Source organism: Shimazuella kribbensis DSM 45090 (assembly GCF_000428065.1).
GTDB classification, from domain to species: domain Bacteria; phylum Bacillota; class Bacilli; order Thermoactinomycetales; family Thermoactinomycetaceae; genus Shimazuella; species Shimazuella kribbensis.
In genome coordinates, this window is record NZ_ATZF01000006.1 from 173,014 (window position 1) to 230,684 (window position 57,671).

General features: G+C 39.6%; 58 protein-coding genes and 1 other annotated feature (1 of these 59 running past the window's edge). Of the genes, 14 read left to right on the forward strand and 44 right to left on the reverse strand.

Features of this window, described 5'->3' with window-relative positions; all coding sequences use genetic code 11:
* Positions 1–73: 73 nt before the first annotated feature.
* Positions 74–859, reverse strand: coding sequence for an alpha/beta fold hydrolase (locus A3GQ_RS0111185; protein WP_028777120.1), 786 nt, complete (start codon positions 857–859; stop codon positions 74–76).
* 601 nt (positions 860–1,460) lie between these two features.
* Here A3GQ_RS0111185 and A3GQ_RS0111190 point away from each other — a divergent pair.
* Positions 1,461–1,673, forward strand: coding sequence for a DUF3951 domain-containing protein (locus A3GQ_RS0111190; protein WP_245596775.1), 213 nt, complete (start codon positions 1,461–1,463; stop codon positions 1,671–1,673).
* 311 nt (positions 1,674–1,984) lie between these two features.
* Here A3GQ_RS0111190 and A3GQ_RS0111195 read toward each other — a convergent pair whose 3' ends face one another.
* From A3GQ_RS0111195 to A3GQ_RS0111205, 3 genes are all read right to left on the reverse strand, one after another.
* The gene (locus A3GQ_RS0111195; RefSeq protein ID WP_028777122.1) at positions 1,985–2,878 is read right to left on the reverse strand and encodes a hypothetical protein; all 894 of its coding nucleotides are present in this window, start codon (positions 2,876–2,878) and stop codon (positions 1,985–1,987) included.
* Positions 2,879–2,881: 3 nt separating this feature from the next.
* The gene (locus tag A3GQ_RS24170; RefSeq protein WP_051271623.1) at positions 2,882–4,009 is read right to left on the reverse strand and encodes a protein kinase domain-containing protein; all 1,128 of its coding nucleotides are present in this window, start codon (positions 4,007–4,009) and stop codon (positions 2,882–2,884) included.
* A gap of 402 nt (positions 4,010–4,411) precedes the next feature.
* Positions 4,412–4,633 carry a response regulator gene (locus A3GQ_RS0111205; protein WP_028777123.1) on the reverse strand — a complete coding sequence of 74 codons (222 nt, stop codon included), beginning with the start codon at positions 4,631–4,633 and terminating at the stop codon, positions 4,412–4,414.
* A gap of 10 nt (positions 4,634–4,643) precedes the next feature.
* Between A3GQ_RS0111205 and A3GQ_RS26975 the strand changes: the two genes are divergently transcribed.
* The 4 genes from A3GQ_RS26975 to A3GQ_RS0111230 all read left to right on the forward strand — a co-directional run bounded on the left by A3GQ_RS26975 (position 4,644) and on the right by A3GQ_RS0111230 (position 7,853).
* Entirely contained in the window at positions 4,644–4,826 is a 183-nt protein-coding gene (locus A3GQ_RS26975; RefSeq protein WP_156877670.1) for a hypothetical protein, read from the forward strand.
* A gap of 443 nt (positions 4,827–5,269) precedes the next feature.
* Positions 5,270–6,571, forward strand: coding sequence for an ammonium transporter (locus A3GQ_RS24175; protein WP_037464754.1), 1,302 nt, complete (start codon positions 5,270–5,272; stop codon positions 6,569–6,571).
* Between the two features lie 115 nt (positions 6,572–6,686).
* Positions 6,687–7,478 (forward strand): cyclase family protein, encoded by a 792-nt coding sequence (locus tag A3GQ_RS0111225; RefSeq protein ID WP_028777124.1) that lies wholly within the window; start codon positions 6,687–6,689, stop codon positions 7,476–7,478.
* Positions 7,479–7,505: 27 nt separating this feature from the next.
* The gene (locus tag A3GQ_RS0111230; RefSeq protein WP_028777125.1) at positions 7,506–7,853 is read left to right on the forward strand and encodes an EthD domain-containing protein; all 348 of its coding nucleotides are present in this window, start codon (positions 7,506–7,508) and stop codon (positions 7,851–7,853) included.
* Positions 7,854–7,857: 4 nt separating this feature from the next.
* On the opposite strand, the gene A3GQ_RS0111235 is transcribed toward A3GQ_RS0111230, so the two are convergent.
* From A3GQ_RS0111235 to A3GQ_RS0111320, 19 genes are all read right to left on the reverse strand, one after another.
* Positions 7,858–8,781: an RluA family pseudouridine synthase gene (locus A3GQ_RS0111235; protein ID WP_028777126.1), complete on the reverse strand. Its 924-nt coding sequence runs from the start codon at positions 8,779–8,781 to the stop codon at positions 7,858–7,860.
* The gene (lspA, locus tag A3GQ_RS0111240) at positions 8,782–9,264 is read right to left on the reverse strand and encodes a signal peptidase II (protein WP_028777127.1); all 483 of its coding nucleotides are present in this window, start codon (positions 9,262–9,264) and stop codon (positions 8,782–8,784) included. It abuts the gene before it with no gap.
* A 107-nt stretch (positions 9,265–9,371) separates the two neighbouring features.
* Positions 9,372–10,064, reverse strand: a complete 693-nt coding sequence (locus A3GQ_RS0111245) for a TraR/DksA C4-type zinc finger protein (protein WP_028777128.1) — start codon at positions 10,062–10,064, stop codon at positions 9,372–9,374.
* A 198-nt stretch (positions 10,065–10,262) separates the two neighbouring features.
* A complete protein-coding gene (locus A3GQ_RS0111250; protein WP_028777129.1) occupies positions 10,263–10,580 on the reverse strand; it encodes a hypothetical protein in 318 nt (105 codons plus the stop codon).
* A 15-nt stretch (positions 10,581–10,595) separates the two neighbouring features.
* Positions 10,596–11,828 (reverse strand): MFS transporter, encoded by a 1,233-nt coding sequence (locus A3GQ_RS0111255; protein ID WP_083964202.1) that lies wholly within the window; start codon positions 11,826–11,828, stop codon positions 10,596–10,598.
* A 156-nt stretch (positions 11,829–11,984) separates the two neighbouring features.
* On the reverse strand, positions 11,985–12,338 hold the full coding sequence (locus A3GQ_RS0111260; RefSeq protein ID WP_028777131.1) for a hypothetical protein: 354 nt from the start codon (positions 12,336–12,338) through the stop codon (positions 11,985–11,987).
* Positions 12,339–12,418: 80 nt separating this feature from the next.
* Positions 12,419–12,691 carry a hypothetical protein gene (locus A3GQ_RS0111265; RefSeq protein WP_028777132.1) on the reverse strand — a complete coding sequence of 91 codons (273 nt, stop codon included), beginning with the start codon at positions 12,689–12,691 and terminating at the stop codon, positions 12,419–12,421.
* A 123-nt stretch (positions 12,692–12,814) separates the two neighbouring features.
* On the reverse strand, positions 12,815–13,321 hold the full coding sequence (locus tag A3GQ_RS0111270) for a GNAT family N-acetyltransferase (protein ID WP_028777133.1): 507 nt from the start codon (positions 13,319–13,321) through the stop codon (positions 12,815–12,817).
* Between the two features lie 157 nt (positions 13,322–13,478).
* The gene (locus A3GQ_RS25695) at positions 13,479–14,090 is read right to left on the reverse strand and encodes an RNA-guided endonuclease InsQ/TnpB family protein (RefSeq protein WP_051271627.1); all 612 of its coding nucleotides are present in this window, start codon (positions 14,088–14,090) and stop codon (positions 13,479–13,481) included.
* A gap of 22 nt (positions 14,091–14,112) precedes the next feature.
* Entirely contained in the window at positions 14,113–14,403 is a 291-nt protein-coding gene (locus A3GQ_RS28025; protein WP_051271630.1) for a hypothetical protein, read from the reverse strand.
* 343 nt (positions 14,404–14,746) lie between these two features.
* Positions 14,747–15,130, reverse strand: coding sequence for an EthD domain-containing protein (locus tag A3GQ_RS0111280; RefSeq protein ID WP_028777134.1), 384 nt, complete (start codon positions 15,128–15,130; stop codon positions 14,747–14,749).
* 210 nt (positions 15,131–15,340) lie between these two features.
* Positions 15,341–18,103 carry an isoleucine--tRNA ligase gene (gene ileS, locus A3GQ_RS0111285; protein WP_037464673.1) on the reverse strand — a complete coding sequence of 921 codons (2,763 nt, stop codon included), beginning with the start codon at positions 18,101–18,103 and terminating at the stop codon, positions 15,341–15,343.
* 41 nt (positions 18,104–18,144) lie between these two features.
* Positions 18,145–18,379, reverse strand: a binding site (T-box leader).
* Positions 18,380–18,382: 3 nt separating this feature from the next.
* Complete coding sequence (locus tag A3GQ_RS24185; protein WP_051271633.1) at positions 18,383–19,201, reverse strand: DivIVA domain-containing protein; 819 nt, start codon at positions 19,199–19,201, stop codon at positions 18,383–18,385.
* Between the two features lie 217 nt (positions 19,202–19,418).
* On the reverse strand, positions 19,419–20,195 hold the full coding sequence (locus A3GQ_RS0111295; RefSeq protein WP_037464675.1) for a YlmH family RNA-binding protein: 777 nt from the start codon (positions 20,193–20,195) through the stop codon (positions 19,419–19,421).
* A gap of 9 nt (positions 20,196–20,204) precedes the next feature.
* Positions 20,205–20,489 carry a YggT family protein gene (locus A3GQ_RS0111300; protein ID WP_037464679.1) on the reverse strand — a complete coding sequence of 95 codons (285 nt, stop codon included), beginning with the start codon at positions 20,487–20,489 and terminating at the stop codon, positions 20,205–20,207.
* Positions 20,490–20,514: 25 nt separating this feature from the next.
* A complete protein-coding gene (locus A3GQ_RS0111305) occupies positions 20,515–20,919 on the reverse strand; it encodes a cell division protein SepF (RefSeq protein ID WP_028777138.1) in 405 nt (134 codons plus the stop codon).
* Between the two features lie 22 nt (positions 20,920–20,941).
* The gene (locus A3GQ_RS0111310) at positions 20,942–21,622 is read right to left on the reverse strand and encodes a YggS family pyridoxal phosphate-dependent enzyme (RefSeq protein WP_028777139.1); all 681 of its coding nucleotides are present in this window, start codon (positions 21,620–21,622) and stop codon (positions 20,942–20,944) included.
* Between the two features lie 5 nt (positions 21,623–21,627).
* Entirely contained in the window at positions 21,628–22,434 is an 807-nt protein-coding gene (gene pgeF, locus A3GQ_RS0111315; RefSeq protein ID WP_028777140.1) for a peptidoglycan editing factor PgeF, read from the reverse strand.
* A gap of 82 nt (positions 22,435–22,516) precedes the next feature.
* A complete protein-coding gene (locus tag A3GQ_RS0111320; protein ID WP_028777141.1) occupies positions 22,517–22,783 on the reverse strand; it encodes a YlmC/YmxH family sporulation protein in 267 nt (88 codons plus the stop codon).
* 258 nt (positions 22,784–23,041) lie between these two features.
* On the opposite strand from A3GQ_RS0111320, the gene A3GQ_RS28230 reads away from it, so the two are divergent.
* Together A3GQ_RS28230 and A3GQ_RS0111330 are read left to right on the forward strand one after the other, a co-directional pair.
* Positions 23,042–23,170 (forward strand): hypothetical protein, encoded by a 129-nt coding sequence (locus tag A3GQ_RS28230; protein ID WP_281170822.1) that lies wholly within the window; start codon positions 23,042–23,044, stop codon positions 23,168–23,170.
* Between the two features lie 52 nt (positions 23,171–23,222).
* A complete protein-coding gene (locus A3GQ_RS0111330) occupies positions 23,223–23,450 on the forward strand; it encodes a hypothetical protein (protein ID WP_028777142.1) in 228 nt (75 codons plus the stop codon).
* A 202-nt stretch (positions 23,451–23,652) separates the two neighbouring features.
* Here A3GQ_RS0111330 and A3GQ_RS0111335 read toward each other — a convergent pair whose 3' ends face one another.
* The 5 genes from A3GQ_RS0111335 to spoIIGA form a co-directional block, all read right to left on the reverse strand.
* Positions 23,653–26,727: an MMPL family transporter gene (locus tag A3GQ_RS0111335; protein WP_028777143.1), complete on the reverse strand. Its 3,075-nt coding sequence runs from the start codon at positions 26,725–26,727 to the stop codon at positions 23,653–23,655.
* Between the two features lie 7 nt (positions 26,728–26,734).
* Positions 26,735–27,364: a TetR/AcrR family transcriptional regulator gene (locus tag A3GQ_RS0111340; RefSeq protein ID WP_028777144.1), complete on the reverse strand. Its 630-nt coding sequence runs from the start codon at positions 27,362–27,364 to the stop codon at positions 26,735–26,737.
* A gap of 431 nt (positions 27,365–27,795) precedes the next feature.
* Positions 27,796–28,572: an RNA polymerase sporulation sigma factor SigG gene (sigG, locus tag A3GQ_RS0111345; RefSeq protein WP_028777145.1), complete on the reverse strand. Its 777-nt coding sequence runs from the start codon at positions 28,570–28,572 to the stop codon at positions 27,796–27,798.
* A gap of 475 nt (positions 28,573–29,047) precedes the next feature.
* Positions 29,048–29,770: an RNA polymerase sporulation sigma factor SigE gene (gene sigE, locus A3GQ_RS0111350; RefSeq protein WP_028777146.1), complete on the reverse strand. Its 723-nt coding sequence runs from the start codon at positions 29,768–29,770 to the stop codon at positions 29,048–29,050.
* A gap of 22 nt (positions 29,771–29,792) precedes the next feature.
* The gene (gene spoIIGA / locus A3GQ_RS0111355; RefSeq protein ID WP_083964203.1) at positions 29,793–30,701 is read right to left on the reverse strand and encodes a sigma-E processing peptidase SpoIIGA; all 909 of its coding nucleotides are present in this window, start codon (positions 30,699–30,701) and stop codon (positions 29,793–29,795) included.
* A 312-nt stretch (positions 30,702–31,013) separates the two neighbouring features.
* Between spoIIGA and A3GQ_RS26980 the strand changes: the two genes are divergently transcribed.
* Positions 31,014–32,321 carry a hypothetical protein gene (locus A3GQ_RS26980; RefSeq protein ID WP_156877671.1) on the forward strand — a complete coding sequence of 436 codons (1,308 nt, stop codon included), beginning with the start codon at positions 31,014–31,016 and terminating at the stop codon, positions 32,319–32,321.
* 696 nt (positions 32,322–33,017) lie between these two features.
* On the opposite strand, the gene A3GQ_RS0111370 is transcribed toward A3GQ_RS26980, so the two are convergent.
* Complete coding sequence (locus A3GQ_RS0111370) at positions 33,018–33,389, reverse strand: winged helix-turn-helix transcriptional regulator (protein ID WP_028777150.1); 372 nt, start codon at positions 33,387–33,389, stop codon at positions 33,018–33,020.
* Positions 33,390–33,450: 61 nt separating this feature from the next.
* Here A3GQ_RS0111370 and A3GQ_RS0111375 point away from each other — a divergent pair, with 61 nt between their 5' ends.
* The 3 genes from A3GQ_RS0111375 (at position 33,451) to A3GQ_RS0111385 (ending at position 36,839) form a co-directional block, all read left to right on the forward strand.
* Positions 33,451–34,464, forward strand: a complete 1,014-nt coding sequence (locus A3GQ_RS0111375) for a zinc-dependent alcohol dehydrogenase family protein (RefSeq protein WP_028777151.1) — start codon at positions 33,451–33,453, stop codon at positions 34,462–34,464.
* Between the two features lie 144 nt (positions 34,465–34,608).
* Positions 34,609–35,883, forward strand: coding sequence for an SGNH/GDSL hydrolase family protein (locus A3GQ_RS0111380; protein WP_245596773.1), 1,275 nt, complete (start codon positions 34,609–34,611; stop codon positions 35,881–35,883).
* A gap of 398 nt (positions 35,884–36,281) precedes the next feature.
* Positions 36,282–36,839 (forward strand): HD domain-containing protein, encoded by a 558-nt coding sequence (locus A3GQ_RS0111385; RefSeq protein WP_051271636.1) that lies wholly within the window; start codon positions 36,282–36,284, stop codon positions 36,837–36,839.
* Between the two features lie 276 nt (positions 36,840–37,115).
* On the opposite strand, the gene A3GQ_RS27835 is transcribed toward A3GQ_RS0111385, so the two are convergent.
* From A3GQ_RS27835 to A3GQ_RS0111460, 13 genes are all read right to left on the reverse strand, one after another.
* Positions 37,116–37,844, reverse strand: coding sequence for a hypothetical protein (locus A3GQ_RS27835; protein ID WP_051271639.1), 729 nt, complete (start codon positions 37,842–37,844; stop codon positions 37,116–37,118).
* Between the two features lie 294 nt (positions 37,845–38,138).
* Positions 38,139–39,293, reverse strand: coding sequence for a cell division protein FtsZ (gene ftsZ / locus A3GQ_RS0111405; protein ID WP_028777155.1), 1,155 nt, complete (start codon positions 39,291–39,293; stop codon positions 38,139–38,141).
* Positions 39,294–39,309: 16 nt separating this feature from the next.
* Positions 39,310–40,545: a cell division protein FtsA gene (ftsA, locus tag A3GQ_RS0111410; RefSeq protein ID WP_037464688.1), complete on the reverse strand. Its 1,236-nt coding sequence runs from the start codon at positions 40,543–40,545 to the stop codon at positions 39,310–39,312.
* A 148-nt stretch (positions 40,546–40,693) separates the two neighbouring features.
* Positions 40,694–41,401, reverse strand: a complete 708-nt coding sequence (locus A3GQ_RS0111415) for a cell division protein FtsQ/DivIB (RefSeq protein WP_156877672.1) — start codon at positions 41,399–41,401, stop codon at positions 40,694–40,696.
* Positions 41,402–42,017: 616 nt separating this feature from the next.
* Entirely contained in the window at positions 42,018–42,929 is a 912-nt protein-coding gene (murB, locus tag A3GQ_RS0111420; RefSeq protein ID WP_028777158.1) for a UDP-N-acetylmuramate dehydrogenase, read from the reverse strand.
* 458 nt (positions 42,930–43,387) lie between these two features.
* Complete coding sequence (gene murG / locus A3GQ_RS0111425; RefSeq protein ID WP_037464692.1) at positions 43,388–44,503, reverse strand: undecaprenyldiphospho-muramoylpentapeptide beta-N-acetylglucosaminyltransferase; 1,116 nt, start codon at positions 44,501–44,503, stop codon at positions 43,388–43,390.
* A 13-nt stretch (positions 44,504–44,516) separates the two neighbouring features.
* Positions 44,517–45,617, reverse strand: coding sequence for a stage V sporulation protein E (spoVE, locus tag A3GQ_RS0111430; RefSeq protein WP_028777160.1), 1,101 nt, complete (start codon positions 45,615–45,617; stop codon positions 44,517–44,519).
* Between the two features lie 33 nt (positions 45,618–45,650).
* Entirely contained in the window at positions 45,651–47,006 is a 1,356-nt protein-coding gene (gene murD, locus A3GQ_RS0111435; RefSeq protein WP_028777161.1) for a UDP-N-acetylmuramoyl-L-alanine--D-glutamate ligase, read from the reverse strand.
* Positions 47,003–47,968, reverse strand: a complete 966-nt coding sequence (gene mraY / locus A3GQ_RS0111440; protein WP_425423374.1) for a phospho-N-acetylmuramoyl-pentapeptide-transferase — start codon at positions 47,966–47,968, stop codon at positions 47,003–47,005. The genes murD and mraY overlap by 4 nt, the downstream gene beginning before the upstream one ends.
* A gap of 79 nt (positions 47,969–48,047) precedes the next feature.
* Complete coding sequence (locus tag A3GQ_RS0111445; protein WP_028777163.1) at positions 48,048–49,424, reverse strand: UDP-N-acetylmuramoyl-tripeptide--D-alanyl-D-alanine ligase; 1,377 nt, start codon at positions 49,422–49,424, stop codon at positions 48,048–48,050.
* On the reverse strand, positions 49,414–50,898 hold the full coding sequence (locus tag A3GQ_RS0111450; RefSeq protein ID WP_028777164.1) for a UDP-N-acetylmuramoyl-L-alanyl-D-glutamate--2,6-diaminopimelate ligase: 1,485 nt from the start codon (positions 50,896–50,898) through the stop codon (positions 49,414–49,416). Before A3GQ_RS0111450 ends, A3GQ_RS0111445 begins: the two co-directional genes overlap by 11 nt.
* 365 nt (positions 50,899–51,263) lie before the next feature.
* Positions 51,264–53,180 carry a stage V sporulation protein D gene (locus A3GQ_RS0111455; RefSeq protein WP_028777165.1) on the reverse strand — a complete coding sequence of 639 codons (1,917 nt, stop codon included), beginning with the start codon at positions 53,178–53,180 and terminating at the stop codon, positions 51,264–51,266.
* Positions 53,181–53,348: 168 nt separating this feature from the next.
* Positions 53,349–53,606: a helix-turn-helix domain-containing protein gene (locus A3GQ_RS0111460; protein ID WP_028777166.1), complete on the reverse strand. Its 258-nt coding sequence runs from the start codon at positions 53,604–53,606 to the stop codon at positions 53,349–53,351.
* Positions 53,607–53,744: 138 nt separating this feature from the next.
* Between A3GQ_RS0111460 and A3GQ_RS0111465 the strand changes: the two genes are divergently transcribed.
* On the forward strand, positions 53,745–54,161 hold the full coding sequence (locus A3GQ_RS0111465) for a hypothetical protein (protein ID WP_028777167.1): 417 nt from the start codon (positions 53,745–53,747) through the stop codon (positions 54,159–54,161).
* A gap of 332 nt (positions 54,162–54,493) precedes the next feature.
* On the forward strand, positions 54,494–54,970 hold the full coding sequence (locus A3GQ_RS0111470; RefSeq protein ID WP_028777168.1) for a helix-turn-helix domain-containing protein: 477 nt from the start codon (positions 54,494–54,496) through the stop codon (positions 54,968–54,970).
* A 297-nt stretch (positions 54,971–55,267) separates the two neighbouring features.
* Here the strand turns inward: A3GQ_RS0111470 and A3GQ_RS0111475 are convergent, their stop codons facing one another.
* Both A3GQ_RS0111475 and A3GQ_RS0111480 read right to left on the reverse strand, forming a co-directional pair.
* Positions 55,268–56,200 (reverse strand): phosphotransferase, encoded by a 933-nt coding sequence (locus A3GQ_RS0111475; RefSeq protein WP_028777169.1) that lies wholly within the window; start codon positions 56,198–56,200, stop codon positions 55,268–55,270.
* Positions 56,201–56,214: 14 nt separating this feature from the next.
* Positions 56,215–57,159 (reverse strand): LysM peptidoglycan-binding domain-containing protein, encoded by a 945-nt coding sequence (locus tag A3GQ_RS0111480; RefSeq protein ID WP_028777170.1) that lies wholly within the window; start codon positions 57,157–57,159, stop codon positions 56,215–56,217.
* Positions 57,160–57,397: 238 nt separating this feature from the next.
* Between A3GQ_RS0111480 and A3GQ_RS24195 the strand changes: the two genes are divergently transcribed.
* On the forward strand, positions 57,398–57,671 hold the 5' portion of the coding sequence (locus A3GQ_RS24195) for a cysteine dioxygenase (RefSeq protein WP_051271642.1). Its footprint extends 212 nt past the window's final position; only the first 274 of its 486 coding nucleotides appear in the window; the start codon lies at positions 57,398–57,400; its stop codon lies off the right edge, out of view.

Genomic DNA, 57,671 nt, shown 5'->3' on the forward strand with positions numbered 1-57,671 from the left:
AACAACGATTTATATCAAATAGTTTTTAGCCTATCTTTGTTCCATAACCTTTTTGCATCAAGTACTAAGTGGTTTAACCAATAAAATCAATCAACAACTGGTTAAACTTATCCCGTTCTTCCCAAAAGGTAGCATGACCGCTGTATCGAAACGGGACAAGCTTTGAATTTCTTATTTTTTGATGGGTTTCCTTCGCTTGGGTAAATGGAACTACTTTGTCGTGAATCCCATGAACAATTAAAGTAGGGACCGATATGACAGACAAGTCAGCATATACATTCTCATCCCTCAACAGAACGATGATGGCTGCAGTGGACCAACCAGCTGCCTGTAATCCCGTTTGAAAAAACCAGTCAGAGAATGGACTTGTTATATATTGAAAGAAAAATGTGTCCGTTACTCCCTGCAACATCTTTGGTCGGTCATTTAGTGTCTCATGAAGCAACTGATTCGCATTTTCTTTGTTTGCAAAACCCACAGGAGCTGCGGCGTTGATGAGGACAAGTTTCGATACGCCGTAACCGTTGTACCGAGCCATATATCGAATAGCAATTGCTCCGCCAGTAGAATGACCTGCAAGTATAAAATTATCTAATTGAAGGGAGCAGATTACATGGTGGATATCTTCCGCGAGTTGATCCAATGTGTAGCCATGAAATGGTTTGTCCGAATTGCCAAACCCTCTCCAGTCTATGCCTATACAGCGGTATCCCCTTGCCGGAAGCACGTCAAACTGATATTCAAACTGTTTGTGACTTAAGGGCCAACCATGTAAAAAAACGATGGTCTTGTTACCCTCTGGATTTAAATCTTCGACATATAAATTTACGCCTTGTTCTACTTGAACATAATACCCCACATCGTTTCCTCCTGTATTGGTAAAGTGGCTTCCACAAATAAGGTATTCACTTATGCAAGCATAGATGAACACCTATCTATATTTGGATTTCTGTCGATGGAAATGAGCGATTTTTATACTGCGGGATATGGGGTTATTCGGAAATAACAAATGGAGGTAGTAAAGTAGCAATCTTATTTGAGGACTTATGGGAGAAAATGAAATAATCCTATGTAGAACAGCAACCCTGTCACTAAATCTATATACTGTATTATCTGAATCTAATATAATATGAAAGACAGGTAACCCTTCTATGAAATGAGAACACATGTTGCGGAATACAGTGCTCATTCAAATCTTGATCGCCTACCTTCATAACTGCGGGCATTCAGGTGGGGCTTGGTGTCAAACTTGTGGAAGCTGCATTTCCTGCTGTCCACCTGGCAGTCACTAAAATCAGTTACTTGAGCTACTAACCTCGAGTAACCATGACCGGCTTCGTTTATCTTTGGATAAATGTAAGTCGGTCACTCCTTTATATTGATTCATTATTCTGTGATGGTATAAATGACCAGCTACCAAGTCATTGCTCCAAATAGAGAGGATAGAAGTATCTATGTTGATGATGTTGATAATGATACTACCTTTAGCTACGATTATCTTGTTAATAACTATCGTATTGTATAAATTTTATATTCAACAAAAAACCATTGAAACAGTTTACACTCCATTTGATTATATTACAGGGCAAGCCTCCAGTGAATTTCACGAAGAGAAAGAAGACAAAGAAGAAAACCAAGATAACGGAGATGACAAAGATAAAAGTTTACGATAAGAATATAGACTGAGCAAACAAAACAAACCCCACCTATTTCCCAAGCTCAAAATGTACTCAAACTGCTTATATGTAAACACCGTGCCTCCCAAGCGCATGTCAACAACAGCTACAACACGTCAAATGATACTTGTACATAGTGTGTGGTGATTGCAATATAAAAACGACTTCTGAAATCCAAAAGTCGTTTTTCTCCATCTAATTCACTCTCTCTTTCCTATCCCAGTGAACTGCGTACAACAGGATGTGAAGAAACGATTAAGCTGATGGTTGTGTTTCAGGGGAAGCAGGTGTGGGTACAGCAGAGACTGCTATCGCGTAAAAATGCTTTTCAGCATCTGCCTTTGCTCTGTAGTCAACTCCGCGTTGTACCATGCTTCTCCGGTAAATGTGGCTGCATATCTTTTTTTATACTCTGAGTTTATCTTGGCCTCTTGATATACTGTTTCATATATAGATGTACCACCACTGTACGCAGATATTACTTTAATCGTTTTGTCCTCCTGTTCTATTCTGACTAATCCTTCGGATTGAAGAGGTCCTTCTGATGCTGTCACGTCGTTGTGTGCAATATCTTTTTCGTTCACTACTTTAATGCCCAGTTTGCGCACATGACGATCTAATTCCACCATGTGAGGCAATTGGAGCCAATCGAAAACGTTGATGGTTGCACCGTTGCGCATAATGATTTTATATTTAAAATACCCATTGGGAATTTTATCCTCAGTCCAGTCGATCTTCTTCCTATCGATTGTCATTTCTTCCCAATTTTCATAATAATTAGTAGTAGGCGGTAGGTGCAGTTCCACATAAGCCACATCTTTCCAGCGAAAATACTGATGATCGATAACAATCCCCTCTGGCCCAGCGCGGTCGGCAAAGATCCAACCGATTGCGGTGCATGCTGCAAACAAGCAAAGGGCAATAAGCCATTTTAGCATCGTTTGAAATTGTTGCTTGATACACGCATACACTACTGCTGCCAAACAGGTTGCGATCAGGATGGTCATACTATCTCGTAAAAACGTATTTCCATTCCCTTCATATCCCTCGACTTTCGATGCAGTATCCTTATAATCATCTAGGTAAAATACAGCTTCTCGAATGTACCAGTCATCCGTTGTAAGGAGAATAAGGTGAGGACCAAACATACAACCCAGCAGAACAGTGCAGAGAAAGGTGGTGAAACCAGCAAATTTAGCCATATTTTAAAAAATCTCCCCTAAAAAGGCAATTTCCTGCGAAAATGTATACTGTACAGACCATAAAAATAACAAGAGTTCCCTTTTTGCGAGGAAAAAAAGAACTCCTCCGAGGACGGTTACGATAATGAGTACAGTATAAAAATGATCCCCACCAGCTGCATCTGCCGAATTTTTTTGTTCAGTCAGCCGAGGCTTCTCAGCAGTATCCTCTATAATCTCTGATATAGAATTTTTATCCGTATCATCAGGCTCCAGCTCATATTTAGGTTCTCCTCGCTCGAAAAGATGACGCAAATCGGCAACGTGATCGATATCATCGCTTTTTAAAATACGATCTAGGGCAGCGTATAGCTCCATCACATGCTGATATCGCTCCGTTGGCTCTTTTGTGGTTGCTTTTTGTAGCACATGATAGAGCGAAGCGGGTATATCGGTATTGATTTGTCTAGGATCGGGGAGCGGTTCCTGTATATGCTTCAGCAAAATGGTGACAGGTTCAGTGGAATCAAACGGTGGCTCGCCTGTTAACAGTTCATATAACACAATGCCGAGTGAGTAAATATCAGATTGCTTTGTTGCTTTCTCACCTTTCGATTGTTCTGGGGAGAGATAAAGCGTGGACCCTAACAATTCTCCTGATTTCGTTAAATTTGTCTCCGATGCGAGCTGACGAGCAAGACCAAAGTCGGATATTTTCACTTTTCCTAATTTCGATAATAAAATATTCGCTGGTTTGAGATCGCGATGAATCACATCTTCATGATGCATGTAGGATAAGCCACGGCATACTTGCAGTATGATCTGCAATACATCGCGTACGAGTAGAGGATGCTTGTTTTTTAGAAATTGATCCATGGAAACACCATCGACATAATCCATCACGAGAAAATGAATGTTTTGATCAATACTTGCATCATATATATTGACAATATGTTCATGTGTCATTTTCGCTAACGTTATCGCTTCTTTCACAAAGCGTTGTGCGAATGGTTGTGCTGTATGCGGCAAGGGGATTTTCACGGCAACTTTTCTAGCTAACTGCGTGTCCTCAGCCAAATAAACCGCAGCCATCCCGCCTTGGCCGAGCAGCTTGATGATGTGATATCGCTGATCTAGCGTTTTTCCAATCATACATCTTCCTCCATTGCCCGATCATTATTATAATATTATTATAAATATTACCATAAATCTTAATTATCGTGTTGAAAGTGTGCATGAGTATCAGTGTGATCTATGTTTTTCGTAGGGGAGGAGGGCGATTATTTTTCATTGCAAGCGTGATGAGTTCGATCAGGCGTATTAATTGTGCAGTTGTATTACTCAAAAGTTCAGTACAACTAAAGATATTCGACGTTATAGACTGGTGTCATTTGAGATACTCAAAATAGAAACCACTAGAGTAAATATCTAGTGGTTAAACACAGTTACCTATCCACTTCTAGATCACCTTGTCCGCCTTACTCTAAGATAGATAATCATTAAAGGAAGCATGGTAACTGCCAAAAACATTGCACTTATAATCATATAAACCGACTAGGACACTTCATCGTGCTTGTTTTTTAATTGCCTTTTTATCTCCTCTATTCTTTCTTCTATCTGCATTTTCACTTCGTATTTCTCCGGTTTTTGCAGGGAAAATGCTCCGTTTTGAAACATTCCGGTCTGAGCATAGGCAAATTCAAATTCATCATAGTCTTGTTGACTTGATAGAAAACCTGCATAGTAAATCTTTACTTTATAGGACTGCTTTTTCATCAAAATCGGGTTGGATGATCTAGTTGTGGATGATGAATTACTTGTATTAGTCGAAGATTTACTCACAGAAGAGCGATTGTTACTGGAAGAACTCGATGATTTTGATGAACTGGAAGAACTTGACGAACTCGCACGAGAGCTTGCACTCGAACCTGAACTAGATCCCGCTGCCCATGTCAGCCCTGTAGAGTGAAGTAAGAAAATAAAAAGAAAGCTTAAATAGACAAAAATTTTGTATAAAGTATGTATGTTAACCTCCTTTAAAAAGGCTATAACTTTATTATCCCAAATGAAGTTAAAAATTGAAATATTTCAAATATTCTTCCTACAAAAGAATCTCATCTCAATAAAGAACATGATTAAAAACCACTTCATTTTTCAGATCACCTCACTTAAAGATTCATGCCTTTCCGCTTTCCCCTATCTCGATCAATTGGAACTAAAAAATCAAAAATGTTCAGATTCCAATGGAATTATCTGCCCATTGTCAGCTATCTTTACAAAAAATTGCTTCATTTCCGCAATCATGCTATTATCATCCCAACATTTTAATCCCAAACGCATTTATGCGTTAATTTAATTTACAAATATAAAATTTTAGGAGTGTTGAATTTGAAATTAACAGATTTATCATTAATGGCAGATTCTCTTTGGATTTTCTTTTGTGCTGTTTTAGTCATCTTCATGCAAGCTGGATTTGCTCTGTTAGAAGCAGGTTCAACACGTATGAAAAATGCCGGACATATTGCTGCAAAACAATTACTTAGCTTTTCTATCGTTGCCATCGTTTTTTGGGCTGTGGGCTATGGTCTAACCTTCGGAGATGGAAAATGGATTGGAACCACTAACTTTTTCCTCTCTACACCAATACAAGCAGGAAGCATATCAACTGAAATTTCATTTTTGTTCCAATTTTCCTTTGCAGCTGTTTCTCTTGCTATTGCTTGGGGAGGCTTTGCAGAACGAGCGAAGTTAAGTGTATACATTTTGTTTGGTGCACTTTTTACTATTTTTATTTATCCTGTTATCGGACATTGGGTATGGGGAAATGAAGGTTGGTTGCATGAACTGGGCAAACAAGATTTTGCAGGCTCGACCGTAGTCCATCTCCAAGGAGGAGTAGCTGCACTTATCGCAACGATCATGCTGCGGCCTCGAACAGGAAAATACAATGAAGATGGGACAGTGAACGCCATTCCCGGGCACAATCAAGTATATTCTGTTCTGGGTGCGCTTATTATCTGGCTTGGATGGTTCGGATTTAATCCTGGGAGCACATTGACACTCAAAGATGGATTTTTCGGATACGTTGCACTTACGACAAATTTAGGAGCGACAGCAAGTGTACTAGGAGCCATCTCTATGGCCTATTTCCGTAAACAAAAATTAGAGGTATCCATCATGGTCAATGGTTTACTTGCTGGTTTAGTAGCTATTACTGCTTCTTGTGCATTTGTAGAACCATGGGCTGCTATTGTGATCGGGTTTATCGCAGGTGCAATCACGGTTGTATCTGCTAGCTTTCTTGAAAAGAGAGGAATAGATGATCCGATTTATGCTTTTTCCGTACATGGTGTAGCAGGAATTTGGGGTACAATCTCAACAGGTTTCTTTGCTTCCCCTCGTCTGGTAGAAAAAGTAAGGGTCGGTACATCTGGATTATTATATGGCGGCGGCTTTCAACAACTCGGGGTACAATTGTTAGGAGTAACAATCACGATCGTCTATGTGGCAGTTGTATCTTTTGTACTCTTGACTTTAATAAAAACATTCGTTGGTTTCCGCGTTTCTGAGGAAGAAGAACACAAAGGTCTCGACATTTCAGAACATGGCAGCTACGCATACCCAGAACATCATCTGCACTTGGTCGAAAAAGAAGAAGACAAAACTACTGTTGCTATCTCTACTCCAAAGGACATCTCTTACGCAAAAGCTTAAAAACAAAGACATAAAACAGACATTCCAAAGAGGATGTCTGTTTTTATATTTTAGTCTAAAAATTTAGTATATAATGAAGTGTAAGTGGTCAACTAACAGGAGGAATAAAACGAAGATGGAACGATTTCTACGTAATAAGAAGAAAACAACTCTCATCGATTTGAGCTCTCAACTCCACAATCAAACGAGTTCTTTTGAAATTAATCCCCATCATATCACTTATTCTCTACACAAAGATGCAGTTACCCTCTCTCAAAAACTTTTGGATATAGATGAATCTTATTGGCCGAATGGAGAAGGATGGGCTATTGAAGAAGTTACCTTATCTACTCATGCAGGTACACATATCGATGCTCCCTATCACTATGGTCCAACAACAAATGGTTCTCCTGCAAAAACGATCGACCAAGTACCATTACGCTGGTGTTTTGGTAATGGAGTTGTGCTAGATATGACCCATAAATCTGCTGGTGAAGGAATTGATGATGAAGATATAAAAAAAGAACTTGACCGAATTCAATATCATCTACAGCCATTTGATATTGTCTTGATCCATACAGGGGCTTCCAAATATTTTAGTCAACCTAAATATGATTTAAAACATGCAGGATTAGTAAGGTCCGCTACAGAATATCTTGTTGATCAAGGGATTCGTCTGATCGGTATTGATGCATGGGGATTGGATCGACCTTTTGACATAATGGCAAAAGAAGCAAAAGAAGGAAAAACGCAATTTTGGGAATCTCACCTTCTAGGCAGAGAAAAAGAATACTTACAGATCGAAAAACTTTGCAACCTTGATCAATTGCCAGAACCATTTGGCTTCACCATCTGTGCATTTCCAGTCAACATTGCAGGAGCAAGCGCTGGTTGGAGTCGTGTAGTCGCTATCATAGAAGAAGCTTAACTCCTACTAGACAAAGGAGAGATTCATATGTATAAGACAGTTGGTATTTATAAAAATATATCGGATTCCAAACAGTTCGAAAAATATTATATGGAAGAAGTTATGCCACGATTGATCACTTTCCCTGGCGTGATCAAAATGAAAGTAACAAATCTACTCAACAGCACGAGAGAAAAATCACCGAGTTTTGACGGTATTCAATTCATCATCGAAACCCATTACGAGACAATCGATGATTTACGAAAAATAGTGGATACACCAGAAGGAAAAGAGATCGTAAAAGTGATACTGGGGAATGTCCATGGACAATGTGGTACATATGTTGGAGAGGGTAAATCATTTATAAAAAAGGAAAACATACAACCTAGGGAATAGCTCCCTAGGTCTTTTCTATTCTAAGTTTCTCCATTAAGTCCGCAAAAGCTTCAGGTGCTTCGGTTTTACATTCAATCCGCTCTCCTGTACGAGGATGGGTAAACCCAAGAACTTCTGCATGTAAAGCTTGCCCTTCAAATCCATACTTATTTTTCACAGGACCATATAAGGGGTCACCAATCAAAGGGTGGCCAATCGATTTCATATGAACACGAATTTGATGTGTTCGACCTGTTTCCAGTTTACATTCTACATAAGTAGCTTTTGGGAAACGTTCAATCACAGAAAAATGAGTGACAGCATGTTTCCCATTACGGTGTTCTACTGCCATTCGCTTCCGTTCTTTTGGATCTCTTCCGATTGGCGCATCAATCAATCCACGTTCATGTTGTATAACTCCATGAACAATGGCGAGATATAGCCGTGTAATGCTATGTTCCTTCAATTGCTCGACAAGTGAGTGATGAGCTAAATCATTTTTGGCTACCATAAGCAAACCAGATGTATCTTTATCAATACGATGCACGATACCTGGACGAGCAACCCCACCTATACCTGATAGATCATTCTTACAATGATGCAGCAAGGCATTTACCAAGGTACCACTTGCATGTCCTGGCGCAGGATGAACTACCATTCCACGCGGCTTATTTACTACCAATAAATCTTCGTCTTCATAACATATCGTCAATGGAATATTCTCAGGAAGAATATCCAAATCTTCTACCTCTGGTACATCTATTTCTATTTTTTCACCGACTTTTACTCGATAGCTTTCTTTTTTCACTTTCCCATTGACAAAAACCCGACTCGAAGAGATCCAATCCTGTACCCTTACCCGTGACCACTCAGGTTCAAGTCCTGCAATTGCTTTATCCAATCTCTCTCCTGCCATATCTTCTGTGATTATCACTAGATGCATATCCATTTAAGCATCTCCAACTGATGATTTGTATTGTTCTTTTTTGGCATCCAGTAGATTGGCGAGTAAAAATAAAACTACTCCTACACATATCGCAGAATCAGCTACATTGAAGATAGGAAAATGGTAAGCGCCAAATTGGAAATGAAAAAAGTCCACTACTTCTCCAGTGCGAACACGGTCCAAAAAGTTACCTATTGCTCCACCAAGTACAAAAGACAATGCTGTTTTGGTAAGCACCGTTTCTTTTTTCATCTTCATCATAAAGACAATGATGGCAATGACTACACAACTGGTCACCACAATAAATAGCCACGTCTGATTTTGTAAGATCCCAAAAGCAGCACCTCTATTACGGTGAGAAGTAATATAAAAGAAGTCAGATATCACCGAAATGGACTGATACAGTTCCATATGATTTACAATCCACCATTTACTTAATTGATCGAGCGCAATGATTAGAATAGATATGAGAAAAAAAAGATACACAAAACTCCCCCGTTCCAGTTATTCTTTTCCGATTGTAGCATAAGGAGACGGCGGAGGAAACGAAAACGACGATTTGACTGCCCAAAATGCACTGCAAGGATGAGACTTTACTCTAAATCCCCATCCACTTCTTTAGCTTTTCGGTAGTATGCTTCATTATGAACAATTTCTGGCATACCTTCGTTATGCCCAGTGATATCCGTGATCGCAAAACCCTCAATCAAATCTACGTATCCTTGAGGTTCGTCATTATCTTCCGTGAGTTCATCATAAGATGTTCCATCTTGGAAAAAGTCAGGAGGATTGGAAGTTCCAAAACGTTCCACGGATTGCCATGCATCTTCTCCATCAAAACCATTGTAATCATTATTATCCTTATAACTGTGGGTTACTGAGTGTTCCAACACTTCTTCTTCGATCGGACGATTGTCCACTACTTGAGAATGGGTATGATGTTCCTTACAAGTAGTAGTCCATGGAATTGCCTCTAACCTTTCAAAGGGGATTTCTTGGTGACATACTTCGCATTTTCCATATTCACCTGACTCTATTCGATTCAATGCTCGATTTACTTCCTCGATATGATGTTGATCTGCATCTTGAAGAGCTAAATCTTTCCCTCTTTCAAATAGCTCTGATCCTATATCACCTGGATGATTATCATAACCCGATAATTCTCCAACCGAATCATTCATCCCCGTTTCTAGCCCATAATCATGATTTTGTTCCAACCTATGCTCAAAATCTCGTTTTTCATTGATCAGCATTTGTTCTAGAGTAGCTAATTGTTGTTGATCCATTGATAAACCTCCACACTTTTTTTGTTAGCATCTCCAAAAACAGAAAAAAGTAATTCTTATCTAGAAATGAATGGGAGAAAAAATAATACGATATCTATTGTTAAACGAGACGACCGCTAAACCATTTGGTTTAGCGGTCGCTGCCCTCAGATGAGGATTTATCTATCTTTCATTGGGTTGTTGGTATTTCATCTTTTTTTACTTCTTCAGCCGCCCAACAACCAGAGCAATACCTGTGTATCCTGGGCGAATTCCCTTCGTCTCAACAAGATACATTTGGAAATGAACTGGAAGTCGAGTGAAATAGCCATGGACTTCTTCGGCTGTAAACCTCCCGAGTGGAATACTCACACCATTTGGCGTGAGAAAATCTTCCGATTCCAGCATGACAGCTGTGGCAAAAGAGTAAAAATTATTGTATATTATTTTCCAATAATTTATTTCGTGATAAACTCCATATTTCTCGTTTTTATGGTGGCAGTAACGAGAGCAGCCGATGTACAAGTTTTCACTCATACATCGGCTACTAGATCACGCCTCGATTTTTGTTTTTTCTATATGGTGTTTGCTTTCCACCAATGGAGGCGGAGTCCTTCGCAGATGGCGAAAGGCCAAAACATAAGCAACGGCGAAACAGGGAGACATCAGGAGCCATGTAAGGCGATAACCAAACGTCTCACCCATCACCCCACCTAGAGCGGACAAGCATGCTCCGAAATCGTAGATGGTATAAAAAATTGCTGATGCCAGAGCTTTTCGACTTTCAGGGACAAACTGAATGGCTAGAGAGAAGACACAGGCAGTCAGGCAGCTCAATCCCAACCCGTTCGCAATCGCGGCGAGATAGAAGAAAAAAGGCCCATTGCCCATACTCAGACAGATCACTCCTACCGCAAAGCAACCTAGTGAAATGGTTACAAAAAGGAGCCTCTCTGAGCGGTCTACCTTTTTCCCGATCAGCATTCGAGCGAACATGATCACGATTGAATTGACCATCAGGTACATCCAATCATGACCTTCCAATCCGATTTCTTTCGAAAAAGGTTGAATATATGTAGTCACTGCTGCCGTGTAAACCGTGACAGATGCCATGATCGATGCAAAAGGCAGGATGACCTTGATGACATCTCTCATCTTCATGTGCTCTTCTAGCCCTACAGCAGAAATTTCACCTGTCTCGTGAACGACTACTTCTACTCGTCTCACAAAAGCAAGCAAAATAAAGGCAAGCGATGTCAGCCCAATGCCCGCAAAAAACACAAGCATCAGTTGACCATGATCTGCCATGTACAAACTTGTACCTGACAGAAGCGTCATCCCTAGGTTACCTACAGCACTGAAGTAGGAATGACCTTCGGCACTTCTCGTCGCTGGAACAATGCGAGTAAGATATCCACTCACAGGAGGAATAGACATCCCATAAGCAATTCCATGGAACACTCGACAAAGCACCATTTGATCTCCTGTCTCCACCAAGGCATATCCAACAAAGGACAATACCATGAGGCCAACAGAGATCAACCCAATGAACTTGTATCCATACCGATCACTCAAATAACCTGAGATCGGCCGGAAGATAATGACAGGCACAATAAAAATACCAACCGCTAGATTGGCTTGTTCCTGCCCATGAATTTCCTCCGCAAAAAGCGGGATGATAGGTGCAATCGAGTAAAATGCCCCTATCAAAGAGAAGTTGATGACTAGCATCATCAAATACTCTCTAGTACACAGCCTTACCTTTGTTTCTTGGCTCTTAGCCATGACACTCTTTCTATGTATATAGGCGTATGGACTATTCTGATTTTAAACGATACCTATCCTTTTGAAAAGCATTGATCTGTACAATCTTTACAATGCACGCAGCCCTGCCCATTCTGTACGAATGGACAGGGCTGTGAATGATATCCCTATGCCTTTTTAAGGGAGAAGAAGGTGTCCCAAAGACAGCCTGTTCCTCTCCAGCTCCTGCTTCAGATCAGGAAGCAACTTTGTTTTCTTGTCTGCAACCACGATGATGTCATAATCCCCAGCCAGCCTCCCTCCTTCGATCACCAGGTTGTTTTCGTTTACGGTGATCTTGGAGATGCCCGAAATACCACTAGACACACGGAATCCAATGGCTTCTGAAACGTCAGGTTCCAGTGTCTTCGGAATTACGGTGAGGAACGCAATTCCGTCGGACACAGAAATCTCAGATCCGATTTTCTCAGTCGGCGTTCCATCCATGACACTGACTTGGAACTTAGCACCCGAAGCAGTAAAGGTCGGCATTTGTGCTCTTTCTCCAATAGGAATAACTCTAGTACATTATAACTTTACCGAACGAAAGTGATCGATCTTTTTGTTTCCTTTTATTGAACCTTATCCAGAATAGATTGGTAAACATCCTTGCCATTGCCATGAATATGTTCCACTTCATCTTGGATTAGACTTGCTATATATTGTTTTTCTTCTTCATATAAATCTGCTTCTTGATCTGCTAACCTCTCTTGCAAATAAGAGATGATTTCCAGATGATGAATATCATTGGTAGTTTGTTCCTGCAAATCTTGATTAAGGATATTTGCTTTTTCTTTTTCCAATTTATCTGCAAGTAGATTCATTTCTTCTAAGGAAAATATCATGTAAGCGCACCCCCAATAAGTTGACGATAGTATAAACGATATCCAAATAAACCATACATCGGACAAAAATCAACCCCATCCGTTCTATTTAATGGACAGGGCTGAAGGCATAACAAGCAAATATTAAGTTCCAATTTCCTTCTCATAACTATAAAAAGGTACATCCCGACGTGGAAAAAACACCTTTCCAACTTCCTCATAACCAAAGTTTTCATACAGTCCCCGCGCTACTTCATTTTCTTCATAAGCATCTAATCGTATGGAAGTATAACCATGTTTTTCAGCATATTCATCAGCAAAATTCATCAATGCTTTGCCTGTACCTTCCCCTTGGAAGTCCAAATGTACTACTAGACGATGTAGATACAGAGCCCTTCCTTTGTCTACACTCCAGTCCACATCTTTATGTTCCGGTTCTTTTTCATCATTCAAGACAATAGAACCAAGAATGTCATCCCCTTTGACAGCAACATACAGGTCCCCTGCTTTTATATCCTCTTGTAACATCTGGATACTTGGATCATTATGGTCCCATTGATAGATGTCATTTTCTTCAAGATCACGTCTAGCGATGATATACATTTCTGCAATTTTTGTTAGATCATCCATTGTTCCTTTTCGAATATCCATTTGTTGCTGCTACTAAAAACATAGAAAAACATCCCTATGCTAGAGTTTTCCTGCTTCTACGTGTCCTGTCTCGCCACAAAACTCGCTACTACAGTTTGCTATAACACTCCACAGGCGTAAATTCCCATGTAGCCCACGGTACAGATCTGTTCTCTCGTTAGGGGAGAAGAACATATTCGCTTGCTTGCATCAAATTGATGGCTGCATTGTGATCCCGATCGATGCTTTGTCTACAATGTTCACATTGAAACACACGTTCCGAGAGGGATAATTTCACTTTTTTTATGCCACAATGCGAACACAATTTGCTAGAGGGATAGTACATTGCCACTTCCCTTAGTTCGATTCCCATTTTGCGACATGCATTTCTCAACTTTTGTTTGAAATCATAAAATCCCTGATCGGAAATCGACTTCGATAAATGCCGATTTTTCTTCATTCCTTGGACATTGAGCTTCTCGATGGTGATGAATGCGGGCTTGATTTTCGCAATCACACTCACCACCCATGCACGATAGGCATCCCTCATGCGAGCAAGTCGTTGATGGACCTTTTGAATTTGGAGGATGTTTTTAGCTATGTTGCTTCCTTTTTTTGTAGCAGGTTTTTCACCTCGCTTTTTTTGGAATTCGTACTTACGAGATAGCGCTCGCTGTACTCGTTTCAAGCGTTTCTCTGTACGTTTGATGATGGAAGTCTTATGGATGTTCCCAAAAACTTGCTCCCGATTGGTAATAGCAAAATCTTTGATTCCCAGATCGATTCCCATCCCATCAGAATGACAGTTCGCTTTATATTTTTTCCGTGTCTTCTCGTAAACAGTGGAGAACAGAAACATAGAAACGATTGGCTTTCTGTTCGATGGTACAACTAGAAGCTGTTTCTTGGGTAGGGAGGTAACCTTTTTCTTTCAGTCGAACCCAACCCAAAGTGGGGGGTTTGATACGATGACGCTCTATTTCCAGATCCCTTGGATTGTTTTTTGGAAAGTACAGTTTCACGGTTTGAGCATGTTTCTTTTTGAACTGTGGTTTTCCTGCTGTTTTCTGGAGGTAACGTTGAAAGGCTGTTTCTGCATTCACTAAGCTTTTCTTTCTCGCTTTGCTTCCTGCTTATTTCTACTTTGTCTATGTTTTTGGGAACAGTTGAGACCTCCTTTCCATAATAATATTTTATAGTTAACGATAATAAGTGTAAAAGTTTGTAAGTATGGATTCTTCTTACTAAGATTGCTTCATCCTTATATATTATCCATTAGCAATGTTCAACATGAATCATAGAAAGAAATACTCCATGATATTCACTTATTCAGCACCTTAAGGCTTCCATAAAAAATACCCAGATTGATTATTTTATCAAAGAACATAAAAAAGAAAGTCCTCTGATGAACTTTCTCTTCTTCTCTCTATTCTATTCTTCATTATTCTACTGAAGATTTATATCCAGCAACTTACGCTCATCTACTTCTTCATATTGGTTACTTGAATTAGCCTTGAACCTCTTTTGTTTTCCCAAAAACATATTCATTTCTCCAGGAGAATTTTCTTCCATCAATTTCATAAGCTCATGCCCTTCCGGAGAAGCAAAAATATCAAAAATGGCTTCCTGAGATTCGAAATGAGTCTCTATGATTAATTGAGTCCCTTCTAATCCTTCGGATAGCTTATCACTTAGAACCACAACACTTGTTACATCTGTATACAAAACACCAGGTAACTCATGTACACGAGGAAAAACTACATTAAGATAGAACTCCTTAAATCGTTCAGGATCATCTATATTTTTAAATATAGAAATGGTTTTTATCATCTCTCTTATCTCCCCTCATCTCTAAAAACAAAGATGTTTAGTTTCCTTTAAATTTTTCACTTCTGAGTATTGCAAACACTTACATCGGATAAAAAAACAAATTTCTTGAAATTAATACTATTAATACTAGTTATAACATTGCTCCTCTTTTATTTCAATAATATTCCTCCTAACTAAAAAAAGCCGCTATAAGCGACTTTTTTCAACTAACTATACCTCTACATCTGCAGCATAATTTTCCTCTACAATGGATGCACATCTATCACAGAGGGTTGAATGATGATCATGCTGTCCAACAGTAGGTGAAATGATCCAACAACGTTCACATTTCTCACCAGATGCAGGGCTTACTTCTACTTGAATATCCTCTAAGTCCCCTGAGACAGGATGAATCTCTACATCCGAGACAATAAACATGTCTTTTAATTGTGGGATTTGATTCAATAGGGTAGCAGCCTCAAAACCAGGTGTGATTGCCACTTTCGCGCCTAACGAATTACCAATTGTTTTTGCAGTGCGTGCTTCTTCTAGTGACTTTAAAACGATATTCCGAAGATCGAGGAATCGATCCCATTTTCGCTCCAATGTTTCATCAATCAGATCGCCATTTACAACAGGGAAATCCGTCAATTGAACACTGGCTTCCTTTTCACCAGGAATGTGTTCCCACACTTCATCCGTTGTATGCGGGATGATTGGAGCCAGTAATTTTACTAGTGTTAGTAATAGATCGTATAAAACTGTTTGGGTAGATCTACGATCAAGAGAATTCGGAGCATCCACATACAACCTATCCTTACGTACATCCAAATAAAATTGAGATAGAAATACAGTACAAAATTGATGTATTTGCGAATAGACTTGGATGAATTCATAGCTTTCGTAGCCTTTGGTAACCCGTTCTACTAGCCCTTGCAATTTAATAAGCACAAATTTCTCTAGCTCATCCATTTGATCCACAGATACACGATGCTTAGCCGGGTCAAAGTCTGCTAAGTTTCCAAGCAAGAAACGGAATGTATTGCGTAGTTTTCGATATACTTCCGCAGTCTGCTTTAAGATTTCATCAGAAACTCGGAAATCAGCTTGGTAGTCAGATGAAGCTACCCAAAGGCGAAGAATATCTGCCCCATACTGTTTTGTTACTTTAGCAGGGTCGACTGTATTCCCTAGTGATTTGGACATTTTACGCCCTTCCCCATCCAAAGTAAATCCATGACTCAACACTTGTTTATATGGAGCTTGCCCTGTAGTTGCTACTGCTGTAGATAGGGAAGAATTAAACCAACCACGGTATTGATCAGAGCCTTCGAGATACAAATCGGCAGGCCATACTGTCTCTGATCGTTTGGTCAATACAGAACGATGACTGCTGCCAGAATCAAACCAAACATCCATTGTATCTGTCTCTTTTCGGAAATGAGTACCGCTGCATTCTGTACAAACTTGATCAGGAGGCATCAATTCGGATGTGTCTTTCTTATACCAAGTATTTGAACCCTCATCCGCAAACAAGTTCGCGATAAAATCAATGGTTTCTGTATTGATATGAGGATGATTACAGGATGTACAATAAAAGATTGGCAATGGAACTCCCCATACACGTTGTCGCGAAATGCACCAATCTCCACGATCTGCGATCATGTTGGAAAGTCTAACTTCTCCCCAATGCGGAGTCCATTTTACTTGTTTTATTTGCTCCAACATCTCTTTACGGAATCCATCAATGGAAGCAAACCATTGTTCCGTAGCTCGATAAATAATTGGTTTTTTTGTTCTCCAATCATGCGGATACGAGTGTGTGATAAAAGATAATTTGAGCAATGCGCCAACTTTTTCTAATTTCTCTGTAACCTTTTTATTGCCATCTTCATAGTAGAGCCCTTCGAAACCTGGCGCTTGGTTGGTAAATTTACCTTTTTCATCGATAGGAGAAAGAACATCCAATCCATACTTTTGACCGATCCAAAAATCTTCTTCTCCATGTCCTGGAGCGGTATGCACGCAGCCTGTACCAGCATCCAAAGTTACATGATCACCAAATACGATAGGGCTTTGCCGATCATAAAACGGATGACGACATACAACACCTTTTAGCTCTTTGCCTTTCCAACTCGAAACAATTTGATATTGATCAGCTTCTATGATCTCCATTACAGATGGTACCAATTCAGTAGCTAGTACTAGTTTTCTACTTCCGGTATCTACTAGACTGTAAGAGAAATCTTCATTCAAAGAGATAGCCATATTAGCAGGGATTGTCCAAGGTGTAGTCGTCCAAATAAGTACTTCGCTATCTTCTGGAAGAACATTTTGATTTTCGACAACAGGGAATGCCACATAGATAGATGCAGATCGTTTATCATAATATTCGATTTCGGCTTCCGCAAGTGCTGATTCCGATGTTGGTGACCAATAAATAGCCTTCATTCCACGATAAACATGCCCTTTTTCAACCATATCGCCAAATAACCGAATTTGCTCAGCTTCGTATTCTGGCTTCAATGTGATATAAGGATCATCCCAGTCCCCACGCACTCCCAAACGTTGAAACTGCTCTTTTTGCCTCTCTACGAAAGAGAGCGCATATTCTTTACATAGCTCACGAAAAGTCGCAACATCGACTGATCTACGATCCACCTTTTTCTTTGTCACAATAGCATGCTCGATTGGCAATCCATGAGTATCCCATCCAGGTATATAAGGAGCATCAAACCCTGCCAGAGATTTATAACGAACGATAAAATCTTTTAATATTTTATTTAGAGCATGACCAATATGAAGATCTCCATTGGCATAAGGTGGTCCATCATGCAAGATAAATTTTGGAGCACCTTGGCGTTTTTCAAGTACACGCTGATAAATATTTTCTTGTTTCCAACGCTGTTGACGTTCCGGTTCTTTGTTTGGTAAATTCCCTCTCATTGGAAATGCAGTTTTTGGAAGCTGAAGTGTTTTACTATAATCGGCCATATTCCCAATCCTTTACAATAAAATAAAAAACCCCCTCAATCCCATAGGACGAGAAGGTTCTCGTGGTACCACCCAAATTCACAGTGAGAAATAATTATCACTGCCTCATAACTCGTTAACGAGAGTTAAACGTTTCACCTTACTTTTCTATTTTGGGAAGTTCAGGCGATCAGTTCTTGGGTGATATAGCATAGAATCTCTTTACTAGGCTTGCACCATCCCTAGATCGCTGATGAAAGAGAACTTCTAACTACTTGTCCCAATCTAAACCTTTAACTATTAAAACATCGCTTTTTTCTTTAATTTACGTGAAGTTCTGCGAAGTTCACGGCGAGGTTCTTCTTCCTCTTCCATATAAGAGACAGCGACTTCATCCATTACTAATGCATCATCATCATCAAATTCATGTTGTATGGTTGGTAAAGTTTGATCGATCATATAATCTTGATTATCTTCTACTTCTGACAATTCTTCAAGTTGTTTATCATGCTCGTCTAACCCTTGCTCAATTTCTTCTAAAGCACCCCAGTCAGAGTTATCTAAGATATCCAAATGAGACTGCACTAGAGTACGGAAACGTGTACGGTATATGGTAGCTTTTTGTTTTAAATCAAGCAGCTCGGTATGTATTGCTCGAGCTTTGGTAAGAGCTTCGTTGATAATACGATCTGCATTTTTTTCCGCTTCTTGTACAATAAGTTCTGCTTCTTTTTTTGCGTTAAGACGAACTTCGTCTGCTACTTCTTGTGCAACCCTTATCGACTTATGGATGCTTTGTTCCATCGAGGTAAGCGCGGCTGCTGTAGGTTGCAGCGATTGCATAGATGTATCAGCAGCAAAGCGAGATGGGGTCTGTTGAACTGGAACTTCTTGAACTGGTGGTTGTTGTTGTGAACTAGCGTACATGGACTCGCCTTCCATCACTCTCTCTAATTCAGCTTGCAACTCTTCCACTTGTTGTTCCAATTCCATTTTTTCCCTAATTATCAAATCATAATCTCTAATAATCTGATCTAGGAAATCATTAACCTCATCGACATCATAACCACGAAAAGAGCGTTTAAACTCTTTGCTGTGAATCTCAGTCGTCGTTAGCATGAATGCACCTCCAAATTAACTGCATGCTCTAGATTTAGTTCCGATCACCAGACAGATGGTAGCCATATCTAGGAATTTATAAGTTAAGATACAAGAGAAATTCACTTGTAATCACAACCTACCTCCTGAATGGTCTATCGCATGCCTTCCTATTCGACAATATTACCAGATATCCTGCTTATTTGCCACCATACCGAGTAGAAATAACTGGAAAAAGCTATGGGTTACGCAAAAAGCGGATGGGAAGTTTCCCTTTTTTTGTCGCTTCTTGCACTTCATTCAGTCGAATTCTACCATATCCTCTTATCGATATGACATCACCAGATGTGACAATATAGTCAGGACGGTCTATCTTTTGCCAGTTTACTTTGCACTTCCCAAGCTTCACCATGTCTGTAGACTTTGATCTAGAAACTCGACAAATACTTGCGATGACAGTATCCAAGCGTAAAGAAGAGACTACCGTCTGTTGTTCTAATCCCTTTTGCTGTTCGATCCAAAGTTGATCACGAACAATCTCCGAAATGATAATCCCCTTTCTTCCGACTTTTGTCAAGTTACCCATCACATAATCTTTCATTTCAGCTGCTATGACAATGTCTGCACCAGAAGGTTTTGGCAAAATATCCCCTATCATTAAACGTTTCATTCCTAATCCTAACAGTGATCCCAGTACTTCCCTGTGTTCAAGTGGAACCTCACTTTGAAGAGATATATACCACAGAGAAAAAGAGTATTCATCAGGCATTAAATAATCTGGATAAAGGCATGCACGACACCTCTCCGCACCGTTATAACCACCATCTTTTCCCATATAAATATCTTTATTTTCTCTTTTGACAAGGGTAGACAGAATATACTGTTCTCTTGGGTCTAAAAACGGTGTAACAATTTCTTGATGTCTTACAGATACTTGATAAATCCAATCTAATCCGCGTTCAATAAATGCATGTTCTTCCCTGCGAAAATGTGTTAAAAGTTGGTTATCTTTCATGATGTGCTCCTAAAGAAGAGAAACAATCCAAATCCATATAGCAAAGACACCTTGTTGTACAAAGCGAATTGCAATGATTGCTACGATTGGAGAGAAGTCGATCATTGCAATTGGCGGGATGAACCGCCGAAAAATACTCAAGTAAGGCTCTACTATTTTCCCAATACCAATGCCAATTGGAGAATCTTTAGCTTGAGGGACCCAAGACATTAGGATGTAAATAATAAGCAGAATCTGAAAGATGTAAAAAGCCCATCCAATAATACTAGGTACAAGTTCTTCTAATAAATTCATGGCTTAAAGTCACCTCAACTAAGAATTAAAAAGTATCGTCGTTCATTATCTCTGTAATCGTTCCTTGTACATCGACATTTGCTGGGGTACAAATGAAAATATGATCTCCTACCCGTTGAATGGAACCGCCTAAGGCATAGACTGTACCACTTAAAAAATCAATGACTCGTTTGGCTTGGTCTCGTCTTACTCGATGTAAGTTTACTACAACTGGACGATGACTTTTTAAGTTATCTGCAATTTCTTGTGTCTCTTCAAATACACGAGGCTCGATCAAGATCAAGCGGATATTTTTTTGTGTATGTAAGGACACAATATTGCTTTTGCCCTTTGGATTATTATTAGCTTCTTTTTCCAAATCAATCTCTTCAAACTGTTCGTCATCGTCATTCATTCCAAAAAAATTCATAAATCTACCCATATTTATCATTCCTCTCCTCCCTATCGGGCGTTTAAGAGCTTGTCCCCACTAAAATAGAACCAAGTCGCACAAAAGTAGCACCTTCTTCAATCGCTATCTCAAAGTCTTGCGACATGCCCATTGATAAATGAGGAACAGCAATATGCTGGCGCTGTAACTCTTTTTGTAAACGTCTTAACTCCCGAAATACGGGTCGGACTTCTTCGCGATTGGGAGTATTTGGTGCCATTGTCATCAGGCCCGCAAGCTCAATATGAGAGAAATTCGCCATTGACCTTGCAAAATCATTTAATTCGACAGGAGAAATTCCAAATTTTGTTTTTTCACCTGACACATTCACTTGTATAAAGCATTTTATTTTACTATCCAGATTTGCACAACGCTTGTCCAGTTCAGCAGCAAGCTGCAAACTTTCTAATGCATGTAAGTACTCAAACCGACCTACAATTTCTTTTGCTTTATTGCGTTGAAGATGACCTATAAAATGCCAAATCCCCTTATCACCTAGTTGATTCCATTTTGGAACTGCTTGTTGTACTCGACTTTCGCCAATATGAAAACATCCCGCATCCAAGACTTGTTTGGTTATTTCAGCGTCTACATACTTTGTGACGGCTATCACTTGAACTTCTTCACGAAGACGTCCAGCACGTAAGCAGGCTTGTTCAATACGATATTGTACTTCAGCAATCCTTTCCGAGATATTTGCCATCTACCTTACCCCTTCTTCTTCCCAATAAACGCAACCATTCTCCCTGCGCTATTCGCCTCTCTACGATGAGAAAAAAATAGAGTATCGTCACATTGGGTGCATCGTTCACTTACCAAAATTTGATGTTCTTTTATGCCTTCCATCATTAACAATTGGCGATTGGCTTTTTTCAGATCTAATTGATAACGATCTGTTCCTTTTTTTTGCAAAATAGATTGGTCATATGCATCTGGTAATAGACGGTGAAGCGGTTCCATTACACGATCGTCTATTTCATAACAGCAATATCCAATCGCAGGTCCAATTACTACCAATATCTGCTTCTTATCTGCTCCTAACGTCATAAATTTTTCAATCATGCTCACACCGATATTTGCTACAGTACCTTTCCATCCTGCGTGAGCAACCCCAATCGCATCTATGTCAGGGCAATAAAAAAGAAGAGGAACACAATCTGCATAAAAAGAGGCTAGCAATATATCAGACTCATCGGTAATAAGTCCATCTGTGTCAACAAACGCAGAATCTCGTGTTTCTCTACCCTTTCCGCGACCTGATTTTTCGACTATTTCGATATGATCCATATGAACTTGTTCGCCACAAGTCCAACTCTCAAAAGGAAAAGATAAAGAATCTGTCAAGCCTCTACGATTGGTCACTACTTGTTTTGGATCGTCCCCAACATGCAAAGCATAATTGCGATTCTGTTCTGTTCGAGTGCTCATGCCAACAACTAAATGTGGATATTTAGATTCCCAAGATGCTACTTTTAAATAGGGATGATTTTTACTATATAATACAAATGGTTCCATGCAGATAGCCTCCTATGCTTATCTTAACATTTCAAAAGAGACTACACCAAAATAAAAAAGTGATTCCTATTAAGGAATCTTGTTATTTTTGTGTATACGAATCCATTTCTTGGTATCTGTTACCTAAACGAACCAATATAACATCCGAACCTATCTTCACAATTTGATCCCATGGTATCACCACTTCTTGACCACTAGACAGCCAACTAAAAAGCTTTTGTTCCGTTGGAACCACTATTGCTTTAATTAATCCTTGTTTTAAATCCATTTCTAAATCTTGAATCTGTCCCAATTTCTTCCCATCAGCAATATTAACCACATCTTTGGCTTGTAACTCCGAAATTTTCATCATATCCGCAACCCCTATTCACAACCGATATGTTCTCAGTATATGAAGGGATACGACAGTTGACCACTTCTCTATCAAAATCACAAAACCAGCATTATCTATAAAGTATATTCATTTGGGAAAATAATACATATGAAATCTGATTTTCTATATTAATATATCCCATTGATAGAATAATCTAATCATTTTATAATATTTTTATGAAAAAGAAAACAACAGAACGCATATAGTGACAAAATCAAGGGAAAGCATTCTTTTATGAAAACGATAGAACAATGGCGGCAACAAGCAGAAACTGGAGATACAAATGCAATGTGTGAATTAGGTGAGCTTCTTCTATATGGTATGAAAATTCCTAAAAATAGAAAAAAGGAGAGTATCGGCTAAGAAAAGCTGCCGAAGCAAAATATATATGGACAATGTTGGATTTAGGCGAGCGATGAGATCACTAGGTGGACGATACCTTTTTGGTGAAGGAATAGAGCAAGATGAGTTAAAAGGGGAATTATGGTTGCTTAGGGCTCATAAAGAATTGAATTCTGCTGCAATCCAAGACTTGGATCGGATATATGGACCTGATTATCGATATCCTTATCACGACGCTAAAGAATATGAATACGAAATAGATATGCGTATTGAGGAGTTATTAGATGAACTAGGGAACTAATACTATCATTTAATATATAAAGAAAAATAACTGATCTTTCACTTGTCGTGCAACTTTCGTCTTGTGAGGATACTCTTTATCAAAATGGAAGGACTCATGATTAAAAATCACGAGTCCTTATTTTCACTGCCATTCATTTATCGTTATTTCTCTTTTTCTGGTGAAACGAAGAGTATCAGATAATACACATACTTTCCTTCATCTATTTGTTTCTTTTATTATCCAATAAACCTGGTAGAGCCATGCATGCTGGTACCATCATTGGAAGAAAGATAAAAGTAAGAACAAGTAGCCCAACAATGACTGAGATCGCCAGTTCGATCAGCAATATCAGTCCTGAAGGCATAAGTGTTGCAAATGTACCCCCTAGGATAACCATAGCTGATATAATAACTCCTCCTACGCTTTTTGCTGCTTGTGTAATTGCTTCTCTGTGATCCAATTCACCGTATTCCTTGTAACGCATCATCAAAAATATACTGTAATCCACACCAACAGCTACGATGATGACAAAAGCGAAAAATGGGACAAAAGAGGATACTCCACCCACACCCAATATATACAGAGTATACAACTTTACGGCTCCCATCCCCACGTAATAGGATGCAATCAGCGAAATAATAATATATACTGCTGGCCAAAAAGCACGAATAACCAACACCAATACCAAAAATACACTGACGATAACAATCACAGAAGTACTTTTAAAAGAATCTAACTGGGATTTGTTCATATCATAAGTGTTAGACGTTGGTCCTGCTGCTCCATGTAAAGATCCCTTTAATATAGAACCATCTAAATCATTATCCAGCACTTCGTTGATTTCCTTAATAATATCAAGAGCTTCAGGAGAATAGGGATCTTTATTCAGAACAACCATCAGTTGAGTAGTGGTTCGATTTTGAGACATAAAAGCATCTGCTGCACGCTGAAAGGATTTGTCTTGGAGCGCTTCACTTGGAATAAAAAAGGTTTTTGTTGTACCCATTTGTGTTAGGAAGTCTCCTGTAGTTTTTAAACCTGTTGATATATCTCCCAGCCCTGTACTACTTTTTTGCAGTCCTGTTTTTAGATTCGACAATCCACCTGACATCTTGTTTAGACCAGTATTTAACTGTACTTGTCCTTTTTGAATCTTGTCTAATGCCATATTTAGTTTCGTTAAATTGGCAGCCAGCTCTTTCCCTCCCGAAGAACCTTGTTTCAAACCTTTGGAAAGTTGAACAGCTCCATTTTCAAGTTCTTTTAATCCATTTACAATCTGATTCTGTGCAAGCACCAGTTGTTTCAAACCTGCTGATGTACTGGCAAAAGAAGAATTTAATTGTTTATAATTTTTCTGAAGGGTAGTAAATCCATTAGTAGTAGAAGCTAATGCAGTAGCTAATTGTTGTCCCATCGTTTTCAACTTCACATAATCGGCATCTTCATTTAGCTCACTGTGACTTTGACCAAGGGTTCCAATCAAATCATTCATGGTAGAAAGGGTACTTTGAATACTTGGAAGACCACCAACAAGTTTGTCGTATCCACCTTGTGCGGATGTATAACCCTGCTGAATCTGTGTAAGTCCTCCTGAAACTTTTGCTGTCTGAGAAGCAATGTTAGCAAGCCCTTGATGCAGTTTACTAATACCAACTTGAATTTCCTGTGCTCCACTTGCCCCGCTACTCATTCCCGAACTAACCTTATTCATTGCAAAAGCAATTTGTTCATACCCGCTTTGCAGTTGAGCTGTTCCATCTGCAAGTTTGTTTACTTCAGAGAAATCTGCGCCTTTAAGACCATCTTGCATTTTATCAAGACCATTCTTAATACTGTTAACGCCATCCCTAGAAGCTGAAATGCCTTTCGTTACTTCTGCTGACTGTGTGCGAATGTAAAACTGATCAATTGGTTTCCCTTGAGGTTGGGTGATACTCCGAACAGATTGGACACCTGAAATACCTTTAATCGAGTTTGTAATGGTATCAATGACCCCTAAAGCATCATTGTTCTCCATTGACTCTTTGTGTTTGATTACAACTGTTGTAGGCAAAGCCATACCACGGCTGAAATGATCTGCAACGATACCAAATCCTTTGGTAGAAGGATAATCGTCTCCAAGCTCTTCAATTTGGTCAAAAGATAGTTTTTGACCACTTGTCATAAACACAGGAACCAAACATACTGCAATCACAAGTAGTGTGATAATTGGACGCTTGATGGAGAAAGAAGCCAAACCTCCTATTATTCGACTATCATTGTGGTCACTGATCTTCTTAGAAGGCCAAAACAACTTAGCACCTAAAACTTTCATAAAAAAAGGTGTGAGAGTGACGATTTCAAGCAATAGAATAATGGTTCCAATCGCTACTACATTGGCAGATTTGTAGATCCCAAAATCAGAAAAGCTCAAGCACGCAAATGCGATAAAAACAGTCGCTATGCTATATAAGATCGTTTTACCAGCTGTTCGATATGTATCCATTATCGCTTGATTGGTTGTTTTGCCATGAGCAAGTTCTTCTTTAAAGCGATTGAACAGTAAGATATTATAATCCGTTCCAATACCAAACAAAATCAAAACTAACATCATTTGGGTCAAACTGGTTACCGGAAAATTAAGCTTATCGATTGCTTGCGCTGCAATGCCCATCGAAACAAGATAAGATACACCAACTGTAAACAATGAAATGAGGGGAATAACAACAGAACGAAACATGACAATAAGCACGATCAGGATAAAAAGAACTGTCAATATCGCACTTTTTTCCACGCCTTCAATTGATGCCTTTAAATAATCATTCGAGATAAAACTTTCACCTGTAAGGTAATACGCTACATCAAGATCCTTCAGTTCCGTTGTAAATTGTTTTAGAACATCATCAACTTTTCGGTCTCCTAAATGCAGCGTAAAGTTAACCATTAGGGTCGTATTGTCTTTCGAGATGAGTGTATCTTTCAGGGCTGGCGTAGAAATTGGATCAAGCATGTCTGTAATACCGAGCTTCTGTTGATTTGTCTTCAAAGATTGAACGGCCGATTGGATATTGCTCATATCTGTATTTGTCAATCCATTTTTATTATAAAACACAATAAGATTACTCGAACCTTCAGACTTACTCATTTCCTTTAGCAGATCACTCGCAACTACAGAGGGACTGCTTTTGGGAACAGTTTCTTGACCGCGTTCTTCCATGATGTCATTAATATTTGGTTGAATAATAGTTAGCACTAGTGTCATGACTAGCCAAATAATAAGTAATGGCCAGCGCCAACTTATAATTTTTTTCATACTCACTTCACCTTCTGGATTGTTTTAATTCTTCTAAACGGTTGCTAATTCCAATGCTATGAATCGAAATGAGTCGATCAATAAGAAAGGAAAATATTTCATGTTCCTCATATTGATCAATAATAAAAACCAGTCCATCAATCAAAGTAGTCGCAAGCACCTTGATTTCTGCTAGCTCAAACTGACTTAGTTGCTCTATTGGCTTAGCAAGTGAAAATGTCTGAAGCAATAATTTTTCTGTAAACTCTATCATCTCTAACTTGAGCCCTTCATACTTAGAGCCTTGACTTTTACACATCATCAGCCTCAATCTTGGTCCAGTTGTCTTTAGAAGTGTGACATAAGTGGTACTCACTTGTTCCAAAAATGCAACGATGGCAGTTTCGTCTTGATTGGAGTAGAGATCCACTGTTTGGAGATATTCCTTGGTATATGTGCTGTATTTTGCGTAGACAGAACCGATGATATGGTCAAACAGTTCCTCCTTTCCACTAAAGTACCGATAAATATTTCCTGTACTTATTTGTGCAGCAGCTGAAATCCGACGCATCGATGCTTCAAGGTATCCATGCTCACTAAATTCTTCAAAAGCTGCTTTCACAATGGCATTACGAACTTCTTCTTTCAGTTTTTTCATTAGTGAACACCCGTTTACTATTGGATAGACCAATTATAAACTAAAATTTTTTTCTTTCCACTTCCTACATAAGAACTTTTTAAAAACATTTCTCTCCTATACCAAAATTTCTTTTACCACTCAAAATCAACGACTTATCATTCAGGTTTGTAGTATCTTTTTCTATCAGTGAAAAAGATCTCTTTGTGGTCTATTAAGGGTAAGTGGATATTTTTAAATGCATTGGACAAGAACTGGATTAATCACTTATATTTCATAGTATTCAAATAATGAAGTGCCGAAAAAAAAGAACCGTTCCTAAAAAGGGGGAAGGTTCTTTTCTTTTGAATAGTTTCGTTGCTGCTCAGTTTGTAAGTTACATTTATATACTTTATCTTGAGATTGGACAAAACATCCAATATGATTTTATGTATTCATTTCATCACAAATGATTAGGTAACATAACGATGCATTTGGTGAATAGCTGCTTTTTCTAATCGTGAAACTTGAGCTTGGGAAATCCCTATCTCATCCGCCACTTCCATCTGGGTTTTACCTTCAAAAAAACGCATAGATAAGATCATTTTTTCTCGATCGTTCAACCTAGCAAGTGCTTCTTTTAAAGCAATTTCTTCAACCCATTGAATATCTTTTGCTTTTTCATCGCTGATCTGATCCATCACATAGATCGGATCTCCTCCATCTTGAAAAACCGGTTCAAACAAAGATACTGGATCTTGGATAGCATCCAATGCAAAAACAACATCTTCTTTTGGCACTCCTAGTGCTTTGGATATTTCATTCACAGTGGGTTCACGAGAATGACGATTGGTAAGGCTGTCCCTCATTTGAAGAGCTTTATAGGCAATATCTCGCAAAGATCTGGACACACGAATAGGATTATTATCCCTTAAATAACGACGGATTTCGCCGATAATCATCGGAACAGCATAGGTGGAAAACTTGACGTTTTGACCCAAATCAAAATTGTCGATTGCCTTCATCAAACCAATACAACCCACTTGAAATAGATCATCTACGCACTCTCCACGGTTATGGAAACGCTGAATCACACTAAGAACCAAACGAAGATTTCCACTCACTAGTTTTTCTCGTGAATCGATATCTCCTGCTTGATACTCGCGAAACAGCTCTCTCATTTCCTGATTTTTTAGGACCGGTAATTTGGATGTATCTACTCCACAAATTTCTACTTTGTTTCGCGCCAAGAAAAGTCCCTCCTCAGGATGAAATCATGTTAAGTATCTCCTTTGGAGGGGAAATTATAATAGATAGGTACAAAATGTAAATTTACAGATTTTTGCTGAATGAAAGCCTATGGTGTTCAAAACCACAAATAAAAAGTTACAAGAACAACAAATATTTTGTATAGTGGAACATACGATCGGTGATCGTCCTACTAGTTAGTAGGTTTGTTCTTTGAAAATGTAGTGGTATGGGGTTGCGATGGCAAAAGAACATCTCCTATCGTGTAAAACCATTAGAGTCAGGAAAGAACTAGAATGCTGGTTACAGGCATTCCGCCCATGCGGGTACATTTTTAACTGCATGGGACGGGCTGATGAGACAGCCCTTAACTTGGGAGTCGCACAAAGCAGAAATGGATTGCGTGCGCTAACTACCTAAGAATCCCATAGCTTAAGTCGTGTGGAGTCTCAATAATTTGTTTTAGTACTCTTTTCCCTAAACCATCTTATTAAATTCTTTGCGCAATCGTTTGATGATTCGCTTTTCTAGGCGAGAAATATAAGATTGCGAAATGCCCAACATATCTGCCACATCTTTTTGTGTCTTCTCTTCTCCCCCATTTAATCCAAAACGCAAAATCATAATTTTCCGCTCGCGCTCAGATAAACTTTCTAGAGCCGTACGTAAAATCTTTTTATCTACTTGATCTTCGATATCTCGGTAAATCGTATCATTTTCGGTACCAAGAATATCGGATAACAACAATTCATTCCCATCCCAATCTGTATTGAGCGGTTCGTCAAAGGATACTTCCGACCGAATCTTATTGTTACGACGAAGAAACATGAGTATCTCGTTTTCAATACATCGAGATGCATATGTTGCCAACTTGATTTTTTTAGTCGGATCAAAGGTATTCACAGCTTTGATCAAACCTATGGTACCAATCGAAACTAGATCTTCAATATTGATTCCTGTGTTTTCAAATTTGCGAGCAATATAAACGACCAAACGCAAATTCCGTTCGATTAACATTGCACGTACAGCTGCATCACCACTTGGAAGTCGTACGAGTAAATGTTCTTCTTCTTCTCTTGATAACGGTGGTGGTAAGGCCTCACTGCCTCCGATATAATAAATCTCTTTCCCTCTTAGTCCCATTTGTATGAGTAAACGGTACCAGAACAGTTGTGCAAATAGTCTCCATTTGACCAACATATCATTACCTCCATTTTTCAAACTAACTAACAATGGATAAACAAGAAGGATGAATAATCGCTTGATAGGAACCATCGGTAGATAATTCTCCGACATCTATTCCTATGAGAATTTTTCCGACATTATTCCATTGACTATCTTTCCATATTTCCACTTGATCGGGTTTAAAAGCGATCATCATATCGCTGTCATTTCTTGCCGCTCGATATGGAATGATACGTATTTTGACCATCCACTCTGGTGGGATTTCCGACCAACTCTGTTCCCAATCTTTTGAAAGAAACATTTTGTGGACTTCTTCTGGTAGATATTCCATCAATTGTTTCATTTCTACTAGCATAACAGGCGCCCGTGAGATAGGATCTCTCAGTTGATTTCCGGTATCGACTAGTCCCGTGCATTCAAAACTATTCCCTTGTATCTGAATTTTGACGGCAGTCATATACTGTTCAATCTGATCACGTTCTTTCATGGACTGGAAAGAGAATTTCGTATACAGCCAGACAAGTGGAAAACCAACCATAATAAATACCCAAGAAACAGGGGAACCCCAACCTTTTGTTTCGGTGAATAAAATCCCCCCAGCTACTTGCGAATCTCCTTCTACTACATAGTGCAAGGCAACCATTGCACCACCTGTTACAAAACAAACAAAATAGAAAACTCCTAATGTACGAAGAAATGCGATCGGATTTCGGTATCCAAATACGATCCAAATCATCAAAATCGAGGACAAGATCTTAACCGGAAGTGTGTAAGCAAAAGTAAAATTTGGCCATAGATGGAGAGTGGCATACAATCCTCCAATGAACGATGCAAAGAGCAGACGCAATATTGATGTCCTCTCCTTCCGTATGCCAGAGGTTAGCCATAGCAAGAGAAAGTCGATACAACCATTTAATATAAATACGACATCTGCATAAACAACCAGCTAGTCCCTCTCCTCTCCCTCGACCTTTGTAAGCAGTATAAAAGATATATATTGCTAAGTCTGTTGAAACTTGCCTAACTATTTTTGTTTCTTTTGGCGAAAAAAGAAAACGTTCGACATAGGATGGCAAAACCAGAGCAGATGCCAAAATAAATAACCTATTATAATGTCCTCATCTATAAGTAAAACCAGACAAATGATAAATAAAAGAAACAAAAATATCTTTTTTGCTAATTTATATTTACTAATATTCGATATAATGTTGATAAGAAAAACCGAAACCAACCTTCAACCTTTGGAGTAGTGGTCAACATGCTTCGACTCGACCAGATCAGCGTCTGGAAGTTCCTCGCCGACGGTAAGCTCAACTCGGCACTCTACACGGCCGTCGAGAGCGGACTCGACTGGTCCCTCATGCGGTTCGTGATGAGCAACTACAAGCACCCGCTTGTCCGCGGCTTCATCTGCTCCCGCCTGTTCTACAGCGAGAAGGCGATCGGCATCCTGCTGGACAACCTCCAGGGCAAGACGAAGGAGGTTCGCCGGTTCCTCCTGAACACCCGCTATGAGCGGGAAACCCGGGAGTTCCTGCTGAAGAACCTGAGCGACCCCCGCGTCCAGCGCTTCCTGCTGGAAATCTGGGAAGAGAAGGACATCAGCTGGCTCGTGCTGGGGAACCTCGTACCCGAGGGGTACCAGAACTTCGATCCCGAGGCCGTCCAGCAGTTCGTGCTGGCGAACCTCGACAACGAGTCGGTTCGGACGTCCGTGGTGGCTCACCTCGATGTCGAGGCCGTTCGATGCCTCCTGCTCGACAACCTGCTCGACGACGAGACTGTCGAGACGTTCATGGCAGAATGCCTCCACGAGGAGGAGCTCCAGCGGTTCGTGCTGGACTACCTGAAGGGCAACAGTTACGATTACTACGACCGTCGTGAGTACAGGCAGTCGCTCGTGGTGCAGTTCCTGCTGAACAACCTCGGTGTCGAGGCCGTTCGGCAGTTCATCATCGACTACCTCGTCATGGAGCAGTTCGACGAGCGATGTGCGGAAAAGCAGCTCATCCAGCAGTTCGTGCTGGATAACATCAGGAACGAGTCTGTCCGCCAGTTCCTGCTGGAGTGTCTCGACAAGAAGGCCGTCCAGCAGTTCGTGCTGGACAACCATCTCGCCAACAGGGACATCTACGAACTCGTACTGGACAACATCAACGAGGAGTCTGTAGCGAAGTTCGTAGTGGATAACTTCGACGACAAGGACATCCACTGCTTTGTGAACGCGAACCTCTACAAGGAGGCCGTCAAGGTGTTCGTGGTGGACAACCTCCACAACAGCTCGATTGCTCGGTTCGCATCAGGGGAGATCTGGACGCTCACTGCGGTCCTGCGAGACAACCTCGACCAAGAGCACGTTGTGAAGTTCCTGATCGACAGTGTCCACCTTCCGGAGGGAGAGCACTTCGTACTTAAGCACATCGAACATATGCTCCCGCACCTGAAGGCGTCCCTCAAGGATACTTCGTTCGCGTCGTACGGTCCGAACTACCTTCGACGATCCGATCGAGTCTTCATGTTCTGCCAGAAGTACTCTGGCCAGCCGTCTGTGAATCAGGCGAACTGATCGTATCACAACTCCACCAGAAAGGTTGGATTCATCCCTTCCCTGGGAGTACACTTTGCAGTGTGCTCCTGAGGGAAGGGCACACTATCTTTAAAATAATTTACAAAAATTACATAATTTGTGATTTAGGTACATGTATACAGATATTAAGTTCGAGTAGATGTATATATAAAACATTTAACTATTAATTTATATTGATATGGATTGACTCCCGTTTTTTATTTAGACTCCCTATCCTCATAAAATCCCTTCATTACCAGCTTCTCTGACACCGTTCCTTGCTCTTCCAGTTAAACACTCTAGCATTATGCCTATTTGTGATAGGAATACACAATAGAGCCATACACCATTTGCGAAAATCTACTAAGATCCCCTTGTTTGACGACTAATTTACTGGTTTCTTTTAATTCGAAGACAACTTATTTTCTATACTGATGAATCCGCCCTTCAAATGATTAGATCAGATGAGATACTATTGGATCTAATATAAAACCCATAGCTAATGGGAAAACTATTATTTTTTTATCTCTCCTTTTGCTTGCGTGTCAAAAAAGGCACTTTAAAGTGGTCTACCTACTTTAAAGTGCCTTCTTACATGCCTTATTAAATTGATTTATTATCAACTCATAGCAAACAAACATCAGTAACCAATTGGAGAATAAAACATGAGTAAATTATAGAAAAACTAAACAGTAATCATTTCGTCTCTTGATCAAAAGCTCTTCTTGCATCTAATACATCATCATAGTGAGCTTCCGTCCATTGGTGCAAAGCTCTCATCGGTTCCATTAGCGTTTTTCCTAAAGGAGTCAATTCATACTCAACAGTTGGAGGAACAGTTGGATAAACAAAACGAGCTACCAACCCATCTCTTTCTAACTGCCGTAAAGTCTGAGTCAACATTTTTTGTGTCACACCTACTACTTGCTTTTTGAGATCACTATATCTCTTTTTACCAGTTTCTAATTCATAAAATACGACCACTGTCCATTTATTAGAGACAACTTCAAGAGCACGACGATAATGACAGGGTGATTCGACTTCATGATGAAAAGCTAAATTACTCATTATTTTAACTCCTTTCATTATCATTAAAAAACAAAAAATTATTAATAAGGAGCATATTCCTATGAAAACTTTTGAAATAAAACAAACATTTGGCCTGGATTCTCTAGTCGCAGGTGAACGTTCCATTCCTGTACCTGGTTCCCACGAAGTATTGATTCGCTTGGATGCAGTATCCTTAAATTATAGAGATTTGAGCGTCATCAAAGGAATTTTCAACCCTGATCAATCGCTACCGCTGATTCCTGTTTCTGATGGTGTCGGAAAAGTCATGGAACTAGGTGAACAAGTCAGCCGAGTGAAAAAGGGAGATCGAGTTAGCGCGAACTATGCCCAAAAATGGATTTCTGGCACACCAAATAGCGAGCAGTTATATAGCACCATCGGAAGCCCAACAGATGGACTTTTAGCTGAATACGCCATTGTACATGAAGACGCACTAGTATTGATTCCAGAACACCTGACTGATGAAGAAGCTTCCACTCTCCCAATTGCTGGAGTCACTGCTTGGCATGCGATTGTCGCGGAAGGAAAAGTCAAGGCAGGAGATACGGTAGTTATTCAAGGTACAGGAAGTGTGTCTTTGTTTGCACTCCAGTTTGCAAAACTACATGGTGCTAAAGTGATCATTACTTCCAGTAATGACGAAAAACTTGTTGAGACTAAAAAACTAGGTGCTGACTTTGGTATTAATTATAGTACGAATCCTGACTGGGATAAAGCAGTGCTAGCGTACACGAATGGAATAGGTGCAGACCATGTACTCGATGTCGGCGGTGCACATACAATCAATAAATCGATCTCAGCAATACGAATCGGCGGAAGAGTAAGTATGGTAGGTAATTTAACTGGGATCATAGCTCCAGAATTTAATATTTTGGCCGTTATGCTGAAAAAACCAACCATCCAAGGGATTAACGGAGGAAGCCGAAAAATGTTTGAAGCCATGAATCAAGCTATTGCTCAAAATAAACTTCATCCTGTCATTGATCGTGTCTTTCCGTTTGAACAATCGATCGAAGCTTTCCGCTATCAAGATAAAGAAAATCAATTTGGGAAAATAGTTATTAAGTTTTAATATAGATTTTGAGACAACATCTGTCCATTTGTTTAGATAAAATCAAAAAAATTAAAATATAGCCTAATATAATGACATAGTGAAGAAACACGGGATGGATTCGAAGTTTCCTTCACTATGTCAACCTCACAAAGGAAGATAATAATGAATATAAAAATAAAAAATCCTATGAAATACTTGCTCACTTTTATAGTAGGTTGTCTACTAATAAGTTCATTAATAGGTTTCTCATCACTTCAATCAGCACCTGATAATAGGAACAATCAAGGTCAATGGGTCGGATCTTGGTATGCTAGTCAAATGCCTTTTGATACGAATTTTTTCACCTATACATTCCCTCAAAAACTATTCAATAAACAAACGATACGTATGGTGATTCATCCACATCAGGCTGGGTCAAGCTTACGGCTGAAGTTTTCGAATCTATATGGAAGTGAACCCTTATACTTGGGTAACGTAGATATTGCTCAGTATGATACAGCTGGAAATATTGTTAGAAATACAAATAAGCAAGTTACATTTCAAGGCCATAAGGAAGTTACAATCCCTGCTGGGAAAGAATTATATAGCGATGAAATGGCTTATCCTGTAAAGGAAAGTCAAGATTTAGCCGTTAGTATATATATCCCAAAACAAACAAATACGTCGACATGGCACTTTACACCATCTCAAACCACGTATGTTGCTGAAGGTAATCATACGAAAGATTACAGCGGAGCAGCTTTTAATACGAAACTGCACTCCTACTACTGGCTTTCTGGTTTAGATGTGAAAGTAGGAAACAAGAAAACCACTTCCATCATAGCATTTGGGGATTCCATTACAGAAGGAATCAACTCTTCATTAGATGGAAATCATCGCTATACAGATTTCCTAGATGAACGTCTAGACAAAGATAAACGTTATAAACATATCTCTGTTTTAAATACAGGAATATCAGGCAATCAAATCCTTAGAAATGGATCAGAGTTTGGGATAAAAGTAGCAGGGGAAAACATGATATCTCGTTTGGAAAGAGATGTTTTCTCCCAATCTGGTGTAAGTGACATCATTTTTCTTGGAGGTATCAATGATATCGGTTTAGGAAGTTCAGATGCTAACCAAATCATTACTGGAATGAAAAAAATAGCATCAAAAGCACATCAAAAGAACTTACGTATTTATATTGGAACGCTTATACCGATGAAAAATTCACCTATCTACACTAAAGAAAATGAACAAACCCGACAAACGGTGAATAAATGGATTCGATCAAATAAAATATTCGATGGGGTTATTGATTTTGACAAAGTGTTGGCAGACCCAAAAAATCCAGATCAAATGCTCCCTGCATATGATAGTGGTGATCATCTCCATCCAAATGATGCAGGAAACGAAGCGATGGCAAAATCCATACCACTAAATCTATTTTTAAGATAAGAAATATTGTTGATCTTGCTCCAACTCACTGTCAGCTTCATAGATTTGTAGGAGATAATGCTAGACTACTCCCTTTTAAAAAATATTTACTCAACATGACAAAAGCACTCGTGAATAGGAGTGCTTTTGTTATGTCACCAATTACTTGATTAGATTCTACTTACTTAATGGCAATAATCATCCACTAATATAGTTTTATTGAGTGTGGCAAACTGACCAAACATTTTTTTCCCTATACAAAAAAAGCTGAGATTATAATTAAATTATCCATTTCTTCCTATGCAAAATATCCACCCCTAACTGGATATGCATTACGCTTTAGATAAGTATAAAAATAATAGCATGAATACAGATAAAACTCCTTTCATGACATAAAAGATGGAAAGATGAGGTGTAGAATGATAGCTCACAATCATCAAGGTTTTATGATCATTCATAATCTCATCACTAATAGAAAAATGCCTGCTCGATTACTTACGCATCTAACAACCGTACATGAAGTTGCTCATTCTATCCTTGCTTGGATGGAGAAAACTTATCCTCAAATAAGCATAGACAGAGAAGCTATCCTTTTTGGAGCTATTACACACGACATCGGGAAAATAAAGGCTAAAGAAGAAATAAACAAACTGGGTTCTACTCATGAGCAACTTGGATACGAATTGATGCTTGAATATGGAATTACACCAGAACTAGCACGCTTTACTTATACTCACTCGCAATGGATGAGAGCAGATACAAAGTTAGAAGATTGGATTGTAAGTTTAGCAGATAAAGTGTGGAAGGGAAAAAGAGTAGCGGAAATAGAAGAACGTATCATCAATCATATTCATGAGATTACCAATCAACAAGAATGGGAAATATTTTTAAAGCTAGATGATCTACTCCAAAAAATTACAAAAGATGCACATCAAAGATTACTAACGCAAGCAAGCCAAAGTATTTCTACAAACTGATGCAATATCAGTTTCTTTACCTTTTTGCGGGACAATCCTGCTATAATTTTAAAACGACGTGAAAGTATTCTTCACGTCGTTTTTTAGATATGTCCCAATGTTGTTACTAAGTCGCTAGTATATGCAGAGAAAAATTAGTTAATAAGAACCATCATAAAAGAATCTATGTTAACTTTGTTGTTTTTCTGGCGGACAAACAGAAAAGCATCTGTTTGCCCGTTTTGGGACATAGAAACTCAAATCAGTCTGCCCCAAGGTTGACCCAGTTAACGGTAATTACTTCACCGGATCGTGGGTCTTCTCGAAGAGTTCCCCTTCGTGTACAAAGAAGCCATTGGTCCCAGCATTGGGCAGAACGTAGTCGTTCACCCGAATCAGATTGTCTCCCTTGTGGTGTCCGATGTAGGGCTTGCCATCGACCACGACAACACTGCCGTTGGAAAATTCGTTCACCTGATCCAGGTTGTCCCCTGTGTACTTAATCGCTTCAACGAGGATCGGCTTCTTTCGGTACTTGATGCCGCCCTTCCAGTCGTAGCGTTCCGCGATGACGAAAGCAGGAACAGGGTAGAACTCACCCCCGACACCCTTGATAACGTAGTCCTGGTCTTCAAGGATCTTGTCACCCTCGAGGGTGACAATGTAGTATCGACCGCCTTCAGACTTAAAGTTCTCCTGGCCGACGAACTCCTTGATCTCGTCGAGGTTGCTGCCAGTGTACTGGACAGCCTCGATGTCGAAAACCTTCTTCCGGAACTGTCCCATGGTTACCTCCGATGTCGAAGGGACATTACGCTTGCCTGACATGAACTCGAGGTATTCCTCGAGCTGCTTTTCCTGGCGACGGAGATACGCCGTCCACTCTTCCTTTTGCTTCATCATCCAGACGTCGCAACGAAGGAGGGTTGCGATCGGAGAGAACAGCTTCAGCAGCAACAACACAAATTTGCTGAGTTTGATCTCCGAACGGCAATGAGCGAGAGCATCCGCTGCAGAAAAGGACATTTTTTGGTGCTCCTCTAGTCAGAAGTTACGGATCTTCTTACTCTCCTATTATACAAAAATATTTTTAAATATTGAATATTTATCCGAATTCAAAAACTATCCTTGATATTTATCAGAATCCACAAGAATATAATCCTCAGCAAAAAATTCCTTTAACGCTCTATTTGGAATCTAACATGCTTTTATTTATGACATTCGCTTATATTCTTGGATTAAAATGGAGCTTTGCTATCACACATAATTCAAATGAAAAAACACCCAATTTGGCTCCATTGAGTGTTTTTCCATACAAATCTACTTTTTAAATTGATTACGCAAAAACGTAGGAATTTCGTAGCTTTCGTCAATGACAGGATTGGTGTTTTTGTTGTTGTTTTTTTCTTCGTTCTGCAGGCGGATATTGTTATGTTTAAACAGTGGAGTAAACTCACTTTCCCGCTCATGGAAAATGGGTTTCTTCGATTGGGCGGTACCGCCAGATTCTTGGGTTTGATTATCAAAACCTGTTGCGATAACGGTTACTAAAATTTCATCTTTGAGATCTTCATTGATCACAGCACCGAAAATCATGTTTACTTCTGCATGGGATGCTTGTGTCACAATATCCGCTGCTTCGTTCACTTCATATAGGCTTAGATTTGCTCCGCCAGTGATATTCATCAATACCCCACGTGCTCCATTGATCGATGTTTCTAGCAAGGGACTACAGATGGCTTTTTTCGCTGCTTCTGTTGCTCTGTTTTCACCAGCAGCAGTTCCAATTCCCATTAAGGCAGAACCGCGTTCCGTCATAATGGTTTTCACATCCGCAAAGTCTAGGTTGATGAGTCCTGGTACAGCGATCAAATCAGAAATACCTTGTACACCTTGACGAAGAACATTATCGGCTTCACGGAAAGCTTCTATCATAGGTGTATTTTTATCTACAATCTCTAACAATCTATCATTTGGAATAACAATCAAGGTATCCACATTTTCTTTTAGAGAAGCAACACCTGTCTCTGCTTGAACCGAACGTTTTCTACCCTCAAAACTAAACGGCTTCGTCACTACACCTACTGTCAGTGACCCTAGTTCGCGAGCGATAAGCGCGATTTCAGGAGCAGCTCCAGTCCCAGTTCCTCCGCCCATACCTGCAGTGACAAATACCATATCTGCACCACGGAGTACGTTTTCAATTTGCTCCCGACTCTCTTCTGCTGCCTTCTTCCCAACTTCAGGCTTTGCTCCTGCTCCTAGTCCACGAGTTAACTTTTCTCCAATTTGCAATTTGATTGGTGCTTTTGAGCGGTTTAAAGCTTGTGCGTCTGTATTAACGGCAATAAATTCTACCCCTTGCACACCTGCGTCGATCATTCGATTGACAGCATTGCTTCCGCCACCTCCCACACCAATTACTTTAATCTGTGCGATTTGTTCAATATCGAACTCTAAGTCAAAACCCAGCATGGTATTCCCTCCAACACTATATAAATTCGCTTAACCAATTTTTCATCCTTTGAAAAGCAGAGACCCTCTTCTTCTCTTTTGTGCGGGGTGCTGTTTCGCTACGGGATGGTTTGTTCACTAAAATACTCCCCTGCTTGGCTAAATGATGAACCATGCTCACACTTGCTAAAAAAGCAGGCGTTGAAATGGAAGTTTCTTTTGATCTAGCAATACGAACTCCTTGACCTAACTGGGATTTAGCTGCTTCTAGCAAATAGGGAGTTTCCGTTACTCCACCTACTAGCACATAACCACCGGCAGGTTCATGGGTAAAACCCATTGCTTTGACTTGCTGATTGATCAACTGGAAAATCTCCATAATACGTGGTTCCATAATTTGTGCAAGTTCGAGCTGTGAAGAATATCGTTCTTTACCTGCCATCATCTGAATCGGAATAGATTCTCTTTTGTCTGCATGTGCTTTTACTGCAATCCCATGTTTACACTTCAACTCTTCGGCAACTTCTTTTTGGGTTTGGAGGACGTACACTAAATCAGTAGTGATATATTCTCCACCCATGGGAATAACTGCTGTTCCAGCTAGATTCCCTTGGGAATAAAATGCTAATTTAATTGTTCCGTTACCGATATCGGCTAGAACAACTCCTAAATTTTTCTCATCCGATGTCAGGGTAAACTCACTAATAGAAAGTGGCAAAAAGACAAATCCTGCCATATGTAGAGAAGCTTTTTCTATACAGCGGTAAACGTTGTGGACAACCGTCTTTGATCCAGTAATCACCATGGCATCCACTTCTAAACGAACACCAACCATACCTATTGGATCACGAATCTCTGCGATTCCATCCACAATAAACTGTTTCGAAACTACTTCTATAATAACGCGCTCTGGTGGAAGTGCAATCACTTTTGTTGCTTGTAATACACGTTCCACATCCTCAGCACCGATTTCTCGATCTTGATTTAAAGCCGCGACCACACCATGGCTGTGTTGGATAGAAATATGATTACCAGATAAACCCACATAAACATCCGTAATCTCTATTCCTACCATTTGCTCTGCTTGTTCTATCGCTTTGCGTATTGCCCCTGCAGCTTGCTCAATGTCGATGATGGCTCCTTTTTTTATTCCGGCAGACATAGCAGTACCAACACCGACGATAGGAAATGTTCCATTCTTCGTTAATTCCGCAACCACAACACGTACTTGCGAAGTTCCAATATCTAACGTTACCAAATATCCATTGCTCATGTCTTGGGCACCTCCTTGCCCGAAGAGTATGGAAAAGCGGGATAGGATAGTATCTCTTCCATGTGATAATTCAACAGTAAAAGCAAATCCCCTTTTTCTAGTATGTAAATTACATAATATTACAGTAATAGGAAAGATATAGACATTACTATTCAGGTGTAAACCATATACTATCCAGTAAGTGAACCGTTCCAGGGGGTTGTTTCAAAAATTTCGGGTATAGCTTCATTTTTTCTGCTAATTGATCAATCCGAACCTTCACTTTATGCTCGCCTCTTGTTCGCAAAACAACATACTGCGGCTTCTCTTCCATAGGACGAACCGTCAAAATATAACTGCGAGTAGAAGCTGGTAAGTGAGCAAATTGGGAAGTAAGTTCCAGAAAAGAAGCTTTTTCTTTGTCCCATCCTTCAAATATGGGCATTGTTCTCCACATAGAGGTGGCAGGATGAGATAGGAGAAAAGCTCCATTAGCAAGAAGAGGAATGAGAGTTTGCTCATCATCTATGTAAGCAACAACTGGGTATTCTGTTACTTGAATAGAGATCGTACTTGGAAACTTTTTTTTCATTGTTACATGTTTGATTGCATTCACTCGATGAAGATTGGATTCTACATCCTTTGTTTTCACACCAAAAAAAGACATTCCTTGGCGAATCCCCGACCTGTGCAAAATCTCTTGTTTGGTTAAAAGGTGATTACCTGTAACCGTAATCGTTGATATATGGCTGAGTGGGGAGCGTAGGAAAAGCACAAACAAAATACCTACAAAAAACAAAAATATAAACAAAACTGCCCATAATGATGGAGCTTTACGCTCGACTCTGATGCGAAAAGGAGGAACCCTTTCCACCATGCCACCTTCTCCTTTGTCCAATTTCTTCCCTCTATACTACCACAAATAAAAAACGGAGAGAATCCCAAAGATAGAATCATTGGAAATAATCTCCATTTTTTCTTATATAAAATTTATTATCTTTCATTATTTAGCCCAACACTTATGCTCATGTGGCGGGAGTACTTCTGATTTCCATTCTGTCAACGAAAACAGAAGTAGTCACAGATGACTGTCACTGTTGAGGAGTTTAGACCCTATCAGCAAACATGCACCTCCAAAGAAGAACAGGGTCACCGTCAGCTTATTGACCGTATAGGTCATTCGATACCTCCAGAGTAGATACATGCAAAAGAAACCCAAAACGAGAAATATGAGACCTACAGAGTTCAAGACTATCTCCTAATCAGGACATTTCATTGGATTTATTTGAGTATAACAATGCTTATCACAAATATATAACCCTTTAGAAATATACATAATGATCATTATATTCCCTCTTAATTACTAGTAATGACAAAAAAGAGAGCTCCACATTATTAACCATGGAAACTCTCTAAGTGATGGGCTTTTCTTTCAACATAATGGAAACACAATGAAGAGAATAGACTCAGAGCAAAAACAATATTTCAAACTGCTAATCCTCTCCGATCACTTCTACCTCAGGTACAAGGGTAACCCCAAATTTTTCAGCAATGGTTTTTCTTGCATGGTCGATCAAAGCTAAGACATCGCTTGCTTTTGCTTGTCCCAAATTAATAATAAAATTACCATGAAGAGTAGAAAACTCTGCATCTCCGATCCGATAACCTTTCAGTCCTGCAGCTTCAATTAATCTTCCGGCATGATCCCCAGTAGGATTTCGGAAGGTACTACCTGCACAAGGGTATTGCAACGGTTGGGTTTTTCGGCGTCGATCTTTGAAAGAAAAAAGTGCTTCCGTTATTTGCTTGGTATCCCCTTTTTCTAATTCAAAAGTTGCACCTGTGACAATTCCTTTGATCTCTTCTTGCAGGATCGTCGTACGATACCGAAAATGTAGATCCTCATTGCTCAGTTGTAACCATTCTCCAGACTCTGTAAGTACTTCTGATTTGGTCAGTACTCTGCTGATTTCCGAACCATGAGCACCAGCATTCATATAGACTGCTCCACCGACATTACCCGGAATTCCACCTGCAAACTCTAATCCTGTCAATCCAGCCTTTGCTGTTCGGCTTGCTAAAAGAATAGTAGAATAAGCTCCTCCTGCATGAACAGTAGTATCTTCTATTTGCAAATAATCAAATGCTTTTTGCAACTGAAATACAACACCGCGAATCCCGCCATCTTTGACGAGTAAATTGGATCCTCTACCAATGACTCGCCAAGGAATTTGATGTTGGTAAACGACTTTCATTGCATGCATCAATTCTTCTTTATCTGCAGGTTCAATATAAAAATCCGTAGGACCTCCCACTTTCCAAGTGGTGTGTCGGGAAAGAGCTTCATTTTGTTTGATGTGTGTTACACCATTCTTTTGAAATACTTCTAAAAGGTGAGATTCCATTATTCCCTCTTCACCATCTTTCACTATTATAGGTATTGTGAGTGAGAAAACCCACGGTTTAAATCGTGGGATGAAAACAAACGTCACTATTACAAGAGCACAAGTTACGCTAAGTCAGTAAAGTGGCTAGTCGACTTTGTGGACGGTCCCTCTCATAAGTCCGAGAATCTTTTCAGAAAACATTTTACAAACATACATTCGAATGGTAAAATATTCCTAGTTGCTCTTTGAAAAAAAGAATAGTATATGGGGTTATGCAAGTCAGTCGTCTTGCATGTAAAATGCTATGCGCACCTATATCGACAGACTGAAATGCGAAAACCAAGCAGTAAGTCTAGTTGATTATAAAAGCAACAAATATTCTTATTCAACCGTGGGGCTCACGGGGTTAGCTTGGTAAATTTCTCTCCAGTAGGAGCGATTACCCAAGAATCCCACGGCTTCAGCCGTGAGAAGTGTCAAGAGTGGACATTTGCTGTAACAAGCTTTTCAAGCTCTTCTACGATTTGGTTAGCTGCTTCGGGTCGCCCTAGTGCTCTTGCTTTCTCCCCCATCGATTTCCGCTCCTCAGGATCAAGAATCAATCCTTCCATTGCATTCCATAAATTCTCACCATTGCAATCGCGTTCCAGTAGCAATCGGGCCGCACCTTGGTCTTCTAGTACCCGAGCATTTGCCTCTTGGTGATTGTTCGTGACATAAGGAGAAGGGATTAAAATAGATGGAATTCCAAGTGCTGTTAATTCTGCTAGTGTTGATGCCCCTGCTCTTGCAACAACAAGGTCTGTGGTAGCCAATACATCTGGCATATTATATACAAATGGCCTTACATCTAAGTTTGGATAATCACTCGTTTTTATTTTAGCCGTTATATCTTGGTAATGTGCTTCCCCTGTTATATAAATAAAACGGACTCCTGGCAACGATTCCAGTTTAGGTAACATACCAAGCACAGCCTGATTGATTGATTTTGCCCCACGACTACCACCGAATATAAGAACAATAGGAGTACTTGCAGTAACACCAAGTGATTCTCTTCCCTGTTCCCCATTTGCTCGGATAACTTCTGTAGCACGTGGATTTCCAGTGTACACAACTTTTTTTGCACTCGTCAAATGCTTAACAGTATCTTCCAAACTTACTGCCACCACATCTGCAAATCGGGATAGAAACTTCGTCGTAAGCCCTAGGATTGCATTTTGCTCATGGATCATTGTTGGAATATTCATCTGATGTGCTGCAAAAACAGCTGGCCCACTCACATATCCCCCTGTTCCGACTACTACATCAGGCTGAAATTTCTTTATGTACTCTTTTGATTTACTTACTGCCCGAATAAACTTACGAACTGTATTCACATTTTCCCAAGAAAGGCTCCGTTTAAATCCTTGTATCTCTACCGTAAAAAATTGAATACCTGCTTCTTTGGGAACAATTTTGGATTCTAAACCATTATCTGTACCAATATATCCGATCTCTATCTCGGGATATTTTTCTCGTACTGCACGTGCAATAGCAAGTGCTGGATAAATATGGCCCCCAGTACCTCCACCGGTAAGTAAGATGCGTTTCATGTTGTATCCTCCCTTACTGTTTAACAAAGCGTGATAAATTAAGTAATATCCCTACAGCCCCTAAGGTTAGCGTCAATGATGATCCTCCATAGCTTAAAAATGGAAGTGTGATTCCTGTTACAGGAAAAGCACCAGACACAACTCCAATATTGATTCCTGCTTGAATCATGATCATTGATGTTACTCCAGCAGCAACGAAACTATAAAATTGATTTGGCATAGACATCGCCACACGATAACCACGCCAAATGAGTATAGCGAATAAAATAATGACACTACCTGCTCCAACAAATCCAAGTTCTTCCGCCAATATGGAGAAGATAAAATCAGTATGAGGTTCTGGAAGATACAAGTGCTTCTGTCTACTCATACCAATCCCTAGACCAAGCAGACCACCAGGTCCAATTGCAAAAAGAGATTGAATCAAATGATAACCTGCTCCTAAAGGGTCTTCCCATGGATTTAAAAATGCAACGATTCGTTGAATTCGATAAGGAGCAGCAAGTACCAAGCCAACAAATCCCGCAACACCTAACATCAAAAAGCTTCCTAGATGCTGCATTTTAGCTCCTGCAATAAAAATGAGGATGATTCCTGTCCCCATTAAAACGGTACCTGTTCCCAAGTCTGGTTGTAACATGATCAGTCCGAATGCAGAGCAGAGCAATAACATACTTGGCATGAAGCCTTTCTGAAATTTCTCAATCTGAAAAGACTGTTTGGAAAACCATCGAGCAAAAAATAAAATCATGCCCATTTTGGTGAACTCTGATGGTTGGATGCTAAATGCTCCAATACCAAGCCAACTTCTCGCTCCATTGCGCAAAATTCCCACTCCAGGAATTAAAACGATAACAAGTAAAATAAAACATCCGATCAAAATGGGCTTCGCTACAAAGTAAAATTTGTTTGGGTCCATTTTTGAGATCAAAAACATACAAAACACGCCTAAAGCTGCAAACAATACTTGCCGCTTTGCAAAGTAAAAACTATCTCCAAAACGATGATAAGCATAAGCAGCACTTGCACTATAAACCATTGCTACCCCGATGATAAGTAACAAGAAAATAGTCGCTACAATTAGCTTATCAGGGTTTTTTAGACTCTTGTGCATACGGCAACACCTCTTTTTGGGGACTTGCTCTTATTACAAGGTATGCACAGCTTGTTTAAAAATTCGTCCCCGTTCTTCAAAAGAGGTATATTGATCCCAACTCGCACATGCAGGTGACAAAACTACCACATCACCACTCATAGCGATTTTGCTTGCTTGATACACAGCATCTTCTACGTCATTAGCATAAACAATCTGTTTCACTCCAGCATCTTTGGCTCGATCAGCCATGATGGAAGCTGTCTGCCCGTATACAACTGCTGCCTTTACATTTTCATGGAGTACTGGGACTAATTCTCGAAAATCAACTCCGCGATCCAATCCGCCACCAATCCAAATTAACGATTCCGGAAATGCTGTTAAGGCTGTAATAGCAGCTTGGGCATTGGTTGCTTTGGAGTCATTGTAGTAACGAACATCTCGTCTAGTAGAAACATACTCCAATCGATGTTCTACACCTGTAAAAGTTTGTAATACACTTCGAATTGCTTCTTTGTTTGCTCCTGCTGCTAAAGCTATCGTTGTGGCTGCAAGTGCATTTTCCAAATTACGATCCCCAGGTAAGGAGATCTCATCTACTTTCATTACAGCATCATCTCTGCCATTCATACGAGCAATGATCCAACCATCTTTTACAAATAAACCATTGGATACCTCTTGCTCAATCGAAAACCAATAAACGGTTCCATTTTGCTTACTAGCCACTTCTCGACAAATGGCATTATCGTAATTCAATACTGCTATGTCATCTGAAACCAGATTTTTAAATAATTTTGCTTTGCTATCTGTGTAGTCTTCAATCGATTGATGATAATCCAAATGAGCAGGTACAACATTGAGAAGAGCGGCTATATGTGGATGAAAATCTACCGTTCCCTTTAATTGAAAGCTACTGAGTTCTGTAACAAGCCAATTTATATTTTCTAGATCATCGATAACATCTGATAGTGCACGTCCGATATTTCCTGCTACCAGTGCGGGTATTTCTGATTTGGCAAGCATTTCTCCAACAATGGTTGTAGTAGTTGTCTTTCCGTTCGAACCCGTAATACCAATAATAGGGATATGGATAAGAGAAGAAGCGAGCTCTACCTCTGTGATCACAGGTATCTTTTGATCTACTGCTCTTTGAACGGCTGGATTATGATAAGGTACTCCTGGATTTTTTATCATCATTTTACTAGAAGGTGTAACAATTTGATCAACAGAAGGCTGAAAATAAACAGGGATACCTAGTGTTTCTAACTCTTCTGCTTCAGGGCAAGCAGAGCGCTCTTTCTTCTGTTCGAAAACTTCTACATCTGCACCTAATTTTGCCAATAATTTTGCTACAGCAACTCCACTTTTTCCTAATCCGAGTACGGAGACTTTATCCTGTTTTTGGATCATCGGAGAAACACCTCTAGATAAATACCAACACCAGCTAAAAACAGACCTACACACCAAAATGTTGTTACAACACGCCACTCTGACCAACCTGTCAGTTCAAAATGGTGATGTAAAGGACTCATCCGAAATATCCGCTTACCTCTTGTCTTAAATGACAAAACTTGAAGCATAACAGAAAGGGCTTCCACTACAAATACTCCACCAATCAACGGCAACAATAACTCTGTCTTTGTAATAACTGCTAATGCAGCAAGCCCCCCACCTAACGCGAGCGATCCTGTATCCCCCATAAATACTTTGGCTGGGTGAGCATTAAATACAAGAAAACCAAGCAATGCACCAACAACAGAAATTGCAAAAATAGCAACAGTATAATTACTCTGTACCATCCCAATAATGGCATATGCCCCATACGCAACTGCGGCCGTACCAGCTAGCAATCCATCTAATCCGTCTGTCAAATTAACTGCATTAGAGGCACCTATCATCATAATCAATAGCAGCGGCAGATAGAGCCAATTGAGTTGCAACGCCCAATCTGTACCTGGTATATCAACATTAAAAATAAATTTAGAGATACCACCTTCTGTACCAATCCGCAGTACACGAACTTCTATCAACACCCAAAACAGGATGATACCGATAAACAATTGACCAAGTAACTTTTGGCTTGCAGTCAATCCTAAGCTTCGTTTCATAACTACTTTTATATAATCATCTAAAAAGCCTATAATTCCATATCCTAGCGTTGCGAACAAAAGAAAAAATAGGTCTGAGTTTACAATCGGTTTCGAATTATTTAAAAGTATAAAACTACTAAATGGTAATGCGGTAAGCACCACAGACATGAGAATAATCGTCCCGCCCATAGTCGGTGTACCAGCTTTTTTTAAGTGTGCTTCTGGTCCCTCTTCTCGGATACTTTGACCAAATTTTAATCGCTGTAGTGTTGGAATAATCATTGGACCAAGCAGTACGCCAATCCCAAATGCTACTGCGAGTGGAATGAGTATTATTCGTATATCAATATTTGCCACCACTCTACGCTCCTTCTACTAATTGTTTCACAATATGATCTAAACCAGCTTTTCGTGAAGCTTTCACTAAAAGAAGAACCTTCTCATTTCCTTCTTGTTGCAGATAAGAAAATGCTTCTTCATTGGTTGAAAAATGCTTCCGTTGTAATGGATTAGGAGAAGTAACCTTTGCAGCTTCATAGATCCACAATCCTTTTGTTCCAACTGTTATCAATTTGGAAAGATTTTTTGATACAGCGTACTCTCCTGCTTTTTCGTGATAAGATTTTTCCTCATCACCCAACTCTTCAATTCCTGCTAAAAGTGCCCATTTCTCTAAGTCTGGTTCTACTTCTGTTAAGATATCAATAGCAGCATTTACAGAAGTCGGGCTTGCATTATAGGAATCATTGATCACTTTCATGCCGTTTTGTGCTTCTGTCACTTCTAAACGAAGCGGCGTCATAGGAACAGCTTTCAAACCTTTCGCTATCTCCTCTTCCTCGATTTCCAACAACCTACCTGTTTCAATCGCAAATAGAGCATTTTTTATGTTATGTCTACCTAATAAAGGCAAGGAGTAAGTATAACCTGTCTTACGAGATGCAAATGTCCATCCAGATAGTCCGATCAGTTGTGCATCTTCTGGACCTTCCTCACATTCTTTGCTCCATCCAATTGAGATAATATCATTAAAAGGAATCTCTTTTCGTAGCAAAGGCTCATCACCATCTATTAAGAGAGCACCATTTTTAGACAATCCATCACAAATTTCTAACTTTGCTTGCGCTATTTTCTCCCTGCTACCTAAATACCCAATATGTGACTCACCGATGTTTGTCACTATCGCAATATCTGGTTTTGCTAATAAAGAGAGTTCGGAAATTTCACCTAAGTGATTCATTCCCATTTCTAATACTACTACTTCAGTAGTATCAGGCATTCCTAACACTGTTAACGGAAGTCCAATATGATTATTCAAATTACCTGCTGTTTTATGTACATCAAATGTTGTTGCTAACACACTCGCAACAAGATCTTTGGTCGTCGTTTTACCATTGCTACCAGTAATTGCAACAACTCTGCAGCATGTTTCCGTCAAATAACGCTCTGCCATTTGCTGCATTGCAAGTAATGTATTGGGTACAAGGACCAGTGGAATGGATACTTCGGGCAGTGGTCTATCTTCTTGCCATAGCGAAGCTACTGCTCCTGCCTGTACTGCTTTTTCGATAAATTGATGCCCATCAAACACATCTCCAATTAATGGAATATAGAGATTTCCAGCTGATAGTGTACGGGTATCTGTAGATACTCCAGAAACAAAGAGAGATTTATCTTCTTCTTTGTGTTCATAGGACCCAGATACAGTCTCTATGATCCAATTTATTCTACGTTCCATGCAGTTCACCCTTTATTGACTCATAAGCTATCTTTCGATCATCAAATGGATACCGAATTCCATTGATTTCTTGATACGTTTCATGGCCTTTACCTGCAATGAGCACTACATCACCTGATTTTGCTAATTTTAAGGCATGCTCAATTGCTGATTTTCGATCCACCATTGTTGTATACGTTGATATAGGTGTAACTATTCCTTCTACCATATCTGCAATAATAGTTTCAGGCTCTTCTGTTCTTGGATTGTCAGATGTAATGACAGCAAAATCACTGACCTCTGTTGCTATTTGTGCCATCAATGGGCGTTTTCCACGATCTCGGTCTCCACCACACCCTACCACACAAATTACTTTACCTTGAGCAAATGATTTAGCAGTTGTGAGAACATTTTGAAGACTGTCTGGAGTATGTGCATAATCTACCAATACGGTAAAATCTTGACCTGCTTGCACAGATTCAAAACGTCCATCCACCCCTTCCAACTTTTCCAATGCCTCTTTAATAAAAACTAAAGGTATCCCTTCCGCTAGTGCAACTGCAACTGCTGCTAAAGAATTGTAAACATTGAATGTTCCAAATAAAGGTAGAGAGATCGAAGTATTTCCTTGATAAGTGTGCAATTCAAACGATACTCCACTTACTCCATGTGTAATGTTTGTCGCTCGTACATCCGCTAATTCCTGTATCCCATATGTGATGACTTGCGCTGGTGTAACGCTTGCAAAATAGGCAGAAGCAGCATCGTCTTTGTTGAGCACTGCTACTTGGCTGTGAGAAAGGGAAGTAGGGTAATCGTTTCCCAACTGGCTGAATAACAGACCTTTGGCTTCTCGATACTTATCCATCGTCTCATGATAATCAAGATGGTCTTGAGTAAGGTTCGTGAATACTGCAATATGATAATGAGTACCTCTTGTTCTACCCATGTGAAGAGCATGAGAAGAAACTTCCATTACCGTGTATGCAGCTCCTTCATCAACCATCAGACGCAAGTTTTTCTGCAAATCTACTACATCAGGGGTAGTGTTTCGAACAGGAATAACCTGATCTTTGATCTTTACCCCAATCGTTCCGATAATTCCGGTTTCCCTCCCCACAGACTGCAAAATTTGTTCTATCAGGTGAGAGGTAGTCGTTTTACCATTTGTTCCTGTAATACCTATTAATTTAAGTTGTTGAGACGGAAATTGATAGAAACGATTCGCAAGAAAGCCCATTGCTCTTCTAGTATCTGGTACTAAAATCGTAGGGATAGAAACATCAACTTGCTCTTCTACTACTAACGCAGCCGCTCCGTTCTCCACTGCTGTATGAACATATTGATGACCATCTACTGTAAAACCACGTAGAGCAATAAACAAATCTCCTTGTTTTACATTTCTTGAATCTGTTTCTATTCCTGTAATCTCAACATCTTTCCATTTCAACTGTTCTTTTACATGTAACACATCTACTAGTTCGCTTAATTTCATCGTATGGTAAACCTCCCACTCCACTTGTAAAGAAAACTTGGCAATATGTCTAGCGTAAAGGCACCGACAAAGGCTTAAATTTCCCTTATGCACCTCAGACAAGGGCACAAGTCTCGCTTTGTCGCTATGCTCCAAGTCTCGCTTTGCAGCGAAGATAAAATAAAGACTTTCTTATCTACCAAGTGTAACAATAGAAAAACCAGGTTTGGGGTCCTGGCAATCATGACTCCCATTTTAACATAATTCACGCAAAAAATCCCTTGAGGGAAAGTGACGGAACACCAAACGAATTTAGGATATATTCCTATAAGAAAACAACAATAGGCCCCCACTCGCTTGTAAAAACAACGACGGAAGCCACTATTCTATTTATCACCTAAATACAATCGAATCACAGTTCCTTTTTTAATCCGTTCTCCTGCACGAGGGATCTGACTAATGACTACTTTTCCTTTCCCTACTGTTTCAATTGGAATAGTGTACAAACTGTTTCTAATTTTATCCATATCCTGACCAACAAAATTAGGAGTGGCAATAATAGGATCATATAAAATATTTTCTTCTGGCGGAATTTGATTTTTGCGTTTTGGCACTTTCATATACCGCATGCTGTCTCCAATTATATTTCCCACGATAGGAGCCGCCACAACGCCTCCAAATTGGATTCCTTTTGGATTATCTACAGCCAAATAAACTACGATTTTTGGATCATCTGCTGGCGCAAACCCAATAAAGGAAACAATGTGGTTATTTTTTAAATACGTTCCATTGGGCCCTACTTTCTGTGCAGTCCCTGTTTTCCCGCCAACTCGATACCCATCTACAAATGCTTTTCGACCAGATCCTCGTGCTACAACACTCTCTAGTGCCGCACGAACAGCCTCAGAAATTTCTGGGCGAAGTACTTCTCGTTTCATTGTTGGAGATATGGTACTAACTGCTTTGCCGCTTTCAGGATTCATCCATTGTTTTGCCAAATGAGGAACCATGAGTTTACCTCCATTTACAGTAGCTGCGACAGCGGCAACTTGTTGAATGGGAGTAACGGCAACACCCTGTCCAAATGCAGTCGTTGCTAGTTCAACTGGTCCCATACGGGAAGGTTTAAATAAAATACCTTTTGCTTCTCCATTTAGATCAATTCCTGTTTTCTGTCCAAAACCAAATTGATGAATATAGGAAAGTAATTTTTCTTTTCCTAAGCGCTGACCCAATGTCACAAAACCAGGGTTACAGGAATTTTCTACTACTTCTAAAAATGTTTGAGAACCATGACCGCCGGATTTCCAACAGCGCAACCTTGACCCTCCAACGGCAATAAATCCAGGATCAAAAAAGCCTTGTTTGAGATTCACTTTTTTCTCTTGCAGAGCTGCTGCTAACGTAATAATTTTAAAGGTAGAACCTGGTTCATACGTTTTCCAAATAGGAAGATTGCGGTTATAGATCAACGGATCAGTTGTTTTATATTGATCAGGTCGATATGTAGGGCGACTACTCATCCCCAAGATCTCGCCTGTAGTGGGTTCCATTGCGATCGCAATTACATTTTCGGGTTGATACTGTGCCATCGCTTGATCCAGTTCCCGTTCCATAATTTTTTGGATATTCAAATCAATGGTGAGCTTTAGATCCAATCCATCTTTTGGCGGTGTGAAACGATCCACTCCCCCAGGCAATTTTTCGCCACGTGCATTAGCACTAAAAGAAATATAACCAGGCGTTCCTTGTAGCTGTTTGTTATACTCTAACTCCAATCCTGCCAACCCTTGGTTATCTATCCCAGTAAACCCTAATAGATGAGAAGCTAAGCTTTGATATGGATAATAGCGCTTGCTGTCTTCTGTCACTACTACACCAGGGAGTTGCAAACCTTGAATTTGCTCTGCTTTCTCTTCTGATATTTTACGACCATATGGAGTAATCCTTACAATCAATTGTTTCTTTTTTACAAAAGGCAATATTTTCTCTGCTGGTACTTGTAAAATATTTGCTAGTTTATCAGCAGTTCCTTCTTTATCTTTGATTTGTGCTGGTACAACCATCACTGAAGGCGAGCTGATATTGTAAGCAATAAGTTCTCCATTACGGTCCAAAATACGACCTCGTTTGGATGAAAATGGAATGTCCCTTCCCCAGAGATTCTCTGCTTTACCCGTCAACCATGATCCTTGAATCAATTGCACAAAAGAAAGGCGACCAAGTAACGCGATCAGCACAAACAATGCAATGGAGAATATAATAAATAGACGCTTTTTATGCAAAACCAATAGTGATTTCACGTTCCTCCATCCTCTCCTCTATCCTTCTTGATAGCCTATGTGGACAAAGGATAAAAAAGAAGAATCCGTTGTTAACTTTTCCAACAAAGTAAGCAGTTCTCTAAAAATGTATACAACTAAATAAAAAACTGACCAGCGATAGCCAGTCAGATAAGATACATTTTCATATCAATTTACAAGTGAGGGAACTCCCTTGCCTTTTTTGTTTTGCTCTTCTCGTTCTTTGTTCAAAAAAACAATCACTTGTTCCACTCTTAAGTTATATGTCTTGCATAATTGAGAAACCATATCTATCTGCACTGTTTTATCATCAAATATTTTGTTCACTGTGGCCCAAGATATATTTGCCTCTTTTGTAATATGGCTTTTCACTTTCGTCGGGTGAAATCGATAAAACCAATTTCGAAATGGCTGAAATGAGATCATCCATACAAAACTCCTCGTCTATGTAATAGCTCCATTGTATCGATTTTGTATGCAAATGCAAACAAATTATATGCGTACGCATTGACTTATTAGACGCGAACATATATACTTATATTATACAACAAGGGGGTGGTATCCTTGATCAAAATGACAGCAGCGCAATCAAAAGTTTTTAAAAGCAAGGTGATGAAACTAGCTCACCAGATTGCAAAACAAATGACTGGTAACCGTCGTGAAGTGCTTAGTCTAGCTCTGCGTCTAGCCTGGGGAACCATGAAAGTGAAGCTGTCTAAGTTGGTCTTTGTTCGTAAATGGGTTGCAGAAAGTACATTAGGAAAATTAAACGAGTCTTCCTACTATAGCAAGGAAAATCAACAGGATATACAAATATTCTCCAAAGTATTTGCACAGATCGGCTCCAAATTCGTAATGATACAAGGAAATACCATATATGAAACACCAAAAGCAGTCTTATTCGCTGGTTACCTAGTTGGAAAGACAGGAACCACAACACCCCTCCACACATGGATTCCCAAATCAATGATGATAGCCTAAAAAAATATCCTTCCTTACTTCCATTCATAGAGGTCATGAAAGACCGACAAATCGAACACGAATAACGTTATCAAAAAAACTTAAATTCACACTCATGTTTCCATACTATCTCAACGGCAAAAACCTTCTATAGTCAAAGCTACGACACTATACGGCACTGTTACAATTGAATACGGTACACGCAAAAATCCTCATTGATCTCAAATCATGAGGATTTTTATGATTAAAATTACTCTGTCATCTTAATGCACATTCATTTATACTTTTGTACAGAAAATTGACTAAATAATAAAATAGTGTAAAATTACACCCAAAGAACATGGGGTGGTAAAATGAATAAAGAAACGATCATACAAGTTGTATCTGAACACTTTAAACTAGTGAGAACCGAATTTGACTATCACCAAGAAGAGATGGCTGGCATTCTTGGAATCTCCAAAAAAACGTTGGTTCAAATTGAAAAAGGACGTCAAACAGCGGGCTGGATTCAGGTTGTTTCCCTTTGTGCGATTTTTCAAAACAGCAATATTTTACAAAATGCTTTAGGGGGTGATCCACTCGAAGTGATTCAAACGATTGCCCGCAATCATTACGAGTGGAAAAGAGCAAAAACAATGGGTGGCAAGGTTTGGTGGATCGAAAAAGGAAAGAAAAATGGTTTTGTTTTACAGAAAAATATCATCACCAATCATTATCGCATTTTAGATGAACAGGATGAGCGTTGGTATCGGTCATGGGACGAAGCCTACATTCGAGAGCGTTTTGACGAGCTAACCAAACATAAGAAAAAGGACGTGAAGCATGAGTAAAATGAACGAATCCAAAAAAAGCACATGAAAGAATCGAATATTGTTTTCATCGAAACGGCATATAACCCCAATTAGAATGAACATATTTCCAACGTTTGATCAACACCTCACACCTATAGAGGCGTTGATCATTTTGTGCCAAGAATACCTCCACTTCTACAAGTGGGGAATGAATCGGCGTTTGTGGAAATGGATACCAGTTCCCTACAAAACACACTCAAACATTTGAAAGTACATTCAGTGGAGGGAGTATTTCAAAAAGCAACAAAGAAAAAACGAGGTTCCCCTCGTAGGCTATTACCTATTTCGATTTTGTCTCGATCTCTTTTTTTTCTTTGCCGGCCAAAGCATTTTCACTAACTTATTGCACTCTTGTATATGCGCATATTCTCTAGAAAGATCCGCTATTTCTTCTTGCCTTTCCATGTTGCGAACGAGCCGTTCCGGATACGAAAGAAAGACTGCTAGTAATCTTCTTTCTTTTGGCAACAATTTGTTTTCTTGCTCATATGCTGCCAGTATTTCTGCAGGGGATTCTTCTGGAAAACGATGAATCAATGTAGCAAGATCTTTGACAGGTGAATCAAGTTCAGCATGATCGAAATCAATCCAGAATAACCCATTCTCTCCCGTCAATACATTCGTGGGGTGAATACGATTATGACAAATAGTGTAGCGTGGTGCTACTCCTTTTTCTAATTCGAGATAGCGATTGATTCCATGAATCGCAAATGTAAAACCGCTCTTAGGAAGATTGGCGTTTTTTTGTGATATGGCAGCTTCGCCTTCTTCTAAAGAGGATTGCCAATCGGAAACTCTCACTTCTCGTTCTTTCCACGATTCTAAAGCATTTGTGTCCACTATTTGATGCAATTTGGGAAATTGAGTTGCGATTGGTTCCGCTAAACGATGAAAATATCCTAAAGAGGAGGCAAGTTCTGTTGCCGAAACATGCTCATCTTCCGATTCTTTCCAAGGTGTAGCATACCACTGACTACCATAAGCCGATACCACTATTTCCCCATCTTCTGTAGGAACCCATGGAAGCAAATTTGGATACCCTGCTGCTCGAACTTCTTCCAACATACGATAGAGGACATATAGTTTTTCTCGTGGAGCATGACTTTCTTTCAATGCATATTTTTGATCTCCATCCACCACTTCCCATACACCGCCACGATGTTGAACAGAAGAAGGATTCCAACCAAAAGCATGAATCACTTCCCACATAGAAAGCCCTCCTCTTAGTTCCGTTTTACCGGAATTTTTACGATTTGACCTTCTACCAAGCGATCTGTGGCAAATTCATTCGTTTTCAGAATAGCATCACAAGAGATTTCATATTTTGCAGCTAATGTATCTATAGATTCATCTTTTTGAACAATAACCATCTTGAGTGATGTAAATGTATCCTCTTTTCCATTGACTAACCATCTGCTCCAATCTTTTCCGCGTACTTCTTCTTCTGTACTACTTGGTTGCTCTACTTCCTCTTGTTTTCCCTCTTCAATTACAAGTAGGGGTTGCGGTGCTTCTTCGCTTTTTTCTTCAAATCGTTCTTTCGCTGTTCTTCTTGTTTCTCGATGTATGGTTCTGTCTAGTACTGGTTCTTCCACTAAAACTTCCTCTTCTACTGAAACTTTTTCTTCTACCGAAACTTCTTCTTCTTTCGCTTCTATCCTTTGGGGATCAGGCACTTCTAAAAATTCCGATTGTGCTGGATTAGCAGCAAAAGTAGGGGTTCCTTCTATTTCCTCTTGTTCCTGTGAATCATCAGAAATTTCCGTTATTAGTTCTTCCTCTTGATCTGGTAATATCCCATCAATCATTAATACTGCTTCAATCTGCAACTCAAAAGGAGAAAGCAACTGATAATCAAAAGATTCTACCTCAGCACAAATATTTGCCAATTCGGCACGATCACGCGGGAGAGTGATCTCTACAGGGATGACATAAGCAATTTCTTCTCCCTCCAGTTCGTCTGGATCATACTCTAATACATCTGCTTCAGCGATGCTATCGCCTTCATATGTACCGTTCAACCGAAGGTAGCCAAAAATTTTAAGATGATGTCCTTCATCTTTGATTTCGACATCTGGATAAAGGTCCAATTCCAATAATGAACTTATCCCTGCCTGTTGTGGATGCAAGCGAATTTTTTCAGAAATATTAAACCGTAGTTGTTCCACTTTTACTCCCTCCTCCTATCGTTAAAACCCTTACACTGAACTATATGTACGAGATAAAGGAGTTATCACTATAGAAGGACAAAATCTTCCTTTGACTAGGTTTTCTTTTACTTTCAAACACCATATGCAATCTATCATTTTGAAAACACATAAATCAGCATAAAAAATCATGAATTTTCTATTTTTTACATATCCTTAATTTATGATAATTTCACATGATATGGAGAGGAGATAAAAGATGGAGTTAACTACATCTTTGTCCCAAATGTTAAAAAGCAAAATACACCCCGCTGTTACTCAAGTGGAAAAGCTTATACGAGATATAGATTGTACATATCAACAAGTTATCCCTTACATAACCTCCCCAACTGCTACCCTCAACTATGGTAGAAATGTCATCTATCAAACTCCTATTTTTGAAGTAATTGTTTTAAATCTCCCATCATTCACTGCGACACCAATACATGATCATGGAGAGTCCTTTTGTTGTGTTCGGATTATGAAAGGTGAAC

Excerpts from the sequence above, each read along its gene's own strand:
- A3GQ_RS0111190 (WP_245596775.1), top strand. The coding sequence starts at position 1,461 with ATGATGTTGATAATGATACTACCTTTAGCTACGATTATCTTGTTAATA.
- A3GQ_RS0111195 (WP_028777122.1), bottom strand. The coding sequence starts at position 2,878 with ATGGCTAAATTTGCTGGTTTCACCACCTTTCTCTGCACTGTTCTGCTG.
- A3GQ_RS24170 (WP_051271623.1), bottom strand. The coding sequence starts at position 4,009 with ATGATTGGAAAAACGCTAGATCAGCGATATCACATCATCAAGCTGCTC.
- A3GQ_RS0111205 (WP_028777123.1), bottom strand. The coding sequence starts at position 4,633 with ATGAAAAAGCAGTCCTATAAAGTAAAGATTTACTATGCAGGTTTTCTA.
- A3GQ_RS24175 (WP_037464754.1), top strand. The coding sequence starts at position 5,270 with ATGGCAGATTCTCTTTGGATTTTCTTTTGTGCTGTTTTAGTCATCTTC.
- A3GQ_RS0111225 (WP_028777124.1), top strand. The coding sequence starts at position 6,687 with ATGGAACGATTTCTACGTAATAAGAAGAAAACAACTCTCATCGATTTG.
- A3GQ_RS0111230 (WP_028777125.1), top strand. The coding sequence starts at position 7,506 with ATGTATAAGACAGTTGGTATTTATAAAAATATATCGGATTCCAAACAG.
- A3GQ_RS0111235 (WP_028777126.1), bottom strand. The coding sequence starts at position 8,781 with ATGGATATGCATCTAGTGATAATCACAGAAGATATGGCAGGAGAGAGA.
- A3GQ_RS0111245 (WP_028777128.1), bottom strand. The coding sequence starts at position 10,064 with ATGGATCAACAACAATTAGCTACTCTAGAACAAATGCTGATCAATGAA.
- A3GQ_RS0111250 (WP_028777129.1), bottom strand. The coding sequence starts at position 10,580 with ATGAGTGAAAACTTGTACATCGGCTGCTCTCGTTACTGCCACCATAAA.
- A3GQ_RS0111255 (WP_083964202.1), bottom strand. The coding sequence starts at position 11,828 with ATGGCTAAGAGCCAAGAAACAAAGGTAAGGCTGTGTACTAGAGAGTAT.
- A3GQ_RS0111260 (WP_028777131.1), bottom strand. The coding sequence starts at position 12,338 with ATGCCGACCTTTACTGCTTCGGGTGCTAAGTTCCAAGTCAGTGTCATG.
- A3GQ_RS0111265 (WP_028777132.1), bottom strand. The coding sequence starts at position 12,691 with ATGATATTTTCCTTAGAAGAAATGAATCTACTTGCAGATAAATTGGAA.
- A3GQ_RS0111270 (WP_028777133.1), bottom strand. The coding sequence starts at position 13,321 with ATGGATATTCGAAAAGGAACAATGGATGATCTAACAAAAATTGCAGAA.
- A3GQ_RS25695 (WP_051271627.1), bottom strand. The coding sequence starts at position 14,090 with ATGGGAATCGATCTGGGAATCAAAGATTTTGCTATTACCAATCGGGAG.
- A3GQ_RS0111280 (WP_028777134.1), bottom strand. The coding sequence starts at position 15,130 with ATGATAAAAACCATTTCTATATTTAAAAATATAGATGATCCTGAACGA.
- ileS (WP_037464673.1), bottom strand. The coding sequence starts at position 18,103 with ATGGCCGATTATAGTAAAACACTTCAGCTTCCAAAAACTGCATTTCCA.
- A3GQ_RS24185 (WP_051271633.1), bottom strand. The coding sequence starts at position 19,201 with ATGCTAACGACGACTGAGATTCACAGCAAAGAGTTTAAACGCTCTTTT.
- A3GQ_RS0111295 (WP_037464675.1), bottom strand. The coding sequence starts at position 20,195 with ATGAAAGATAACCAACTTTTAACACATTTTCGCAGGGAAGAACATGCA.
- A3GQ_RS0111300 (WP_037464679.1), bottom strand. The coding sequence starts at position 20,489 with ATGAATTTATTAGAAGAACTTGTACCTAGTATTATTGGATGGGCTTTT.
- A3GQ_RS0111305 (WP_028777138.1), bottom strand. The coding sequence starts at position 20,919 with ATGATAAATATGGGTAGATTTATGAATTTTTTTGGAATGAATGACGAT.
- A3GQ_RS0111310 (WP_028777139.1), bottom strand. The coding sequence starts at position 21,622 with ATGGCAAATATCTCGGAAAGGATTGCTGAAGTACAATATCGTATTGAA.
- pgeF (WP_028777140.1), bottom strand. The coding sequence starts at position 22,434 with ATGGAACCATTTGTATTATATAGTAAAAATCATCCCTATTTAAAAGTA.
- A3GQ_RS0111320 (WP_028777141.1), bottom strand. The coding sequence starts at position 22,783 with ATGAAAATTTCGGAGTTACAAGCCAAAGATGTGGTTAATATTGCTGAT.
- A3GQ_RS28230 (WP_281170822.1), top strand. The coding sequence starts at position 23,042 with ATGAAAACGATAGAACAATGGCGGCAACAAGCAGAAACTGGAGATACA.
- A3GQ_RS0111330 (WP_028777142.1), top strand. The coding sequence starts at position 23,223 with ATGAGATCACTAGGTGGACGATACCTTTTTGGTGAAGGAATAGAGCAA.
- A3GQ_RS0111335 (WP_028777143.1), bottom strand. The coding sequence starts at position 26,727 with ATGAAAAAAATTATAAGTTGGCGCTGGCCATTACTTATTATTTGGCTA.
- A3GQ_RS0111340 (WP_028777144.1), bottom strand. The coding sequence starts at position 27,364 with ATGAAAAAACTGAAAGAAGAAGTTCGTAATGCCATTGTGAAAGCAGCT.
- sigE (WP_028777146.1), bottom strand. The coding sequence starts at position 29,770 with ATGTTGGTCAAATGGAGACTATTTGCACAACTGTTCTGGTACCGTTTA.
- A3GQ_RS26980 (WP_156877671.1), top strand. The coding sequence starts at position 31,014 with ATGCTTCGACTCGACCAGATCAGCGTCTGGAAGTTCCTCGCCGACGGT.
- A3GQ_RS0111370 (WP_028777150.1), bottom strand. The coding sequence starts at position 33,389 with ATGAGTAATTTAGCTTTTCATCATGAAGTCGAATCACCCTGTCATTAT.
- A3GQ_RS0111375 (WP_028777151.1), top strand. The coding sequence starts at position 33,451 with ATGAAAACTTTTGAAATAAAACAAACATTTGGCCTGGATTCTCTAGTC.
- A3GQ_RS0111380 (WP_245596773.1), top strand. The coding sequence starts at position 34,609 with ATGAATATAAAAATAAAAAATCCTATGAAATACTTGCTCACTTTTATA.
- A3GQ_RS0111385 (WP_051271636.1), top strand. The coding sequence starts at position 36,282 with ATGATAGCTCACAATCATCAAGGTTTTATGATCATTCATAATCTCATC.
- A3GQ_RS27835 (WP_051271639.1), bottom strand. The coding sequence starts at position 37,844 with ATGTCCTTTTCTGCAGCGGATGCTCTCGCTCATTGCCGTTCGGAGATC.
- ftsZ (WP_028777155.1), bottom strand. The coding sequence starts at position 39,293 with ATGCTGGGTTTTGACTTAGAGTTCGATATTGAACAAATCGCACAGATT.
- ftsA (WP_037464688.1), bottom strand. The coding sequence starts at position 40,545 with ATGAGCAATGGATATTTGGTAACGTTAGATATTGGAACTTCGCAAGTA.
- A3GQ_RS0111415 (WP_156877672.1), bottom strand. The coding sequence starts at position 41,401 with ATGGTGGAAAGGGTTCCTCCTTTTCGCATCAGAGTCGAGCGTAAAGCT.
- murB (WP_028777158.1), bottom strand. The coding sequence starts at position 42,929 with ATGGAATCTCACCTTTTAGAAGTATTTCAAAAGAATGGTGTAACACAC.
- murG (WP_037464692.1), bottom strand. The coding sequence starts at position 44,503 with ATGAAACGCATCTTACTTACCGGTGGAGGTACTGGGGGCCATATTTAT.
- spoVE (WP_028777160.1), bottom strand. The coding sequence starts at position 45,617 with ATGCACAAGAGTCTAAAAAACCCTGATAAGCTAATTGTAGCGACTATT.
- murD (WP_028777161.1), bottom strand. The coding sequence starts at position 47,006 with ATGATCCAAAAACAGGATAAAGTCTCCGTACTCGGATTAGGAAAAAGT.
- mraY (WP_425423374.1), bottom strand. The coding sequence starts at position 47,968 with ATGATTATTCCAACACTACAGCGATTAAAATTTGGTCAAAGTATCCGA.
- A3GQ_RS0111445 (WP_028777163.1), bottom strand. The coding sequence starts at position 49,424 with ATGGAACGTAGAATAAATTGGATCATAGAGACTGTATCTGGGTCCTAT.
- A3GQ_RS0111450 (WP_028777164.1), bottom strand. The coding sequence starts at position 50,898 with ATGAAATTAAGCGAACTAGTAGATGTGTTACATGTAAAAGAACAGTTG.
- A3GQ_RS0111460 (WP_028777166.1), bottom strand. The coding sequence starts at position 53,606 with ATGATCTCATTTCAGCCATTTCGAAATTGGTTTTATCGATTTCACCCG.
- A3GQ_RS0111470 (WP_028777168.1), top strand. The coding sequence starts at position 54,494 with ATGAATAAAGAAACGATCATACAAGTTGTATCTGAACACTTTAAACTA.
- A3GQ_RS0111475 (WP_028777169.1), bottom strand. The coding sequence starts at position 56,200 with ATGTGGGAAGTGATTCATGCTTTTGGTTGGAATCCTTCTTCTGTTCAA.